At 74.9% G+C, this 55345-nt stretch carries 54 protein-coding genes, 1 tRNA gene and 2 riboswitches (2 of these 57 cut by a window edge); of the genes, 27 read left to right on the top strand and 28 right to left on the bottom strand.

What is annotated here, in order from left to right:
• The 6 genes in view from HNP84_RS56300 to HNP84_RS30200 are tightly spaced (each overlapping or abutting the next) and all read right to left on the bottom strand, a layout consistent with a single transcriptional unit that may run on beyond the window.
• A protein-coding gene (locus HNP84_RS56300; protein ID WP_185053323.1) for a sugar ABC transporter ATP-binding protein crosses the window boundary here: on the bottom strand, positions 1–104 show its 5' portion. 1432 nt of this gene lie to the left of the window's left edge; 104 of the gene's 1536 nt are visible here — the first part of the coding sequence; the start codon lies at positions 102–104; its stop codon lies beyond the left edge, outside the window.
• Entirely contained in the window at positions 101–745 is a 645-nt protein-coding gene (locus HNP84_RS30220; protein WP_185053322.1) for a DUF2291 family protein, read from the bottom strand. Before HNP84_RS30220 ends, HNP84_RS56300 begins: the two co-directional genes overlap by 4 nt.
• Positions 742–2244: an FGGY family carbohydrate kinase gene (locus HNP84_RS30215; protein WP_185053321.1), complete on the bottom strand. Its 1503-nt coding sequence runs from the start codon at positions 2242–2244 to the stop codon at positions 742–744. The genes HNP84_RS30220 and HNP84_RS30215 overlap by 4 nt, the downstream gene beginning before the upstream one ends.
• Positions 2237–3190 carry a transketolase family protein gene (locus HNP84_RS30210; protein ID WP_185053320.1) on the bottom strand — a complete coding sequence of 318 codons (954 nt, stop codon included), beginning with the start codon at positions 3188–3190 and terminating at the stop codon, positions 2237–2239. Before HNP84_RS30210 ends, HNP84_RS30215 begins: the two co-directional genes overlap by 8 nt.
• Positions 3187–4074 (bottom strand): transketolase, encoded by an 888-nt coding sequence (locus HNP84_RS30205; RefSeq protein ID WP_221336920.1) that lies wholly within the window; start codon positions 4072–4074, stop codon positions 3187–3189. Before HNP84_RS30205 ends, HNP84_RS30210 begins: the two co-directional genes overlap by 4 nt.
• Positions 4071–5084 (bottom strand): sugar phosphate isomerase/epimerase family protein, encoded by a 1014-nt coding sequence (locus HNP84_RS30200; RefSeq protein ID WP_221336919.1) that lies wholly within the window; start codon positions 5082–5084, stop codon positions 4071–4073. The genes HNP84_RS30205 and HNP84_RS30200 overlap by 4 nt, the downstream gene beginning before the upstream one ends.
• 587 nt (positions 5085–5671) lie before the next feature.
• Here HNP84_RS30200 and HNP84_RS30195 point away from each other — a divergent pair.
• Positions 5672–6397, top strand: a complete 726-nt coding sequence (locus HNP84_RS30195) for an excalibur calcium-binding domain-containing protein (protein ID WP_185053319.1) — start codon at positions 5672–5674, stop codon at positions 6395–6397.
• A gap of 149 nt (positions 6398–6546) precedes the next feature.
• Here the strand turns inward: HNP84_RS30195 and HNP84_RS30190 are convergent, their stop codons facing one another.
• The 4 genes from HNP84_RS30190 to HNP84_RS30175 form a co-directional block, all read right to left on the bottom strand.
• Positions 6547–6822, bottom strand: coding sequence for a DUF5302 domain-containing protein (locus tag HNP84_RS30190; protein WP_246518922.1), 276 nt, complete (start codon positions 6820–6822; stop codon positions 6547–6549).
• 51 nt (positions 6823–6873) lie between these two features.
• Positions 6874–7803: an aldo/keto reductase gene (locus HNP84_RS30185; RefSeq protein ID WP_185053318.1), complete on the bottom strand. Its 930-nt coding sequence runs from the start codon at positions 7801–7803 to the stop codon at positions 6874–6876.
• Between the two features lie 50 nt (positions 7804–7853).
• Positions 7854–8771 (bottom strand): STAS domain-containing protein, encoded by a 918-nt coding sequence (locus HNP84_RS55340; RefSeq protein WP_185053317.1) that lies wholly within the window; start codon positions 8769–8771, stop codon positions 7854–7856.
• Positions 8772–8941: 170 nt separating this feature from the next.
• Positions 8942–9391, bottom strand: coding sequence for a hypothetical protein (locus HNP84_RS30175; RefSeq protein ID WP_185053316.1), 450 nt, complete (start codon positions 9389–9391; stop codon positions 8942–8944).
• 153 nt (positions 9392–9544) lie between these two features.
• Between HNP84_RS30175 and HNP84_RS30170 the strand changes: the two genes are divergently transcribed.
• Positions 9545–10069: a hypothetical protein gene (locus tag HNP84_RS30170; RefSeq protein WP_185053315.1), complete on the top strand. Its 525-nt coding sequence runs from the start codon at positions 9545–9547 to the stop codon at positions 10067–10069.
• A gap of 25 nt (positions 10070–10094) precedes the next feature.
• Here the strand turns inward: HNP84_RS30170 and HNP84_RS30165 are convergent, their stop codons facing one another.
• Positions 10095–11396 carry an alpha-amylase family glycosyl hydrolase gene (locus HNP84_RS30165; protein WP_185053314.1) on the bottom strand — a complete coding sequence of 434 codons (1302 nt, stop codon included), beginning with the start codon at positions 11394–11396 and terminating at the stop codon, positions 10095–10097.
• A gap of 93 nt (positions 11397–11489) precedes the next feature.
• Positions 11490–11608, top strand: a riboswitch (cobalamin riboswitch).
• A gap of 30 nt (positions 11609–11638) precedes the next feature.
• On the opposite strand from HNP84_RS30165, the gene HNP84_RS30160 reads away from it, so the two are divergent.
• Genes HNP84_RS30160 through HNP84_RS30135 form a run of 6 tightly spaced genes read left to right on the top strand, consistent with a single transcriptional unit; the run spans position 11639 to position 17074 of the window.
• A complete protein-coding gene (locus tag HNP84_RS30160) occupies positions 11639–11830 on the top strand; it encodes a CbtB domain-containing protein (RefSeq protein ID WP_185053313.1) in 192 nt (63 codons plus the stop codon).
• A gap of 9 nt (positions 11831–11839) precedes the next feature.
• Positions 11840–12574: a CbtA family protein gene (locus tag HNP84_RS30155; protein WP_185053312.1), complete on the top strand. Its 735-nt coding sequence runs from the start codon at positions 11840–11842 to the stop codon at positions 12572–12574.
• Between the two features lie 4 nt (positions 12575–12578).
• Entirely contained in the window at positions 12579–13175 is a 597-nt protein-coding gene (locus tag HNP84_RS30150) for a histidine phosphatase family protein (protein ID WP_185053311.1), read from the top strand.
• A 1-nt stretch (position 13176) separates the two neighbouring features.
• Complete coding sequence (locus HNP84_RS30145; RefSeq protein WP_185053310.1) at positions 13177–15135, top strand: VWA domain-containing protein; 1959 nt, start codon at positions 13177–13179, stop codon at positions 15133–15135.
• 2 nt (positions 15136–15137) lie between these two features.
• Positions 15138–15740: a cob(I)yrinic acid a,c-diamide adenosyltransferase gene (gene cobO, locus HNP84_RS30140; RefSeq protein WP_185053309.1), complete on the top strand. Its 603-nt coding sequence runs from the start codon at positions 15138–15140 to the stop codon at positions 15738–15740.
• Positions 15737–17074, top strand: coding sequence for a cobyrinic acid a,c-diamide synthase CobB (locus HNP84_RS30135; protein WP_185053475.1), 1338 nt, complete (start codon positions 15737–15739; stop codon positions 17072–17074). Before cobO ends, HNP84_RS30135 begins: the two co-directional genes overlap by 4 nt.
• Here HNP84_RS30135 and cobN read toward each other — a convergent pair.
• On the bottom strand, positions 17043–20660 hold the full coding sequence (gene cobN, locus HNP84_RS30130; protein WP_312926013.1) for a cobaltochelatase subunit CobN: 3618 nt from the start codon (positions 20658–20660) through the stop codon (positions 17043–17045). The two genes, HNP84_RS30135 and cobN, sit on opposite strands and share 32 nt — an antisense overlap.
• Positions 20661–20694: 34 nt before the next feature.
• A riboswitch (cobalamin riboswitch) is annotated at positions 20695–20866 on the bottom strand.
• Positions 20867–20911: 45 nt separating this feature from the next.
• On the opposite strand from cobN, the gene cobG reads away from it, so the two are divergent.
• From cobG to HNP84_RS30115, 3 genes are read left to right on the top strand one after another with little or no spacing between them, the layout of a single operon-like run.
• Positions 20912–22210 (top strand): precorrin-3B synthase, encoded by a 1299-nt coding sequence (gene cobG, locus HNP84_RS30125; protein ID WP_221336918.1) that lies wholly within the window; start codon positions 20912–20914, stop codon positions 22208–22210.
• Positions 22207–22827 carry a precorrin-8X methylmutase gene (locus HNP84_RS30120; protein WP_185053308.1) on the top strand — a complete coding sequence of 207 codons (621 nt, stop codon included), beginning with the start codon at positions 22207–22209 and terminating at the stop codon, positions 22825–22827. The genes cobG and HNP84_RS30120 overlap by 4 nt, the downstream gene beginning before the upstream one ends.
• Positions 22824–24455: a precorrin-2 C(20)-methyltransferase gene (locus tag HNP84_RS30115; RefSeq protein ID WP_185053307.1), complete on the top strand. Its 1632-nt coding sequence runs from the start codon at positions 22824–22826 to the stop codon at positions 24453–24455. The genes HNP84_RS30120 and HNP84_RS30115 overlap by 4 nt, the downstream gene beginning before the upstream one ends.
• Here HNP84_RS30115 and HNP84_RS30110 read toward each other — a convergent pair.
• Positions 24443–25189 carry a cobalt-precorrin-6A reductase gene (locus HNP84_RS30110; protein ID WP_185053306.1) on the bottom strand — a complete coding sequence of 249 codons (747 nt, stop codon included), beginning with the start codon at positions 25187–25189 and terminating at the stop codon, positions 24443–24445. The genes HNP84_RS30115 and HNP84_RS30110 overlap by 13 nt on opposite strands.
• 14 nt (positions 25190–25203) lie before the next feature.
• Between HNP84_RS30110 and HNP84_RS30105 the strand changes: the two genes are divergently transcribed.
• Positions 25204–26301 carry a cobalt-precorrin-5B (C(1))-methyltransferase gene (locus tag HNP84_RS30105; RefSeq protein WP_185053305.1) on the top strand — a complete coding sequence of 366 codons (1098 nt, stop codon included), beginning with the start codon at positions 25204–25206 and terminating at the stop codon, positions 26299–26301.
• Here the strand turns inward: HNP84_RS30105 and cobM are convergent.
• Genes cobM through HNP84_RS30085 form a run of 4 tightly spaced genes read right to left on the bottom strand, consistent with a single transcriptional unit; the run spans position 26274 to position 29333 of the window.
• A complete protein-coding gene (gene cobM, locus HNP84_RS30100) occupies positions 26274–27017 on the bottom strand; it encodes a precorrin-4 C(11)-methyltransferase (protein ID WP_185053304.1) in 744 nt (247 codons plus the stop codon). The two genes, HNP84_RS30105 and cobM, sit on opposite strands and share 28 nt — an antisense overlap.
• On the bottom strand, positions 27014–28234 hold the full coding sequence (gene cbiE, locus HNP84_RS30095) for a precorrin-6y C5,15-methyltransferase (decarboxylating) subunit CbiE (RefSeq protein ID WP_185053303.1): 1221 nt from the start codon (positions 28232–28234) through the stop codon (positions 27014–27016). The genes cobM and cbiE overlap by 4 nt, the downstream gene beginning before the upstream one ends.
• A complete protein-coding gene (locus HNP84_RS30090; RefSeq protein WP_185053473.1) occupies positions 28231–28623 on the bottom strand; it encodes a pyridoxamine 5'-phosphate oxidase family protein in 393 nt (130 codons plus the stop codon). The genes cbiE and HNP84_RS30090 overlap by 4 nt, the downstream gene beginning before the upstream one ends.
• 56 nt (positions 28624–28679) lie before the next feature.
• Entirely contained in the window at positions 28680–29333 is a 654-nt protein-coding gene (locus HNP84_RS30085; RefSeq protein WP_185053302.1) for a helix-turn-helix domain-containing protein, read from the bottom strand.
• A gap of 88 nt (positions 29334–29421) precedes the next feature.
• Between HNP84_RS30085 and HNP84_RS30080 the strand changes: the two genes are divergently transcribed.
• Together HNP84_RS30080 and HNP84_RS30075 are read left to right on the top strand one after the other, a co-directional pair.
• Positions 29422–30657, top strand: coding sequence for an acyl-CoA dehydrogenase family protein (locus HNP84_RS30080; RefSeq protein WP_185053301.1), 1236 nt, complete (start codon positions 29422–29424; stop codon positions 30655–30657).
• A 32-nt stretch (positions 30658–30689) separates the two neighbouring features.
• Positions 30690–31442 (top strand): SDR family oxidoreductase, encoded by a 753-nt coding sequence (locus HNP84_RS30075; RefSeq protein WP_312926006.1) that lies wholly within the window; start codon positions 30690–30692, stop codon positions 31440–31442.
• A 351-nt stretch (positions 31443–31793) separates the two neighbouring features.
• Here the strand turns inward: HNP84_RS30075 and HNP84_RS30070 are convergent, their stop codons facing one another.
• Positions 31794–33479: an ABC transporter ATP-binding protein gene (locus tag HNP84_RS30070; protein WP_312926003.1), complete on the bottom strand. Its 1686-nt coding sequence runs from the start codon at positions 33477–33479 to the stop codon at positions 31794–31796.
• 828 nt (positions 33480–34307) lie between these two features.
• On the opposite strand from HNP84_RS30070, the gene HNP84_RS30065 reads away from it, so the two are divergent.
• On the top strand, positions 34308–35267 hold the full coding sequence (locus HNP84_RS30065) for an NAD-dependent epimerase/dehydratase family protein (RefSeq protein ID WP_221336917.1): 960 nt from the start codon (positions 34308–34310) through the stop codon (positions 35265–35267).
• A 6-nt stretch (positions 35268–35273) separates the two neighbouring features.
• Here the strand turns inward: HNP84_RS30065 and HNP84_RS30060 are convergent, their stop codons facing one another.
• Positions 35274–36704 (bottom strand): hypothetical protein, encoded by a 1431-nt coding sequence (locus HNP84_RS30060; protein WP_185053300.1) that lies wholly within the window; start codon positions 36702–36704, stop codon positions 35274–35276.
• A 173-nt stretch (positions 36705–36877) separates the two neighbouring features.
• On the opposite strand from HNP84_RS30060, the gene HNP84_RS30055 reads away from it, so the two are divergent.
• Positions 36878–37219, top strand: a complete 342-nt coding sequence (locus tag HNP84_RS30055) for a hypothetical protein (protein ID WP_185053299.1) — start codon at positions 36878–36880, stop codon at positions 37217–37219.
• Positions 37220–37263: 44 nt separating this feature from the next.
• Here the strand turns inward: HNP84_RS30055 and HNP84_RS30050 are convergent, their stop codons facing one another.
• The gene (locus HNP84_RS30050) at positions 37264–38289 is read right to left on the bottom strand and encodes a hypothetical protein (RefSeq protein ID WP_185053298.1); all 1026 of its coding nucleotides are present in this window, start codon (positions 38287–38289) and stop codon (positions 37264–37266) included.
• Positions 38290–38380: 91 nt separating this feature from the next.
• On the opposite strand from HNP84_RS30050, the gene HNP84_RS30045 reads away from it, so the two are divergent.
• Positions 38381–39322, top strand: coding sequence for an ADP-ribosylglycohydrolase family protein (locus HNP84_RS30045; RefSeq protein ID WP_376771981.1), 942 nt, complete (start codon positions 38381–38383; stop codon positions 39320–39322).
• A 112-nt stretch (positions 39323–39434) separates the two neighbouring features.
• Complete coding sequence (locus tag HNP84_RS30040) at positions 39435–40850, top strand: FAD-dependent oxidoreductase (RefSeq protein ID WP_185053296.1); 1416 nt, start codon at positions 39435–39437, stop codon at positions 40848–40850.
• 30 nt (positions 40851–40880) lie between these two features.
• Here the strand turns inward: HNP84_RS30040 and HNP84_RS30035 are convergent, their stop codons facing one another.
• From HNP84_RS30035 to HNP84_RS30015, 5 genes are all read right to left on the bottom strand, one after another.
• Positions 40881–41078: a hypothetical protein gene (locus tag HNP84_RS30035; protein WP_185053295.1), complete on the bottom strand. Its 198-nt coding sequence runs from the start codon at positions 41076–41078 to the stop codon at positions 40881–40883.
• 29 nt (positions 41079–41107) lie between these two features.
• Positions 41108–42622 carry an ATP-binding protein gene (locus HNP84_RS30030; protein ID WP_185053294.1) on the bottom strand — a complete coding sequence of 505 codons (1515 nt, stop codon included), beginning with the start codon at positions 42620–42622 and terminating at the stop codon, positions 41108–41110.
• Positions 42613–42924, bottom strand: coding sequence for an ATP-binding protein (locus tag HNP84_RS30025; RefSeq protein ID WP_185053293.1), 312 nt, complete (start codon positions 42922–42924; stop codon positions 42613–42615). The genes HNP84_RS30030 and HNP84_RS30025 overlap by 10 nt, the downstream gene beginning before the upstream one ends.
• Positions 42925–43020: 96 nt before the next feature.
• Positions 43021–43269 (bottom strand): helix-turn-helix domain-containing protein, encoded by a 249-nt coding sequence (locus HNP84_RS30020; RefSeq protein WP_185053292.1) that lies wholly within the window; start codon positions 43267–43269, stop codon positions 43021–43023.
• A complete protein-coding gene (locus HNP84_RS30015; RefSeq protein ID WP_185053291.1) occupies positions 43269–43766 on the bottom strand; it encodes a DUF2975 domain-containing protein in 498 nt (165 codons plus the stop codon). Before HNP84_RS30015 ends, HNP84_RS30020 begins: the two co-directional genes overlap by 1 nt.
• Before the next feature lie 435 nt (positions 43767–44201).
• Between HNP84_RS30015 and HNP84_RS30010 the strand changes: the two genes are divergently transcribed.
• Positions 44202–45149: an ADP-ribosylglycohydrolase family protein gene (locus tag HNP84_RS30010; protein WP_185053290.1), complete on the top strand. Its 948-nt coding sequence runs from the start codon at positions 44202–44204 to the stop codon at positions 45147–45149.
• 75 nt (positions 45150–45224) lie between these two features.
• Here HNP84_RS30010 and HNP84_RS30005 read toward each other — a convergent pair.
• Positions 45225–45298 (bottom strand) — tRNA-Arg (locus HNP84_RS30005).
• Positions 45299–45512: 214 nt separating this feature from the next.
• On the opposite strand from HNP84_RS30005, the gene HNP84_RS30000 reads away from it, so the two are divergent.
• The 8 genes from HNP84_RS30000 (at position 45513) to HNP84_RS29965 (ending at position 52683) form a co-directional block, all read left to right on the top strand.
• The gene (locus tag HNP84_RS30000) at positions 45513–46166 is read left to right on the top strand and encodes a PadR family transcriptional regulator (protein WP_221336916.1); all 654 of its coding nucleotides are present in this window, start codon (positions 45513–45515) and stop codon (positions 46164–46166) included.
• A 77-nt stretch (positions 46167–46243) separates the two neighbouring features.
• On the top strand, positions 46244–47053 hold the full coding sequence (locus HNP84_RS29995; RefSeq protein ID WP_185053289.1) for a phosphotransferase: 810 nt from the start codon (positions 46244–46246) through the stop codon (positions 47051–47053).
• A 46-nt stretch (positions 47054–47099) separates the two neighbouring features.
• On the top strand, positions 47100–48050 hold the full coding sequence (locus tag HNP84_RS29990) for a cobalamin biosynthesis protein (protein WP_312925994.1): 951 nt from the start codon (positions 47100–47102) through the stop codon (positions 48048–48050).
• Positions 48047–49564: a cobyric acid synthase gene (locus HNP84_RS29985; protein ID WP_185053288.1), complete on the top strand. Its 1518-nt coding sequence runs from the start codon at positions 48047–48049 to the stop codon at positions 49562–49564. Before HNP84_RS29990 ends, HNP84_RS29985 begins: the two co-directional genes overlap by 4 nt.
• Complete coding sequence (locus HNP84_RS29980; RefSeq protein WP_185053287.1) at positions 49561–49773, top strand: SHOCT domain-containing protein; 213 nt, start codon at positions 49561–49563, stop codon at positions 49771–49773. Before HNP84_RS29985 ends, HNP84_RS29980 begins: the two co-directional genes overlap by 4 nt.
• A gap of 99 nt (positions 49774–49872) precedes the next feature.
• Positions 49873–50793, top strand: a complete 921-nt coding sequence (locus tag HNP84_RS29975; protein ID WP_185053286.1) for an ABC transporter ATP-binding protein — start codon at positions 49873–49875, stop codon at positions 50791–50793.
• Positions 50762–51562 (top strand): DUF2705 family protein, encoded by an 801-nt coding sequence (locus tag HNP84_RS29970; protein WP_185053285.1) that lies wholly within the window; start codon positions 50762–50764, stop codon positions 51560–51562. Before HNP84_RS29975 ends, HNP84_RS29970 begins: the two co-directional genes overlap by 32 nt.
• A complete protein-coding gene (locus HNP84_RS29965) occupies positions 51562–52683 on the top strand; it encodes a PucR family transcriptional regulator (protein ID WP_185053284.1) in 1122 nt (373 codons plus the stop codon). The genes HNP84_RS29970 and HNP84_RS29965 overlap by 1 nt, the downstream gene beginning before the upstream one ends.
• 7 nt (positions 52684–52690) lie before the next feature.
• On the opposite strand, the gene HNP84_RS29960 is transcribed toward HNP84_RS29965, so the two are convergent.
• Together HNP84_RS29960 and HNP84_RS29955 are read right to left on the bottom strand one after the other, a co-directional pair.
• Positions 52691–53650 carry a quinone oxidoreductase family protein gene (locus HNP84_RS29960; RefSeq protein WP_185053283.1) on the bottom strand — a complete coding sequence of 320 codons (960 nt, stop codon included), beginning with the start codon at positions 53648–53650 and terminating at the stop codon, positions 52691–52693.
• Positions 53651–53663: 13 nt separating this feature from the next.
• Positions 53664–55345, bottom strand: partial view of a serine/threonine-protein kinase gene (locus HNP84_RS29955; protein ID WP_312925993.1) — the 3' portion only. 277 nt of this gene lie beyond the right edge of the window; the window shows 1682 of its 1959 coding nt (coding positions 278–1959); the start codon falls outside the window, past its right edge; the stop codon is at positions 53664–53666.

The following is a 55345-nucleotide window of genomic DNA, read 5'->3' as shown; positions in this document are numbered from 1 at the left end:
ACCCGGCCCGCGGCCACGTCGAAGTCGACGCCCTTGAGCGCCTGCGTGCCGCCGTAGACCTTGGTCACCTCACGGGCCGCGAGGACGGCGTTCGTCGCTGTCACGGCGCCTCCTCGATCGCGATCGGGGTGATGGTCAGCGTCGAGGTGGTGAGCAGGGTGAACGCGCCGGTGAAGGCGATCTTCTTGCCCTTCAGCGCGGCGGCGTCCAGGTTCTTCAGCACCTTCTCCCGCATCTGGTCGTTCAGCGCGGTGGCGGCGTCGGCGTACTCGACCTGGTTCAGGAACTGGTTGAAGGTGATGAACCCGGCCGCGTCGCGCAGCGCCGTGCCGTTGATGGCCGGGCCGATCTGCAGGTAGACCTTGGTGTCCTCCGGCAGGCCGGGCACGGTGACCTGCAGCAGCGTGCCCTTCACCTCGCCGGCCTCGCCGGTGCCCTTGACCGCGAAGCTGTAGGGGCTGGTGCCGTGGCGGTGGCCGTACTTGGCGCCGGCCGCGTCCTTGTCGGCCTCCAGCGCCTCGACCAGCTCGGGCAGCTCGACCGCGCCCTTCTGGATCGCCGGGACGACCTTGCTCTCGTACGTCTGCGCGCCGTACGCGGCCGGGTCGAACTTCTTGGCCTGCGCGCTGGCCGCGACCGTCGCGGTCGAGCGGTACTCGGCGCTCAGCCCCATGGCCACCACCAGGACCACCAGGGCCAGCGCCGCGATCCAGCGGGGGCGAAGCAAGGCGGTGCTCGTGCTCATCCACCGCTCCTTTCGTACGCTTTCGTGCTCGCGCCGGGCCTGGACCTGCGGATCGCCTCGTGCCAGGCGGCCCGGCGCGCGCGGCGCTCCTCGGCGCCGATCGACGGCGCGAACTCCTCGGCGGGCCGGGGGCGCGCCTCCAGGTCGTCGAAGGTCCACAGGCCGCCCGCCACCCCGGCGGCGTCGGCGGCGCCGAGCGCGGACAGGTCGTGCTCGCCGGAGCGTGCGACCGTACGTCCGCTCAGGCCGGCCTGGAGCCGCATCAGCCGGTCGTTGCGGGTGAGCCCGCCGTCGGCCATGAGCACCCGCACCTCGCCGGTGGCCCGTTCGACCTCGGCGACCACGTCCTCGACCTGGAACGCGACCGACTCCAGCGCCGCGGCCACGATCTGGCCCCGGCGGGTGCCCAGGGTGAGCCCGCTGAGCAGGGCCACCGCGTCGGGCTCCCACCACGGCGCGCCGAGCCCGCCGAACGCGGGCACGAAGTGCACCCCGTCGGGCGGCGTGTCGCCGGCCTCGGCGAGCAGCGCCTCCGGGGTGACGCCGAACAGGTCGGCCAGCCAGCTCAAGGTCCGGCCGGTGGCCCGGATGTTGCCTTCGACGGCGAGCATCGGCCTGCCGAGGTCCCAGGCCACGCTGCGGCACAGGCCGGGGGAGTCGCCGGTGCCGCCCCCGATGGCCATCACCGAGGAGCCGGTGCCGTAGGTGGCCTTGACCACGCCGGGCCGCCAGCCGCCGTGGGCGAACATCGCCGCGTGCGAGTCGCCCAGGACGGCCAGCACCGGCACGCCGTCCGGCAGCGGGTCCAGCCCGCGCGCGGCCGGGAACGGGCCGGACGACGCCGCCACCTGGGGCAGCACCCCGGCCGGCACGCCGAACAGGTCCAGCAGGTCGGGGTCCCAGGTCTGGGTGGCCACGTTGAGGAGCTGGGTGCGCGAGGCGTTGCCCACCTCCACCACGTGGTCGTCCGGGGCGAACCGGCTGAGCAGCCAGGAGTCCACCGTGCCCAGGCACAGCTCCCCGGCCCGGCCGCGGGTGCGGCCGGGGTCGTACTCGTCCAGCAGCCAGCGGGCCTTCAGCGCGGAGAACATCGGGTCCAGCGGCATGCCGCTGCGGGCCCGCACCAGCTCGCCCGCGCCGGTGGCCGCCAGCTCGCGGCACTGCCCGGCGGTGCGCTGGTCCTGCCAGCTCACCAGCGGGCCGACCGGACGGCCGGTGGCCCGCTCCCACAGCACCATCGACTCGCGCTGGGTGCTCAGGCCGATCCCGGCGACCCGTCCGGGGTCGTCCAGGCCGGCCAGGCAGGCGCGCACGGCCGCGCGCACGCTCTGCCACAGTTCCTCGGCCGACTGCTCCACCCAGCCGGGGCGGGGCTGGCTCTCGCCGAGCGGCGCGACGCCGCGCGCCACGACCCGCCCGTCGCGGCCGGAGACGAGCAGCGCCTTGGTGGAGCTCGTCCCCTGGTCGACGGCCAGGACGAGCGGGTCCGTGTCAGCCATGGCGCAGCAGATCCCTCACCGCGGCGGCGATGCCGTCCGCCGACAGCCCGAAGTGGTCCAGCAGGAACGCGGTGTCGCCGGTGGGCGCGAACACCCTCGGCACGCCGAGGATGCGCATCGGCGCCGGGTGCCGGGTCACCACGGTCGCGGCCACCGCCGCGCCCAGGCCGCCGCTGATCGTGGCCTCCTCGGCGGTGACGATGCCGCGGGTCTCGCGGGCGGCGGCGACGACCGCGTCCTCGTCCATCGGGTCGAGGAAGGGCAGGTTCAGCACGCGTACGGACACGCCCTCGGCCGCCAGCGAGGCCGCCGCGTCCAGCGCGCGGGAGACCAGCGAGCCGATCGCGATCACGGTGACGTCGGAGCCCTCGCGCAGCACGACCGCACGGCGCGGCTCGAACGGCGCGTCCGCGGGCGTGGTCTCCGGCACCTTGAACCGGGGGATGCGCAGGTAGGAGGGCCTGCCGGAGGCGGCGGCCCAGCGTACGGCGGCGCGGGTCTGCGCCGGGTCGGCGGGGATGATCACATCGAGGCCGGCCACGGCCCGGACCCAGGACAGGTCCTCGATGGAGTGGTGCGTCGGGCCCAGCTCGCCGTACGCCATGCCGGGGCTCTGCCCGCACAGCACCACGTGCGCCTCGCTGTAGGCCACGTCGGCCTTGATCTGCTCCAGCGCCCGCCCGGTGAGGAACGGCGCCGCGGCGCACACGTACGGGATCTTGCCCGCGTTGGCCAGCCCGGCCGCCACCCCGACGAGGTCCTGCTCGGCGATGCCGACGTTGATCAGGCGGTGGGGGAACTCCTCCCGGAAGGCCACCAGGTTGCTGGAGCCGACCGAGTCATTGCAGACCGCCACGATCCGCTCGTCCGTCCTGGCCAGCGCGGCCAGCTCCTCGGCGAACGCCTGGCGGCAGTCGTAGACCGCCGCGCGCTCCGCGACCGTCATCGGGCCAGCTCCAGCAGGGCCGCCTCGACCTGGGCCGCGTTCGGCACCTTGTGGTGCCATTCGACCCGATCCTCCATGAAGGACACGCCTTTCCCCTTGATCGTGTTCGCGATGACCGCCACCGGCCTGCCGGTGGTGGACGGCCCGAGCGCGTCGAGCAGGGCGAGGTGGTCGTGGCCGTCCACGTCGCGCACCTCCCAGCCGAAGCTCGCCCACTTCTCGGCCAGCGGCTCCAGCCGCTTGGTGTCCTCGGTGCGGGCGCCCTGCTGCAGCCGGTTGCGGTCGATGACCGCGGTCAGCGAGGACAGCTCGTAGTGGGCCGCGGTCATCGCCGCCTCCCAGTTGCTGCCCTCCTGCATCTCGCCGTCGCCCAGGACGACGACGGTGCGCCAGCCGGCGCCGTCGAGCCGCGCGGCGAGCGCGCAGCCGGTGGCGACCGGGAAACCGTGGCCCAGTGCGCCGGTGTTGGTCTCCACGCCGGGCACCTTGATCCGGTTCGGGTGGCCGTTCAGCGCCGACAGCGGCGCCATGAACGTGGCCAGCTCGCCGGTGTGGAAGAAGCCGCAGTGGGCCAGGGTCGAGTACAGCGCGGCGGCGCAGTGGCCCTTGCTCAGCACGAACCGGTCGCGGCCGGGCCGCCTCGGGTCCTCCGGGTCCACGGAGAGCGCGCCGTAGAAGGAGGTGACGAGGATGTCGGTGACCGACAGGTCGCCGCCGATGTGGCCCATCTTGGCGGTGTCGATCATGCGGACGATGCTCTGGCGGACCTCGCGGGCGATGCGCGCCAGCTCGGCGGCGGCCGTCTCGCGGCCGCCCTCCTTGATCCGCTTGACCGTCTCGCGGTATTCCGCGGCCTTGACCGGGTCGGGGGGAAGCAGGCTCACCGGCCGGCCCCGGCGGAGAGCAGGGCCCGCTGCACGATGCGCTGGGCGGCCAGGGCGTCCTGCGCCTGCTGCGCGGCGGCCAGGGCCTCGCGGTCCACCAGGCCGAGCGCGCGGTGGATGGTCTTCATCACCCGGATGCCGGCGCGGGCCGCCTCGACCGAGTCCTCGCGGAACGGGAACTGGTCGAGCTGCCAGACGCCCTCCCAGCCGGCGTCGGCCAGGGCGTAGAAGAACTCGAAGGTCTCGACCAGGTGCACGGAGCCGACGACCATGTCGTCGTCCCAGCCCCGGTAGTTGTCGTTCACGTCGATCGCGAACAGCCGGCCGCGCGACATCGCCAGGCGGGCCGCGTCGGCGGGGGACTCGCCGCCGTACAGGGAGTGGCCGAAGTCCAGCAGGATGCCGACGTTGGGCAGCCCGATCTCCTCGATGCCGAGCAGCGTCTTGGCCACCGAGGAGAACACCATCGTGTTGCGCGGCTCGCGCGGCTTGTACTCGATGGCGAAGCGCAGGTCGGGGAAGGTGCCGGCCAGCTCGCGCACGGCGTCGAGGGAGAGCTTCCACACCTCGGAGTGGTCCACCTGGAACGGGTAGTCCCAGCCGTCCTGCCCCGGCCACAGCTTCACGTAGTCGCAGCCGAGCCGGCGCGCGACCTCGGCGGCCTCGGACACCAGCTCGATCGCCTGCCGGCGCACGGCCGGGTCGGGGTTGGTGAACGCGCCCCGGGAGAACCGCCGGGTGTAGATCTCCGGGGTCACGGCGATGGCGCGCAGGTTGTTGCGCTTGAGCGCGTCGGCCACCTCATCGACGCCCAGCCCGGCGGGGTCGAAGGGGTAGGTCATGTCCACCACCGAGAGCTCGCCGACCTGTCCGGCCAGGTCGATGGCCTCCAGCGTGCTCACCGGCGGGCCGTAGCCGTCGGTGGCGTATCTGTCCACATACCGCCCGAAGTGCCAGATGCCTGCCCCGAAGGTGGGCATCTGAATATCTATGCGCTCATGACTAGACATACACGAGACGGTAGGATTACATCGCGTTCATGTCAATGAAATCCGCGGGCAATGATTTGAAGATCTTTTAGGCTCCGCCTGGCCGGCGGAGCCGGCCCGGAGCCGGTCCGGAGCCGGCTCGGCGGCGGATCGCGGTGACGCCGCGAGCGTCGGCGTCACGTGGCGTGACCCCGAGGGTCAGGTGGGGGTCACATCGGGTCGAACCGGTCACGCCGCGGTGCCGGCCCGGTGCCCCCCGTACGCGTCCGCGGGCGTACCAGCGGAAACGTCATGGCCACGCTACCCAATGCGCGGCACTCCATCGCGACCCCGGTGCCAACGGCATCGCTGGTCACGGTGGGTCACTCGCCGTGCTCGGGCCCACGCCGGGGCATGCGAAGGGTAACGTTGGACCAAAACTCGTTGGCGTATCGGGGCGCCGAGGGAGCCTGATGAGTCACCCACCCCCGGGCGGGCCGTGGCCGCCGCCACAGCCACCTCAGTGGCCTCCGCCCGCCCACTGGCCGCCGCCGGGGGTGGGACCCGCGCCCGTGCCCGGCTGGTGGACCGTCCCCGGCTGGTGGGCGCCCGGTCCTGGAGGTACGCCGATGGGCGGGCCGATGTGGTCGCCGATGCCGACGCCGCCGCCCGATCCGCCGTCGCTGCGGACCACCCGCACGTTCCGGATCTCGATGCTGGTGATCGGGGTGCTGCTGGCGTGCTGCTCGGTGGCCGCCGCGCTCGCGATCGTGTTCACCGGCGGCATCAAGCCGGGCCCGGTGGCCGAGGACGTCCAGGCCGCCCCGGCGTCCGAGAGTCCCGCGGCCGGGGGCACGCTGCCCGACGTGACGGGCCTGTCGCCCGACGAGGCCCGCGGGGTGCTGCAGAACCTCGGTTTCACCAACGTGGTCGTGGAGCCGCCGGCCACCGCCCAGCAGCCGGGCCAGGCTCTCGTCGTCGCCGAGCAGCAGCCGGTGGCGGGCACCACCGCGGCGTACGGCGACCCGATCGTGCTGCGCGTCGGCGTGGGCGCGGGTGTGGGCACGCCCCCGCCCGGCGCCACCGGCGACCCGACCGGCCCGCCCACCACGCCGACTCCGCCGCCCGCGAGCCCTGCCCCCACGCCGGGCGTGCCGACCCCGCCGGGGTTCTCACAGCAGCCCGGCGCGACGACCCCGCCGGCGCTCATCCTGGAGGGCGCCGCCGACCCGCGCTACGCCACCTGCGAGGAGGCCAACCGGGCGGGCAAGGGACCGTACGTGCGCGGGGCCGATCCGGAGTACGCCTGGTACCTCGACCGCGACGGCGACGGCAGGGTGTGCGAGCCGACCTGAGGCCCCGCGCCGAACCGGCTCCGCGCGCGGCGTGAACCGGCCCGAGCGCGTGCGTGACCGGCCCCAGGCGTGCCGCGCACCGGGCTTGAGGCAGGGTGCCTGAACCGGGCGGGCGGGGTGGGCGAGCCGGGGCCTGCGTCTGCCGTCCGTCAGCCGCCGCTCTTGCGCCGGAAGGAGCGGCGGTGCGCGGCGGGCCCGTGGGCCCCGTGGATCTTGGAGTTGCCCCGGGCGTGGCCGCCGCCGTTGGCCTCGGCCTCCGACCTGCGCTTGCGCTCCAGGGCCTCACGGAACTTCCGCTTCAGCTCGTCGTCGGGGTCGGTCGCGCCCTCGGTCTGAGCCGCCGCGTCTTCGGGCCGAATCTCGGGATCGGGTTCCGACGGGGTGGCGGACATGGCGACCTCCTGCTCGTGGACGGATACCCGCATTCTGTCACGTCGCCGCCCAGGGGGCGCGGCGGGCATCGGCCCCGGGCGGGGTCAGTGCCAGGGCAGGGAGGCCCGGGTGGACCAGTAGGCGCCGGGAGGCTCGGCCAGGCCGGACAGCCGCTCGTCCAGGTCCTCGGTCCACTTCACCCCGGACGCGGACAGGTTGCTGTCGAGCTGGGCCGTCGTGGCGGCGCCGCTGAGCACCACGCCGGTCCACGGCCGGGCCAGGACGGCGGCCAGGGCCAGGGCGTCGGGGGTCACGCCGCGCTCGCGGGCGGCCTCGGCGAGCGCCGGGGGCGCGGCCCGCGCGGTGAGGCGGCCGTTCGCCACGCCCTCCTTGACGATCACGGTCAGTCCCGCCTCGTACGCCCGCGCCAGCGCGGGCCCCGCCGAGGGCTCCAGCAGGTTCCAGGTGGACTGCACGGTGTCGAAGATCCCCGCCTCCACGGCGAGGTCCACGGTCTCGGCCTGGCGCGGCCCGGTGGTCGTGACGCCGATGGCCACGCCGTCGGCGCGCAGCTCGCGCAGCACGGCCAGCACCTCGGCGTCGCGCAGCACCCCGCTCTCGGCCGTGGCCGAGTGGATCTGGTACAGCGACAGGTACGGCCCCAGCAGCTCCCGGCTCTCGGCGAGCTGGGCGCGCAGCCGTTCCGCCGACAGCTCCTTGACCTCCTGCTGCTCGGCGTCCATCCGCCAGCCGCCGACGTACGCGTAGCCCCACTTGGAGCCGACCGACACCGTGCCCGCCGGGATCGCCCGCTCGCGCAGCCACCCGGCCAGGAACTCCTCCGCCCGCCCGTACGACCGGGCCGCGTCGAAGTAGCGCACCCCCGCCGCCCAGGCCGCGTCGAGCACCTCCCACGTGCGCGAGCGCATGGCGGCCACGCTGCGGTCGCCGCCGAGATCCTCCTCCCGGCCCAGCGTGATGTACGCCGGCCGGCCCAGCGCCGCCAGCCCGAGCCCGAAGCGGTGCGCGTTCATGGCATGAACCTACAAGGCCCCGCCCCGGCGGGGGGCCCGCATGCGGCGGTTCACCGGGGCTGGTCGCGATCCGGGGGCCGCGGCTGCGGCTCCTGGCCGGGCGGCGGCGCCGGGGACCGCATGGCGGCGTGCCTGCGCGCGACGGCGAGCGCGGTGCGGCGGCGCGACTCGGGCAGCGGCCCCAGGACCCGCAGCCGCGGCAGATGACGCTGCCGCCCACGCGGCGGACGCGGCACGTCGTCACGCCCCCCGCCCGGCTGCGACGCCCCCGGCGGCTCCGGCCACGTTTCCCCAAGCGGTCCCCGCTCCCGCCACGGCCCCGGCCCCGACTGCGGGAGCGGTCCCCGCTCACGCGCGGGCCCCGGCTCGGGCTCCCGCCACGGCCCCGGCTCGGGCCGCGCCTCCCCGAGCGCGCCCGGCTCCCGGGACGGCCCCGGCTCGGGCCGCGACTCCCCGAGCGGGCCCGGCTCCCGGGACGGCCCCGGCCCTGACTCCGGGAGCGGTCCCCGCTCACGCGTGGGCCCCGGCTCGGGCCGTGTCTCCCCGGGCGGTCTCCGTTCGGGGTGGGGCGGTCGCTGGGCCCGTTCCGGCTCCCGGGGCAGCGGGCCGCCCTGCTGGGCGGCCAGTGCGTCGAGTGCCTGGATCGCCTGGGCGGCGCTCGCGTACAGGGGGATGGCGTCGACGCAGGTCAGCGTGAGCAGGTGGCGCAGGATGCGGCCCGCGCCCGCCAGGCCGAGGCCGCCGCCGGCCGCGGCCAGGCCGCGATGGGCGCGCTGCAGCAGATGGACGCCCGCCGCGTCGCAGAACCCCAGGTCGGTGACGTCGAGCACGACGCGCCGGACCCCGGACTCGGGCAGGTCCCGGAGTGCCGCTTCGAGCAGCGGCACCGTCAGCATGTCCAGCTCGCCGGCGACCGTGACCACCGCGACCCGGTGGTCCAGCAGCACCACTTGCACCGTCAGGTCCATCGCGGCCTCCAGCACTCGTGACCGTCACTGTCACACACAGGCCATGGCTTGTGCTGTGGCGACCATCCTGCCCTTACCCAAATCAGAGTGAAACCCCTGGCGGGTGATTGGGCCGCGATCGATGGGTCAAACCTTGATCAAGCGGGTCGCGGCGCCGGAGACCACGGGGGTCAGAGATAGGAGCGGGTCACCGCGGCGAGCTCGGGCACCGCGTCGGAGGTGATCGCGGTGACGGCGGTCTCGGGGGTGCGCTCGCGGACGTCCTCGCTGCGGATGCCCATCACCGCCGGCGGGCTGCCCAGGTCGCCGTAGCGGGCCGAGATCGCGACCGTGATCGCCGCGCGGGCGTCGGCCACCACCTCGCGGGCCGAGCCGCGCGGGCCGGCCGCCGACAGGAAGCCGAGCAGCGCCGCGAAGCGCAGCTCCTCGCGCCGCAGCCCGCCCGGCGGGCCGGGGCGGTCGAGCCAGAACGTGCGCCCGTGCAGGTAACCGGGGTAGGCGAGGTCGCCGCGGCGGAGCGTGCGCACCGCGCCGGTGACGATGCGCCCGAACTGCGCCACGTCGGACCCGGGCGGCAGGTCGGTGGTGACCAGCAACGGCACGATCATCGCGTCCAGCATCGGCGGGCTCCCTCCATCAGGCCGCTCATCGTAGAGAACCCCACCGACAATCTTGTGGGTCCGGCCACGTACGGCGGATTTCCCGTGGTGGGCGGGGTGGTGTGTGCCATCCTGTCCTGCGGCGTCCCTCGCATCGCCCTGAGGAAGGAAACCATGACCGTGTCTTGGCGTGAGCTGCCCCACCCCGCGTCCTGGCGCGATCTGCCCGAACCGGCCCGCGGCATCGCGGGGGCCGTGCACGAGGCCGTCAAGGCGGCCATGGCGCGCGACCACGAGGCGTACGGCGAGGCCGTGGCGCGGCTCGCGGCGGCCGATCCGGCGCAGTCGGGGCTGGTCATGGGGGCGATGGTGCGCATGCTGCTGGAGAACCTGCACCACGGCGGGATCGCGAGCGACGACGTGCGCGCGGTGCTGGACCGCGTGGCGGGCCAGACCGCCCGGTGGCTGCCCGCCGAGACCCTGCGCGTGGACGTCACCGCCCTGGTGCTGATGCTCTCGGGCGCGCTGGGGGTGCACCCGGGCGCGGAGGAGGCCCCGCCGCTGTCGCCCCGCGACACCGCGGCGTACGGCCCGCTGCTCGTGGCCGACCTGCTCGCCGTCACCTCCTACCCGCTCGACCTGTGCCTGTCGGCGGCCATGGGCGAGATCGCCACGGTGCAGACCGCCGACATCCCCTAGAAGGACATCCCCTAGAAGAGGGGCGTCAGGCCAGGATCGTCCAGCCGTGCGCGGGGACGACCGCCGGGTCGCCGTGGTGCCGCTCCGGGCCCTGGGAGGAGCCGGCGACGGCGAGGCCGGCGAGGTCCAGCGGGAACCGGTACTCCTCGTCGTCCACGTTGAGCAGCGTGATCAGGGTCTGGCCGGCGTCGCCCTCCGAGCGCAGCGCGACCGCCCGGTTGGTGAGGTGCGCGGCGGCCGTACGGGCCCGCACCAGCCACGGGTGGCGGCGGCGCAGCGCGATCAGGCGCTGGTGCAGCCGGTAGACCGGCAGGCCCGCGGGGTCGAGGCCGCCGGGCCGGTCGGGGAACGCCGGGCGGATCGCGTCGTCGCCGCCGGCCCGCTCCTCCTTGACGCCGCGCAGGCCCTGCTCGTCGCCGTAGTAGACGCTCGGCACGCCCGCGACGGTGAGCAACACCGCGAGCGCGTGGCCGAGATGCCGCTCGTCGGCGAGCCTGTCGGCGAGCCTGGTCACGTCGTGGTTGCCGGCGAAGGTCTGCGGCACGAAGGTGTCGAGCAGCTTGACGTGCCGGTCCAGGGCCCAGGCCAGCTCGAAGAAGTTGCGGTCGTTGAGCGAGCTCCAGATGGCCTTCCACAGCTCGTACTGGGTGAGGGAGTCCAGCCCGGACGCCTCGGCGTACGCCGCGTAGTCGCCGTGGATCTTCTCCCCGGCGAACCAGGCGCCGGGGTGGGCGCGGCGGACCCGGGCCAGGGCCTCGCGCCAGAACGCGGGCGGCACGGCGTACGCGGCGTCCAGCCGCCAGCCGGACGCGCCCCGGTCCAGCCAGTGCGTCATGACCCGGACGACGTGGTCGAGCACGGCGGGCTCGTCGTGGTCGAGCGCCACCAGGTGGCGGTGGCCCTCGAAGTCGGCGTACTCGCCGTCGTCGCCGCGCCGGAACCAGCGCGTGTACGCCGGGTCGCCGGCCTCGGCGCGTACGAAGGCGGGAAAGCCCCGCCCGACGTGGTTGAACACGCCGTCGAGCACGAGCCGCAGCCCGCGCTCACGCGCCGCCGCGACCAGCCGGTCGAACGCGGCGTCGTCGCCGAGCCGCCGGTCGATCGCGAAGTGGTCCACGGTGTCGTAGCCGTGGGTCTCGGCCTCGAATATCGGCCCGAGCAGCAGCCCGGAGCAGCCGAGCGCGACCGCGTAGTCGAGCCAGCCCTCGATGTGGGCCAGCCGGTCGCGCGGCGGCTCGCCCGGCGGCAGCGCCTGCTTCTCGGCGCCGGTGAAGCCGAGAGGGTAGACGTGCCACCAGACCGTGTGCTCGGCCCACTTCGCCCCCACGCGCACTCCTCGTGTCGCCCGTCGCGTCCCGCGATCAGACTACGGTGCCGCTGGACTGGGGCGCTTGACGCATTGAGTGATAAAAGGGTACGTTCCGGGGGATTTCGCGGCGGTCCGAGGGAAATCCGGTGAGATGCCGGTGCGGGCGCGCCACTGTATCCGGAAGCAGCCTTCCGGGAGCCAGGTCACTTGGCCGCCGCGTCCTCACCGAGTGGGACGCGTCATTCCCAAGGAGGCATCGCATGAGTGAGCTCACCGCCACCACCCCCATCCCCCTCTCCCGGCTCCTGCCCTGGCTGCTCGCCGCCGTACCCCTGCTCCTGCTGGTCGCCTACCTGGTCACCTTCGACCAGGGCGCGGTCTCCCAGATGGGCTCCTACCTGCACGAGCTGATGCACGACGGGCGCCACCTGCTCGGCGTGCCCTGCCACTGAGCGCGCGTCGTGATACGCGCCCTGCTCGTCCGGGGCCTGCTCGCCGGGCTGGCCGCCGGGCTCATCGCCGCGTGCTTCGCCTACGCCGTGGGCGAGCCCCGGGTCGAGGCGGCCATCGCCCTGGAGGAGGCCGCGCACGCGGCCCAGGACCAGGCCCAGAGCGAGGCCCCCGCCCACTCCCACTCCCACGACGAGGCCGTGGTCAGCCGGGACGGCCAGCGCGCCGGTCTGTTCCTGGCCCTCGGCCTGTACGGCGCGGCGGTGGGCGGCGTCTTCGCCCTCGCCTTCGCCGCGCTGCGCGGCCGGATCGGGCCCCGGCCCGCGGGCACCCTCGCCGCCGTCATGGCCGCCGCCGCGTTCGTCGCGGTGGTGCTGGTCCCGTTCGTGAAGTACCCCGCCAACCCGCCCGCGGTCGGCGACCCCGAGACCATCGGGAGCCGTACCGTCCTGTACCTGGTCATGGTGGCCATCGGCCTGTTGTCCCTGGCGGTCGCGGTCACCTGCGCCCGCAGGGTCCCGCGCTACCCGGTGGCCGCGGGGGCCCTCGGGTTCCTGCTCCCGGTGGCCGTGGCCTGGCTGGTCCTCCCGGAGGTGGAGGAGGTCCCGTCCGGCTTCCCCGCCACCCTGCTGTGGGACTTCCGCCTGGCCTCCCTGGCCACCCAGCTCGTCCTGTGGGCGGCACTCGGCGCCTTCTTCCGGCTGGCCGTCAGCCCGCGGCGGCCACGCACGGCCGTGGCGGGCTGACCCGGTGCCCAGCCTGATCCTGGTGCGGCACGCGTCCACGCCCGCCATGCGGGCGGCGCGCTTCCCGGCGGGGGAGCGTGCCGACCCGGCCGGGCTGGCGCGGGCGGCCGGGCTGGCGGGCACGCTGCCCGAGGGGCGGTGGTTCACCGCGCCCGAGCCCGCGGCGCGGGAGACGGCCGAGGCGCTGGCGCCGGGGCGGGCCGAGGTCGTCCCCGAACTGGCCGTGGCCGACCCGGGGCGCTGGCGCGGCCTGCCGTACGCCGATGTCGCCCTGGCCGAGCCCGACGCGCTGCGCCGCTGGCGCGAGGACCCCGCCCAGGCCCCGCCCGGCGGGGAGAGCGACGCCGAGATGGCCCGCAGAGTGGCCGCCTGGCTGGAGAAGTGGCGCGCGACCGCCGCGGAACCGGCGGTCGCCTGCTGCGACGCCGGACCGATCAGGGCCGCGCTCGGCCATGTCCTGGGCCTGACCGGCGCCGGTGCGTTCGACCTGGCCCCGCTGTCGCTGACCGAGCTGAGCGCCACCCCCGCCGGGTGGCGCGTCCGCCGGGTCAACCACCGCCCCGAGCCGGGGGCGGCGTCAGTCGTGAAACGAGAGGCGTGATGTGACGGGTCATCAGCACCCCCACTATCCCTTCAGTGCCGTCGTCGGGCTGGAGGATCTCAAGCTGGCCCTGGTGCTCAACGCGGTGTCGCCGCGGGTGGGCGGGGTGCTGGTGCGCGGGGAGAAGGGGACGGCGAAGTCCACCATCGTGCGGGCGCTGGCCGCGCAGCTCCCGAGGGTCGAGGTCGTGGAGGGGTGCCGGTTCGCCTGCGATCCCGCCGCGCCCGACCCGGGGTGCCCGGACGGGCCGCATGGCGAGGGCGCGGCGGGCAGGGTCCGGCCGGCGGCGCTCGTGGAGTTGCCGGTGGGCGCGTCGGAGGACCGGCTGGTGGGCTCGCTGGACATCGAGCGGGCGCTGACGGAGGGGGTCAAGGCGTTCGAGCCGGGGCTGCTGGCCGCCGCGCACCGCGGGGTGCTCTACGTCGATGAGGTGAACCTGCTGCACGACCACCTCGTGGACCTGCTGCTCGACGCCGCCGCGCTCGGCCGGTCCTACGTGGAGCGCGAGGGGGTCTCGGTGCGGCACGCCGCCCGTTTCCTGCTCGTGGGCACCATGAACCCGGAGGAGGGCGAGCTGCGTCCTCAGCTCCTGGACCGGTTCGGGCTGACCGTCGAGGTGCGGGCCTCGCGCGACCCGGACGAGCGGGCGGAGGTCGTACGGCGGCGGCTGGCCTTCGACGCCGATCCGGAGGGGTTCGCCGCCCGGTGGGCGGAGGAGGAGGCGGCGCTGGCCGCACGCGTGGCCGCCGCCAGCGAGCGGGTGGCCCGGGTGACGCTGCCCGACGCGCGGCTGCGCCAGATCGCCGCCATCTGCGCCGCGTTCGAGGTGGACGGGCTGCGCGCCGACCTGGTGACCGCGAACGCGGCCATCGCGCACGCGGCCTGGCACGGGCGTACGGAGGTGACGGAGCAGGACGTACGGGAGGCGGCCCGCCTCGCGCTGCCCCACCGCCGCCGCCGCGACCCGTTCGACACCCCGGGCCTGGACGACGAGCGCCTCGACGAACTGCTTGAGGAGCACGGCGGCGACGACGACCCCGGGCCGCCGCCTTCGGGAGACGGCGGCGGTGACGGAGGCGACGGTGGAGACGACGGCGGGGACGATCGCCCGGGTGAAGGGCCGGGTGACGGGCCGGGGGAGCGGATCGTGGCGCCGGGGGAGCCGTACCGGGTTCCGGCGGCGCGCTCGTTCCAGGTGCCGGGGATCGGGGACGGCGCGGCGGGGCGGCGGTCGCGGGCGCGCACGCCGTACGGGCGGACCACCGGCTCGCGCCCGCCGGAGGGACGGCTGCGCCGGCCGCACCTGACCGCGACGCTCCTCGCCGCCGCGCCGCACCAGCGCGAGCGCGGCCGGAGCGGGCCCGGCCTGCTGCTGCGGGACGGCGACCTGCGTGAGGCCGTGCGCGAGGGCAAGGAGGGCAACCTCGTGCTGTTCGTGGTGGACGCCAGCGGGTCGATGGCCGCGCGGAGCCGGATGGGCGCGGTGAAGGCGGCCGTGCTGAGCCTGCTGCTCGACGCCTACCAGCGGCGCGACAAGATCGGCCTGGTCACCTTCCGCGGCGCGGGCGCGGAGGTGGCGCTGCCGCCGACGTCCTCGGTGGAGGCCGGCGCGGCCCGGCTGCGCGAGCTGCCCACCGGCGGGCGTACGCCGCTCGCCGCCGGGCTGGTGCGGGCCGCGGAGGTGCTGCGGGTGGAGCGGCTGCGCGACCCCGCCCGCCGCCCGCTGCTCGTCATCGTGACCGACGGCCGCGCGACGGCCGGAGCGGGGGACGTGACCCGCGCCGCCGCGCCGCTGGCCGGGACCGCGGGTGTGGTCGTGGACTGCGAGTCGGGGCGGATCAGGCTGGGCCGGGCCGGAGACCTCGCGGCCCGGCTGGACATGCCGGTCGTGCCCCTGGACGCGCTCAAGGACGGCGGCCTGGCGGGGCTGGTCCGCGCCAGGCGCGGGAAGGCGGGCTGAGGATGCCGCAGGGCAAGCCGGAGAACGTGCCGGACGACGGCCTGACCACCCGGGCACGCCGGGCCAGGCCGCTGCTGATCGTGCACACCGGGCCGGGCAAGGGCAAGTCCACGGCGGCGTTCGGCATGGCGCTGCGGGCGTGGAACCAGGGCTGGCCGATCGGGGTGTTCCAGTTCGTGAAGTCGGCCAAGTGGCGGGTCGGCGAGGAGCGGGCGCTGCGCGTGCTCGGCGCGTCGGGCGAGGGCGGCACCGTGGCCTGGCACAAGATGGGGGAGGGGTGGTCCTGGCTGCGGCACCGCGGCTCGGAGGAGGACCACGCGGCGGCGGCGCGCGAGGGGTGGGAGCAGATCAAACGCGACCTGGCGGCCGAGACGTACCGCTTCTACGTGCTCGACGAGTTCACCTACCCCATGGCGTGGGGCTGGGTGGACGTGGACGACGTGGTGGCCGCGCTGGCCGCCCGCCCCGGGACCCAGCACGTGGTGATCACCGGCAGGAACGCGGCGCCCGCCCTGGTGGAGGCCGCCGACCTGGTGACCGAGATGGGCAAGGTCAGGCATCCCATGGATTCGGGCCAGAAGGGGCAGAAGGGCATCGAGTGGTGATCCCCCGGCTGGTGATCGGCGCGGCGGCGTCCGGAAGCGGCAAGACCACGGTCGCGACCGGGCTGATGGCCGCGCTGCGGGCCCGTGGCCTGCGCGTGTCGCCGCACAAGGTGGGGCCCGACTACATCGACCCCGGCTACCACGCCCTGGCCACCGGCCGTCCCGGCCGCAACCTGGACCCGTGGCTGACCGGCGAGGACCTCATCGCCCCGCTGTTCCTGCACGGCGCCGCCGGTGCGGACGTGGCGGTCGTCGAGGGCGTCATGGGCCTGTACGACGGCGCGGGCGCCACCGGATTCGCCTCCACCGCCCACGTGGCCCGGCTGCTGGCCGCGCCGGTGGTGATGGTCGTGGACGCCGCCCGCCAGGGCCGTTCCGTGGCCGCGCTGGTGCAGGGCTTCGCGGCCTACGACGGGCGGGTGCGCCTGGCCGGGGTGGTGCTGAACAACGTCGGCTCGCCCCGGCACGAGGAGATCTGCCGCACCGCGCTCGCCGAGAGCGGCGTGCCGGTCTTCGGCGCCGTCCCCCGTACGGACGGCGTGGCCACCCCCTCCCGCCACCTCGGCCTGATCCCCGCCGCCGAGCGCCAGGCCGAGGCGCTGGCGGCGGTGGACCGCATGGCCGCCCTGATCGCCGCCTCCTGCGACCTGGACGCCCTGATGACGGTGGCCCGCGCCGCGCCCCCGCTGCACGCCGCCCCCTGGTCCCCGCCCCGGGTGGAGCACGGCGGGTCGCCGGTGGTGGCGGTGGCGGGCGGCGCCGCGTTCACCTTCGGCTACGCCGAGCAGGCCGAACTGCTGGCCGCCGCCGGCGCCGACGTGGTGACCTTCGACCCGCTCCGCGACGAGCTGCTGCCCGAGGGCACGGCCGCCCTCGTCATCGGCGGCGGCTTCCCCGAGATGCACGCACCCGGCCTGTCGGCCAACGAGCCGCTGCGCAAGCAGGTGGCCGCGTTCGACGGCCCGATCGCCGCCGAGTGCGCCGGCCTGCTCTACCTCGCCCGCGAGCTGGACGGCCACCCCATGTGCGGGCGCCTGCCCGTCACGGCCACGATGACCGCCAAGCTCACCCTGGGCTACCGCGACGCCGTGGCCACCGCGGGCTCGGTGCTCACCCGCGAGGGCGAGCGCTACCGCGGCCACGAGTTCCACCGCACGGCCGTCACCCCGGCGCACGCCGCCACCCCGCTGTTCCGCTGGCGCGGCGGCGCCGACGGCTTCGGCACCCCCTCCCTGTCCGCCTCCTACCTGCACCTGCACTGGGCGGGCGCCCCCGAGCTGGCCGCCCGCCTGGTCGCCGCCGCTAGCGGTCCTCCAGGTCGCCCTCGGTCTTGAGGTAGACCTCCTGGAGGGCGGCCAGGGTCTCCGGGTCCGGGTGCTGCCACATCTCGCGGCCGGCGGCCTCCAGGAGGCGTTCGGCGATGCCGTGCAGCGCCCAGGGGTTGGAGGTGGCCAGGAACTCCTGGTTGACCGGGTCCAGGACGTAGGTCTGGGCCAGGCGGTCGTACATCCAGTCGGCCATCACGCCGGTGGTGGCGTCGTAGCCGAACAGGTAGTCCACCGTCGCGGCCAGCTCGAAGGCGCCCTTGTAGCCGTGCCTGCGCATCGCGGCCAGCCAGTTCGGGTTGACCACGCGGGCGCGGAAGACGCGCGAGGTCTCCTCGTGCAGTGTCCGGGTGCGCACGGCGTCGGGGCGGGTGCTGTCGCCCACGTACGCCGCCGGCGCGCGGCCGGTGAGGGCGCGCACCGTCGCGATCATGCCGCCGTGGTACTGGAAGTAGTCGTCGGAGTCGGCGATGTCGTGTTCGCGGGTGTCCACGTTCTTGGCCGCGACCGCGATGCGCCGGTAGGCGGCCTCCATGTCGGCCCTGGCGGGCACGCCGTCCAGGTCGCGGCCGTAGGCGAAGCCGCCCCACACGGCGTACACCTCGGCCAGGTCGGCGTCGTCGCGCCAGTTGCCGCTGTCGATCAGGGGCAGCAGGCCCGCGCCGTACGCGCCGGGGCGGGAGCCGAACACGCGCAGGGTGGCGCGCCGCTCGTCGCCGTGGCCGGCCAGGTCGGCGGCGACGTGGGCGCGCACGTGGTTCTGCTCGGCGGGCTCGTCCAGCCCGGCCACCAGGCGTACGGCGTCGTCCAGCATCGTCACCACGTGCGGGAACGCGTCGCGGAAGAACCCGCTGATGCGGACGGTGACGTCGATGCGCGGGCGGCCCAGCTCGGCGAGCGGGACGGGCTCCAGGCCGGTGACCCGCCGGGACGCCTCGTCCCACACCGGGCGCACGCCGAGCAGCGCCAGCACCTCGGCCACGTCGTCGCCCGCGGTGCGCATCGCGCTGGTGCCCCACACCGACAGCCCGACCGAGCGCGGCCACTCGCCGGTGTCGGACCGGTAGCGGTCGAGCAGCGAGTCGGCCATCGCCTGGCCGGTCTCCCAGGCCAGCCTGCTGGGCACGGCGCGCGGATCGACCGAGTAGAAGTTGCGCCCGGTCGGCAGCACGTTGATCAGGCCGCGCAGCGGCGACCCGCTGGGGCCGGCCGGCACGTAGCCGCCGTCCAGCGCGTGCAGCACCATGCGGATCTCGTCGGCGGTCCCGGCCAGCCGGGGGACGATCTCGGTGGCCGCGAACTCCAGCACCGCGCGCACGCCCGCCGCCTCGCCCGCGGCGACCTCCGCCGCGGCGTCCGGGGCCCAGCCGCGCGCCTCCATCGCCTCCACCAGGGCCCGCGCCCGCGCCTCGGCCTCGTCCACGCCGAGCCGCCCGGCCGTGCCGTCCTCGGCCAGGCCCAGCGCCTCGCGCAGGCCGGGCAGCGCCTCCCGGCCCGCCCAGAGCTGGCGGGCGCGCAGCATGGCGAGCACCAGGTTCACCCGCGCCTCGCCCTGCGGCGCCGCGCCGAGCACGTGCAGGCCGTCGCGGATCTGCGCGTCCTTGACCTCGCACAGCCAGCCGTCCACGTGCAGCAGGAAGTCGTCGAACTCGGTGTCGTGCGGCCGGTCGTCCACGCCGAGGTCGTGGTCCAGCCGGGCCGCCTGGATCAGGGTCCAGATCTGGGCCCGGATCGCGGGCAGCTTGGCCGGGTCCATGGCCGCGATCGTGGCGTGCTCGTCCAGCAGTTGCTCCAGCCGGGCGATGTCGCCGTACGTCTCGGCGCGGGCCATCGGCGGCACCAGGTGGTCCACCAGCACGGCGTGCGCGCGCCGCTTGGCCTGGGTGCCCTCGCCCGGGTCGTTGACCAGGAACGGGTAGACCAGCGGCAGGTCGCCGAGCGCCGCGTCCGGGCCGCAGGAGGCCGACATCCCGGCCGACTTGCCCGGCAGCCACTCCAGGTTGCCGTGCTTGCCCACGTGCACCACGGCGTGCGCGCCGAACCCGGCGGCCAGCCAGCGGTAGGCGGCCAGGTAGTGGTGGCTGGGCGGCAGGTCCGGGTCGTGGTAGATCGCGATCGGGTTCTCACCGAAGCCGCGCGGCGGCTGCACCATCACCACGGCGTTGCCGGAGCGCAGCGCGGCCAGCACGATCTCGCCCTCGGGGTCGCGCGAGCGGTCCACGAACAGCTCGCCCGGCGGCGGCCCCCAGTGCCGCTCGATCTCCTCGCGCAGGTCGCCCGGGAGGGTGCGGTACCAGGCGCGGTACTCGGCCGCCGAGATCCGCACCGGGTTGCCGGCGATCTGCTCCTCGGTCAGCCAGTCGCGGTCCTGCCCGCCCGCCGCGATCAGCGCGTGGATCAGCGCGTCGCCATCGCCGGTGGCGACCCCGGGGATGCCGTCGTCCGGGCCGAGGTCGTAGCCCGCCTCCCGCATGGCCGCCAGCAGCGCGACCACGCTGGCGGGGGTGTCCAGCCCGACGGCGTTGCCGACCCGCGAGTGCTTGGTCGGGTACGCCGACAGCATCACCGCGATCCGGCGCTCGGCGGGCGGCACGTGCCGGAGCATGCCGTGCCTGACCGCGATCCCGGCCACCCGCGCGGCCCGCTCGGGGTCGGCGGCGTACACGGTCAGGCCGTCCGCGTCGATCTCCTTGAACGAGAACGGCACCGTGATGATCCGTCCGTCGAACTCCGGGATCGCCACCTGGGAGGCGGCGTCGAGCGGGGACAGGCCGTCGTCGTCGCGCTCCCACGCCTCCCGGCTCGTGGTCAGGCACAGCGCCTGAAGGATCGGCACGTCCAGCCCGGCCAGCGCGCCCACGTCCCAGGCGGCGTCGTCGCCCCCGGCGGAGGCGGTCGCGGGCCGGGTGCCTCCGGCCGCGAGCACCGTGACCACGAGCACGTCGGCGGCGCGCAGCACGTCGAGCAGCCCGGGGTCGGCGGCGCGCAGCGAGGCGCAGTACACCGGCAGCGGCCTGCCGCCCGCCTGCTCCACGGCCGCGCACAGCGCCTCCACGAAGGCGGTGTTCCCGGCGACGTGGTGGGCGCGGTAGTACAGGACGCCCACGGTGGGGCCGTCGCCCGGCGCGCTGGGCCGCTCCAGGACGCCCCAGGCGGGCGTGGGCTCGGGCGGCGCGAACCCGTGCCCGGTCAGCAGCACCGTGTCGCACAGGAACGCGTGGAGCTGCGCCAGGTTGGCCGGGCCGCCGTGCGCGAGGTAGGCGTGCGCCTCGGCGCACACCCCGGCGGGCACGGTGGACAGCTCCATCAGCTCGGCGTCGGGCGCCTGCTCCCCGCCCAGCACCACCACGGGCAGGGGGCCGGCCAGCAGCGCGTCCAGGCCCTCCTCCCAGGCCCGCCGGCCGCCGAGCAGGCGCACCACGACGAGGTCCACCCCGTCCAGGAGGCCCGGCAGGGCGGCGACGTCCACGCGCGCGGGGTTGGCGAGCCTGTACGCGGCGCCGCCGGCGCGCGCGCTGAGCAGGTCGGTGTCGGAGGTGGACAGCAGCAGGATCGTCGCGTCCCCGGAGGGTACGGCGGGCGGCGTCGGGCGCACCAGTGGTCCTCCCTCGGGGTCCTCGCCCCGGGTCGTGGTCGAACGCGACGGCGGAAGTCTCCTGGCTCCCGGATCGGCGCTCGCCCCGGCCTTCCCGTCCGTCGCCGGACCGTGGCCTCGGGTGGGGTTCGCTCCCCGGTTACAGTGGCGGGACCGCGCCGGTTTCGCACCGGCTTCCTCCCATTCCGTCCCCCCGATCACACCATGCCGGGCCGATTCCCGGCAAGGAACGTGGCGTTACCATCCTCAGCGTGGCCATAGCCGACTTCTCCGGACGATTGCGACGCGACGCATGTCCGGGGGCGCTTCAGGTACATCCCGCCGCAGATGGCGACCTCGCGCGGCTCCGCGTGCCCGGGGGCATGCTGACCGCCGCGCAGCTACGCGAGGTGGCCGCGGCCGCCCGCGAGCTGGGCTCGGGGGTGATCGAACTCACATCCCGGGCCAACCTCCAGGTGCGCGGCCTGTCCGGCGGGCAGGCCCTCGCCGCGCGCATGGCCGCCGCCGGTCTGCTGCCCTCCGCCACCCACGAACGCGTGCGCAACATCGTGGCCGCGCCCCTCTCCGGCCGGGTCCCCGGCTCCCTGCTCGACGTACGCCCCCTCGTGCGCGCCCTGGACCGGGGCCTGTGCGCCCGGCCCGCGGTGGCCGACCTGCCCGGCCGGTTCCTGTTCGCCCTGGACGACGGCACCGGCGCGGTCACCAGCCTCGGCGCCGACGTCACCCTCGTCCCGGCCGCCCCCGGCGAGGTCCGGGTCCTGATGGGCACGCCGGCCCTGGCCGCCCTGGCCGCCCTGTCCGCCCTGTCCGCTCCGGCCGCCGAGGCGGTCGGGGTGATGCTCGCGGTGGCCGAGGCGTTCCTCGCCGAGCGCGAGGCGCAGGGCTCCGGCGCGTGGCGGATCGAGGAGTTACAGGACGGCCCCGCCCGGATCGCGGCCCGCCTGCACGCGCACCCCCACGTGCACGCCCACATGCATGCCCACGTCGTCGCCGGCGCGTCCGAGCCGGGCGCCCCGGCCGCCGGGTTCGATGCGGGCGGGGACGGCGACCGCCGAGCGGCGGAGAGGCGCGTGCTGTGCGGCCTGGTGGCGCAGGACGGGGGCGGGCGGTACGCCGTCGCGGCGCTGGCGCCGCTCGGGCGGCTGTCGGCCGCGCAGGCGGAGGTCGCGGCCGGGCTCGGCGGCGAGGTGGTGATCACGCCGTGGCGGGGGATCGTCGTGCCGGACCTCGACGGGCCTGAGGCCGCCCGGCGCGCGCTGGACGCGCTCGCCGCGGCCGGTCTGGTGACCGACCCCGCCTCGCCGTACACGGGGCTCACCGCGTGCACCGGGCGTCCCGGCTGCGCGAAGGCGCGCGCCGACGTGCGGGCGGACGCCGCCCGCTTCGCCGCACTGTCCGCCCGCCGCGGCGAGGTGATCCACTGGAGCGGCTGCGAGCGCCGCTGCGGACGCCCCCGCGACACGACCGTGGACGTCGTGGCCGAGGCGGCGGGCTACCGCGTGACCGGCGCCGCGAGCGGCGCGATCGAGCGACTGGTGAGGAGACTGTGATCGACTACGTCAGGGACGGCGCGGAGATCTACCGCAGGTCGTTCGCCACGATCCGGGCCGAGGCCGACCTCGCGCCGTTGCCGCCGCAGGTCGCCCAGGTGGCCGTGCGCATGATCCACGCCTGCGGGATGGTCGATCTCGTCGCGGACCTCGCCTGGTCGCCCGGGGTCGTCACGGCGGCCCGCGAGGCGCTGCGCGCCGGGGCGCCGGTGCTGTGCGACGCGATGATGGTCGCCTCCGGGGTGACCAGGCGGCGCCTGCCCGCCGGCAACGACGTGCTGTGCACGCTGGGCGACCCGGCCGTGCCCGCGCTCGCCGAGCGGCTGGGCACCACCCGCAGCGCCGCCGCCGTGGACCTGTGGCGCGACCGGCTCGACGGCGCCGTGGTGGCCATCGGCAACGCGCCGACGGCGCTGTTCCGCCTGCTCGAACTGGTCGAGGAGGGCGCGGGACGGCCCGCGGCGGTGCTCGGCGTCCCGGTGGGGTTCATCGGGGCGGCCGAGTCCAAGCAGGCGCTGGCCGAGTCCGGGCTGGAGCACCTGGTCGTGCACGGCCGCCGAGGCGGCAGCGCGATGGCCGCCGCCGCGGTCAACGCCATCGCGAGCGAGGAGGAATGAGCGTGGAGCAGACCGGGCAGGCGGGCCACACCGGGCAGGCAGAACACACCGGGCAGGCAGAACACACCGGGCAGCCTGAGGAGACCGGGCGGCCCGAGGAGACCGGGCGCACCGGGCGGCTGGTCGGCGTGGGGCTCGGGCCGGGCGATCCGGAGCTGGTCACGGTCAAGGCCGCCAGGCTGCTCGGCCAGGCCGACGTGATCGCCTACCACAGCGCTCGGCACGGCCGCAGCATCGCCCGGTCGGTGGCGCTGCCCTACCTGCGCGGCGACCAGATCGAGGAAGCGCTGATCTACCCGGTCACCACCGAGGCCACCGACCACCCCGGCGGCTACCAGGGCGCGCTGGACGACTTCTACGCCGACTGCGCCACCCGCCTGGCCAAGCACCTGGACGCCGGGCGCGACGTGGTCGTGCTGTGCGAGGGCGACCCGCTGTTCTACGGCTCGTACATGCACATCCACAAGCGGCTCGCGCACCGCTACCCGACCGAGGTCGTCCCCGGCGTGACCTCGGTCAGCGGCGCGTCCGCCGTGCTCGGCCGCCCGCTGGTGGAACGGGACGAGGTCCTGACCGTGCTGCCGGGCACGCTCCCCGCCGAGGTGCTGGCCGGGAAGCTGGCCGCCACCGACTCCGCCGCCGTGCTCAAGCTGGGCCGCACCTTCGACAAGGTGCGCTCGGCCCTCGCCGAGGCCGGCCGCCTGGACGACGCCTGGTACGTCGAGCGCGCCACCACCGACAAGCAGCGCGTCGAGCCGCTGGCGGAGGTCGATCCGGCCACCGTGCCGTACTTCTCGCTCGCGCTGCTGCCCAGCCCGCTCACCCCGCCCTCCGGCCTGCCCGAGCCCGCGCCGGAGCGGGAGCCGCGTCAGGGGGAGCCGCGTCAGGGGGAGGTCGTCGTGGTCGGGCTCGGCCCGGCCGGGCGGCCCTGGCTCACCCCCGAGGCCCAGGACGCCCTGGCCACCGCGGACGAGCTGGTGGGCTACGGCCCCTACCTGGACCGGGTGCCGCCCAACCCGCGCCAGCGCCGCCACCCCACCGACAACCGCGAGGAGGCCAGGCGGGCCGTGCACGCGCTGGAACTGGCCCGCGCGGGCTCGCGGGTGGCGGTCGTCTCCTCCGGCGACCCGGGTGTGTTCGCCATGGCCAGCGCGGTGCTGGAGGCCGCCGCCGAGCCGAGGTTCGCCGACGTCGCCGTACGCGTGGTGCCCGGCCTGACCGCGGCCCAGGCGGTCGCGAGCCGGGCGGGCGCGCCGCTCGGCCACGACTACTGCGTGCTGTCCCTGTCGGACCTGCTCAAGCCGTGGGACGTGGTCGCCGCCCGGATCACCGCCGCCGCCCGGTCGGACATGGTGCTGGCGATCTACAACCCGGCGTCGCGCAGCCGCACCTGGCAGGTCGCCGCCGCCCGGGACCTGCTGCTGGAGCACCGGGCCCCGCGTACGCCGGTCGTCATCGGCCGCGATGTCGGCGGCAGCGCCGAGAGCGTCCGCGTGGTCACCCTCGGGGAGCTGGACCCGGCCGAGGTGGACATGCGCTGCCTGCTCGTCGTCGGCTCCTCCACCACCAGGGTCGTCGAGCGCGGCGGGCGTCAGGTCGTCTACACCCCGCGCCGCTACCCGGCATGAGCGGCCAGCCACTCCAGCGCCTCGGCCACCGTGGCGGCCAGCGGCACGCCCTCCGGGGCGGGCGGGCGGCGCACGACCACGGCCGGCAGGCCCAGCTCGCGGGCCGCGGCCAGCTTGGCGGAGGTCATCTCGCCGCCGCTGTCCTTGGTGACCAGCACCTCGATCCGGTGCTCGCGCATCAGCGCCAGCTCACCCGCCACCGTGTACGGCCCGCGGTCCAGCACCACCAGCGACCTGCGCGGCAGCGGCGGCTGCGGCGGATCGACGGCCCGGACCAGGAACCACAGCGCGTCCAGCCCGGCGTACGCGGCCAGGGTGGTGCGGCCGGTCGTCAGGAAGATCCGCTCGCCCAGTCCGGGCAGCAGCGCCGCCGCCTCCTCCGCCGACCCGGCCCAGCGCCAGTCGTCGCCGGGCCCCTCCCGCCAGCCGGGACGGCGCAGCACCAGCAGCGGCGTGCCGGTCGCGGCCGCCGCCTCCACCGCCGACGCGGTCATCCTGGCCGCGAAGGGGTGCGTGGCGTCCACGACCGCGTCCACCGCGTGCTCGCGCAGCCAGCGGGCCAGCCCGTCCGCGCCGCCGAAGCCGCCCTCGCGCACCTCCCCGACCGGCAGCCGAGGGTCGCGCACCCGCCCGGCCAGCGAGGACACCACGCGCACGCCCGGCAGCGGGTCCAGCGCCGCGGCCAGCGCCCGCGCCTCGCCCGTGCCGCCGAGGATCAGCACCGTGCGGGTCATCGGCGGGTCCCGCGGTGAGCGGGCTGCGGCACGGCTGGACGACCGGGGCGTGCGCGACCGCCGCCACCACGGCCGCGTACACCGCGCTGCTGACCGGGGAGTTCCCCGACCCGGTGACGATCACGCTGCCGAAGGGGCAGCGCCCGGCGTTCGCGCTCGCCTGGGAGCGCCTGGACGGTGGCGAGGCCGCCGCCGCGGTGGTCAAGGACGCCGGGGACGACCCGGACGTGACCCACGGCGCGGTCGTCTCCGCCCGCGTGCGCCCCGGCCCGCCCGGCGGCGGGGTGGCCTTCGCGGCCGGGCCCGGCGTGGGCACCGTGACCAAGCCGGGGCTCCCGCTGGAGGTGGGGGAGCCCGCGATCAACCCGGTGCCGCGCCGGATGATGCGCGAGCACATCGCCGAGGTGGCCGCGCGCTGCGGCGGCACCGGTGATGTCGTCGTGGAGATCTCCGTCGAGAACGGCGAGGAGCTGGCCCGGCGCACCTGGAACCCGCGCCTGGGCATCCTGGGCGGGCTGTCCATCCTGGGCACGACCGGGATCGTGGTGCCGTACTCGTGCTCGGCCTGGATCGACAGCATCCGGCGCGGTGTGGACGTGGCGCGGGCGGCCGGGCGTACGCACGTCGCCGCCTGCACCGGCAGCACCTCCGAACGCGTCGCGGCCGAGCTGTACGGCCTGCCCGAGGACGCACTGCTCGACATGGGCGACTTCGCCGGGGCGGTGCTGAAGTACCTGCGCCGCCACCCGGTGCCCCGGCTCACGGTCGCGGGCGGCGTGGGCAAGCTGTCCAAGCTCGCCGACGGCCACCTCGACCTGCACTCCGGCCGCTCCCACGTCAACCAGGACCTGCTGGCCGCGCTCGCGGCCGAGGCGGGCGCGCCGCCGGAGCTGGCCGGGCGCGTACGGGCGGCCAACACCGCCCTGCACGCCCTCACGCTGTGCCGCGAGGCCGGGCTGCCGCTCGGCGACCTGATCGCCGCGCGGGCGCTGGAGACCGCGCGGGCCGTGCTGCGCGAGGCCCCCGTGACCGTGGACGTCGTCGTGATCGACCGCGGGGGCGCGATCGTCGGCCGGGCGCTGGGTCATGCGCGGCACCGCTCGGCCGAGTAGAGGTGGCTGTCGGGGAACTCCCGGGCGGCCAGCACCCGCCCGACCACGATCACCGCGGTCCTGCGGACCCCGGCCTCCCGCACCCGCTGCGCGATGTCGGCCAGGGTGCCGCGCAGGATCACCTCGTCGGCGCGGCTCGCCCGCGCCACCACCGCGACCGGGCACTCCGCCCCGTACGACGGCAGCAGCTCCGCGACGACCTCGTCGATCCGCTGCACCGCCAGGTGCAGCACCATCGTGGCCCGGCTCGCGCCCAGCGTGGCCAGATCCTCGCCCGGCGGCATCGGCGTGGCGCGCGCGGCCGTACGGGTGAGCACGACCGTCTGCCCGACGCCCGGCACGGTCAGCTCGCGCCTCAGCGACGCCGCCGCCGCGGCGAAGGCCGGCACCCCCGGCACCACCTCGTACGGCACGCCGTGCGCGTCCAGCCGCCGCATCTGCTCGGCCATCGCGCTGAACACCGACGGGTCGCCGCTGTGCAGACGCGCCACGTCGAGCCCGGCGGCGTGGGCGGCCAGCATCTCGGCCACGATCTCGTCCAGGGTGAGCGCCGCGGTGTCCACCAGGCGGGCGCCCGGCGGGCACTCGGCCAGCAGCTCGGCGGGCACCAGCGAGCCCGCGTACAGGCAGACCGGGGAGGACGCGAGCACCCGCTGCCCGCGCACCGTGATCAGGTCCGCCGCCCCCGGCCCGGCCCCCACGAAGCGCACCGTCATCCGGCCTCCTTGACAACGCTCAGGATGGTCACCGGCATCATCGCGCGCCACCCGGTGAAGCCGCCGACCGGGGCGGCCCTGCTCACCGCGAGCCGCACCATGTCGCCGCCGCGCCCGGCGTGCCAGCGCGCCAGCACCGCCTCCGACTCCACCGTCACCGCGTTCACCACCAGCCTGCCCCCGGGCCGCAGCGCCTCCCAGCACGCCTCCAGCACCCCGGGCACGGTCGCGCCGCCGCCCACGAACACCGCGTCCGGCGTACGCAGCCCGGCCAGCGCCCCCGGCGCCTCGCCCACCACGACCTCCAGCCCCGGCACGCCCAGGGCCGCCGCGTTCCGTGCGGCACGGGCAGCCCGCTCCGGGTCGCGCTCGACGCCGATCGCCCGGCACGCCGGGTGGCTGCGCATCCACTCGATCGCGATGCTCCCCGCGCCCGCGCCCACGTCCCACAGCAGCTCGCCGGGGACGGGCGCGAGCCGCGCCAGCGTGACCGCGCGCACCTCGCGCTTGGTGAGCTGCCCGTCGTGCTCGTACGCCGCGTCGGGCAGCCCCACGACCCGGGGCAGCGGCACCGTGCCGGGGTCGGCCGCGCACTCCACGGCCACGACGTTCAGCCCCGGCACGCCGTCCCAGGCCCCGGCCGCCGTCCCCTCGATCCGGCTCTCCCCGGGACCGCCCAGCTCGCCCAGCACCACCATCCGGCTGCCCGCGTAGCCGCGCGAGCGCAGCAGCTCCGCCACCCGCGCCGGCGTCGTGGCGTCCGCGCTCAGCACCAGCACCCGCCGCCCCGGCTGCACAGCCGGATGCAGCAGCGCCTCCGGCCGCCCCACCAGGCTGACGACCTCGACCTCCTCCACCGCCCAGCCCAGCCGGGCGCAGGCCAGCGACAGCGCCGACGGCCGGGGGTGCACCCGCAGGCGCTCCGGCCCGAGCAGCCGGGCCAGCGTGGTCCCGATCCCGTAGAACATCGGATCGCCGCTGGCCAGCACGCACACCCGCCGCCCCGCGTACGCGCCGAGCAGCCCCGGCAGCGCGGGCAGCAGCGGCGAGGGCCACACCACCCGCTCCCCGGCCCCCTCCGGCACCAGTGCGAGCTGCCGCGCGGCGCCCATCACCACCTCGGCGCCGCGCACGGCCTCCCGCGCCGCCGCGTCCAGCCCGTCCCACCCGTCGGCCCCGATCCCCACGACCGAGACGACCGCCACCGCCCGGCTCACCGGCCGACGTTCCCCAGCACCCGGGTCACCCGGATCTCGATCACCACCCGGTTCGGATTGACCCGGGGGGTGCGGTAGCGCTCGGCGTACCGGCGCTCGGCCTCCGCGACGGCCTCGGCGTCGGCGCGCACCACGGCCACGCCCTCCAGCGTGGACCACCGCCGCCCGTCCACCTGGCACACCGCCACCGGCACGCCCCGCGGCCCCGCCGCCGCGATCCTGCGCGCCTTGTACGACGTGCCCGAGGTGATCACCCGCGCGATCCCCGCCTCCTCGTCCAGCGTCACCCCCACCGGCACGACATGCGGGGTGCCGTCGGCCCGCACGCTGCTCAGCGTGCACAGATGCCGTTCCTTCCAGAACCCCGCCACCCCGCGCAGATCCACCATCGCCACGACTCCCTCCCGGTCGGCCCAAGTCGTACCACGCGGCCCGCCGGGCGCGGCTACCGGGTCGCGTCGCGCTCGGCGAGCAGGCGGGCGGTCTCGGGGGAGACCTCGGTGGCCAGCACCGCGGAGACCACGTCGATCAGGTGGCTGATGAACAGGCGGTCGTCGGGGCGCACGGGGGCGTCGGCGCGGCGGGCCAGCTCGACGTGGGTGAGGCGGATGGCGACGAAGCGCAGGTGCAGGCGGCGTACGGCGACGTCGGCGAGCAGCGGGGCGACCAGCTCGCGCCAGCGGTTGATGCTCTGGCCCGGATCGGACGGGGGGACCAGCACGGCGGGAGGGTCGGCGCGGTGCACGAGCTGCTCCATCACCCGCAGGTAGGCCCGGCCGCCGTCGTGGTCGGCCAGCTTGGCGGCCAGCGGGCGTACCAGGGCGGCGGCGAGCGCGCGGCGGGCCTCGGCCGGGGGCAGCTCGCCGCGCGCCTCGTAGTCGTCCAGGAGCTGGTGACGGCGCACCTCGATCTCGGGGTGGTGCTTGGCCAGCACCGCGCGCAGCAGGCCCGCCCGGTCGCCGAAGTGGTACTGCAGCGCGGTCGAGTTGCGCTGGCCGGCGGCGGCGTTGATCTCGCGCAGGGACACGCCGTCGATCCCGCGCTCGGCGAACAGCCGCTCGGCCGCGGCCACGAGCCGGGAGGCGGTGGTGGTCGGCATCCCTTCCCCTGTCGTCGATCCCACGGTAATAATGCACTTGCCTTAGTCAGTCGGGCAACCGCATCAATCCGGACCGAGGGGGCCCCGCATGGCCATCGACTTCACACTCGCGCCCGAGCACGACGAGATACGCACCCGCGTACGGACCTTCGTGCGGGAGACCATCGCCCCCGCCATGGCGGCACTGGAGGAGGGCGGGAAGACCCCGCCGCGGGAGGAGTACCTGCGGGTCATCTTCGACCTGCGCGGCAAGGCCCAGGCCGAGGGGCTGTGGCTGCCCCACATGCCCGAGGAGTGGGGCGGCATGGGCCTCGGCCACGTCGCCCTGGCCATGTTCCAGTCGGAGGCCGCCAAGACCCGGATCGGGCCGTGGGTGTTCAACTGCGCCGCCCCCGACGAGGGGAACATGCACACCCTGCTGCACTGGGCGAACGACGAGCAGAAGGAGAAGTACCTCAAGCCGCTGCTCAAGGGCGTCAAGTCGTCCTGCTTCGCGATGACCGAGCCCGAGGTGGCCGGCTCCGACCCCACCCTGATCCGCACCCGCGCGGTCAAGGACGGCGACGAGTGGGTGATCAACGGCCACAAGTGGTTCATCTCCGGCGCGCGCCGGGCGAGCTTCGCGATCCTCATCGCCCGCACCGAGGACGACGTGCCCGAGGGCTCGCGCGGCGCCAACACCGCCTTCCTGATCGACATCCCGCAGGAGGGCTGGAACGACGTCCGCGAGGTCGAGACCATGCACGGCTCCACCGGGCACAGCGAGATCGTCATCACCGACCTGCGGGTGCCCGACGGCCAGATCCTCGGCGGACGCGGCAACGGGCACCGGCTCGGGCAGTACCGCCTCGGCCCCGCCCGCCTCGCCCACTGCATGCGCTGGATCTCCCAGGCCGAGACCGCGCTGGACATGATGGTGGACCGCTCGCTCAACCGCTACAGCCACGGCTCGCTGCTGGCCGAGAAGCAGGGCATCCAGTGGATGATCGCCGACTCGGCGATGGAGCTGTACCAGTGCAAGCTGATGGTGCTGCACGCGGCGTACAAGATCGACCGGGGGGAGGACTTCCGCACCGAGGTCTCCATGGCCAAGCACTTCGTGGCCAACAGCCTCAACCGGATCATCGACCGGGCCATCCAGGTGCACGGCGCGCTCGGCTACTCCACCGACACCCCGCTCGTCGGCATGTTCCAGCACGCCCGCTGGGCCCGCTTCGCCGACGGCGCCGACGAGATCCACCAGATGCGGATCGCCGAGCGCACCATCCAGGCGTACCGTGACACCGGCACCACCCGCGACGCGACCGGAGGTCTCCCGCTGTGACCCCGCCCCCCGCTGTGACCCCGCCCCCCGCTGTGACCCCGCCCCCCGCCGTGACCCCCGGCCAGGTCGTCCTGATCACCGGCGGCGGCAACGGCATCGGCGCGGGCGTGGCCCGCCGCCTCGCGGCCGAGGGCGCCCGCCTCATCATCGCCGACGTGGACGACGCGGCCGGCAAGGCGGTCGCCGACGAGGTCGGCGGCGCGTACGTCCACTGCGACGTCTCCAGCCTGGACGACAACCGCGCCGCCGTCGCCGCCGCCCTCGACCGGTACGGCCGCCTCGACATCGCCTTCCTCAACGCCGGCGTCGCCTCCGGCTTCGGCCTCGGCGACGACTTCGACCTCGCCCGCTACCGCCGCGCCATGGGCGTCAACCTGGACGGCGTCGTCTTCGGCGTCCACGCCGCCCTCCCCGCCCTCCTCGCCTCCGGCGGCGGCGCCATCGTCGCCACCGCCAGCATGGCCGGCATCGTCGGCATCCCCAGCGACCCCGTCTACGCCGCCAACAAACACGCCGTCGTCGGCCTGGTCCGCTCCCTCGGCCCCGAACTCGCCCCCCAGGGCGTCCGCGTCCAGGCCCTGTGCCCCTCCTTCGCCGACACCGCCATCATCGCCACCGGAAAGTCCACGCTGGAGGCCATGGGCTTCCCCATCCTGGCGGTCTCGGACGTGGTGGACGCCTTCATGCGCCTGCTGGCGAGCGAGGGCACCGGCGAATGCTGGTTCGTCGTCCCCGGCCGCGAAAGCGAACCCTTCGCCTTCAGAAGGGCCCCCGGGCCCCGCTGACACCGAGCGTGGCCGCGAGCGCCGGGCGGGGGATCGTGCGGCGAGCCGCCCCGCGACGACCGGATCTCCGGCGACGCTCCGGGAGCCGGTTTCTCCGCCGCGTGCGGCTGCTATTACGGAGGCACTCACAACCACGAGTTCAGGGGCGACCGGCGCGTCTGCGACGACCGCTTCCTGGAGGAGATGGATCGCGCCTGCGAAGCCGCGTTCCGGGTCATCGACCCCGGCTCCACTTTCGCTACGACCAGGCCACGATTTACCGGCAACTGGTGGTGACGCCATTCACGGAAGATGATCCCGGTCCCGCCATATTCCATACGGCGGGACCGGGAGCTCGGCTCGGCGAAACGATTATTTCGGCGCCAGTGCGGTCGGTTCCGGAGCGAGATCGATTCTGGTCGCGTTCTCCGGGACCAGCGACAGATCGTGGGCGATCATGATGGTGGTGCGGCCGGCCATCAGGCGCCGCAGCGGGGTCATGATGCGGGCCGCGGTGTCCGGGTCCAGCCCGGTCATGGGCTCGTCCAGGACCAGCACCGGGGCGTCGCGGAGCATGGCCCTGGCGATGGCCAGGCGCTGGCGCTGACCGCCCGACAGCAGGCGTCCGCGCTGGCCCACGGGTGTGTCGTACCCCTGCGGCAGCTTGCCGATGAAGTCGTGCGCGTCGGCCAGGACCGCCGCCTCGACGATCTCCTCCATCGTCGCGTCCGGACGGCCGTAGGCGATGTTCTCCTTGACCGTGCCGGAGAACAGCAGGCTCTCCTGCTGCAACACCGTGATCCGGTCGCGCAGTGCGCGCAGCGGCAGCTCGCGCACGTCCACCCCGTCGAGCAGCACCTGGCCGGACCCGGGATCGTAGAAGCGCAGCAGCAGCTTGGCCACCGTGGACTTCCCAGCGCCGCTCGGGCCGGTGCAGACCAGCAGCTCGCCCGGCCCGACCGTGAAGGACAGGTCGCGCAGCGTCGGGGTCTCGCGGCCCGGATAGGTGAAGGTGACGTTCCGGAACTCCACCTCGCCCCGGCATGCGGGCGGCGTGCCGACGGGAGCCGGCGCGTCGGTGACCATGGGGCGGGTCTCCAGTACCTCGATCACCCGGTCGGAGCCCGCCGCCGCCTCCGAGACGGTCAGCGCGATCTCGCCGATGCTCTGCACCGCCGGGTAGAGATAGGCCAGGTACGCCGCGAAGGACAGCAGCCCGCCTATGGTCAGGCGGCCCGCCGAGATCTCCCAGGCGCCGAAGCCGATCACGGTCAGCAGGCACAGCGTCTCGATGATCTGCACCGACGGGGTGTACATCGCCGCCAGCTTCGCCTGCGCCATCTTCGTACGCAGCCAGGTGCGGCCCTCGACGTGCAACCGCTCCGCCTCGGTCTCCTGGCGGTTGTACGCCTGGACCAGCGGCTGGTTGGCCAGGCCCTCCTCGATCACGCTGTTCATCCGCCCGTTGCTGCTGCGCTCGCGCGCGGCGGCGTACCGGAAGCGGGAGGCGAACACCTTGGACGCGAACAGGAACGCCGGCACCAGGGCCAGCGTCACCAGCGCGAGATCCCACCGGATGTAGAAGGCCGCGCCGGCGAAGAACACCACACTGATCAGCGTGGTGATCAGCTTGACCAGCCCCGAGCCGACCAGTTCCTCGATCGCCTCGATGTCGTCGGTCAGCCGGGCCATCAGGTCGCCGAGCTTGCGGTTGTCGAAGAAGTCGGGTGTCAGCGTCTGCAGGTGCGCGTACAGCCGGTCGCGCAGCCCCAGCAGGAAGCGTTCCCCGCCGAGCGCCGTGGCGTATTGCCCGCCGAACGACACCAGGCCGGCCACGACCGCGAAGGCGAGCCACGCGATGGCCGGCCCCCAGAACGCGTTGAGGTCCTGGGTGGCGAGAACGCGGTCGGTGATGACGCCGAACAGCCAAATGGAGGCGACCTCGCAGGCCGCCGCGGCCATGGCGCACACCACTCCGAGCGCGAACAGCAGCCGGGTGCCCCGGGTGTGCGGCCAGAACCGGCCGAAGGTCCGCCGGATCGTGACGATCGGCGCCACCTCTGGCGCCGTCCCGGAGCCCGTCCTGCCCCTGTCGTCCCTGGCCCTCACCCGTCCCGCTCCGGTCGCCCGCGCCTCCGGCGGGTCCCCGGAAGGGCCCCCGGAGGGGGAGGGGTGAGGGGATGGGGGCCGGCCGGTGAGCCGGCCCCCATCCTCCCGTGTTACCACCACCAGCCGCCGCGGAAGCCGCAGCCGCAGTGGTGATGCCGCCGGAAGCAGCAGCGACGACGACGGTGACACCCACAGCCGCCCCACCAGTCGTGGTGGGTCGGGAACATCTGGCTGAAGCTCATTGGAATTCCTCCCTTAGCTCGCCTTTCCGACATCTGTCACCGTGAAGTTACCATGCGTAGTCGGACATAGGTGTAAAAGCCGGGTCTGTCCCGGTCGATGAGTGTTTTGCCGCTTTAGGTCCGTATTGGTAAGCAGTTTTATCTTAAACTTATGAGAAAATATCGCCTCATAGTCCTCCATAGCCGTCATCTACGGCATATGACGACGTCAACCACCTAGTCCGGCACGTCGCGAAATTTCCGCCCGAGTCAGGACATTCGCCCCTTGACAGCCCTTCCCTCCGGCCGCCGAGCCCCTCCCGAACGGGTCACACCCCGTGTTCGCCCGGCCCTCGCACCGTGACGAAGGGGCCCCGCGTACCCCCTCGGACCCACCGGACGCCCCGTACGAGTCGCAAGGCGCCACCACCCGAGGCGCGGCAGGCGCGGGCTCGGCCCGGCGTTCGGGCGCCACGCTGCGGGCCGTAAGTGGTCCGGGCGGATGCGGCCACAGTGGTCTGGCTCGGCGGTCCTCGCGCTGCGTAGCCTGCCGCGTATGACGAAATCCGTGCGGGTCTTCCTGGCCGGGGCGACCGGGGTGGTGGGGCGGCGGGTCGTGCCGTTGCTGGTGAAGGAGGGGCACGAGGTGGTCGCGCTCACCTCGCGTCCGGAAGCCGTCGCCGGGCTGCGCGCGGCGGGGGCGGAGGCGGTCGTGGCCGACGTCTACGACGCCGCCGCGTTGCGAGGCGCCGTACGGGACGCCGCGCCCGACGTCGTGATGCACCAGCTCACCGATCTGCGCCGGCGCGATCTGGCCGCGAACGCCCGCATCCGTACCGAGGGCACGCGCAACCTCGTCGCCGCGGCCCTGGAGGCCGGGGTGCGGCGGATCGTGGCGCAGAGCATCGCGTGGGCGTACGGGCCGGGGGAGGGGCCCGCCGCCGAGGCCGAGCCGCTTGACCTGGACGCGGCGCCGCCCCGCGACGCGACCGTGCGAGGCGTGGCGGCGCTGGAGGCGGCTGTGCGGGAGCTGCCGGAGTGGGTGGTGCTCCGCTACGGGATGCTGTACGGCCCGGACACCTGGTACCACCCCGGCGGGCTGATGGCCCGAGAGGCGCACGCCGGCAGGCTGGCCGCCGGGGCGGACGTGACCTCCTTCGTACAGGTGGACGACGCCGCGTCGGCCGCCGTCGCGGCGCTGGGCTGGCCCGTGGGCGCGGTGAACGTGTGCGACGACGAACCCGCCCCGGCCTCGGACTGGGCCCCCGCGTTCTGCGCGGCCATCGGCGCCCCCGAGCCGCCCCACGCCGTGCCGGAGCCGTCGCGTGCCGCCCCCGAACCGGTGCGCGCCGTCCCCCAACCGTCGGGCGCCACCCCCGAGCCGTCACGTGCCGCCTCTGAACCGTCGCATGCCGCGCGTACGCCGTGGGCGCGTGGCGCGAGCAACCGGTACGCCCGTGACCGCCTCGGCTGGGTGCCGGCCCACCCCACCTGGCGGGGCGCGTTCGGGGCCTGAGCGGGCTCAGGGATAGCGGGCCACCAGCGCGTGGTGGGCCGCGCCGCGGTTCAGCTCGACCGAGCCGGCGGCCCAGACCGTGCCGGTGCCGGGCTCGGTCGCCAGCGCGTGCACGGTCACGAACGGGCGTCCCGGCATGCCGGGCAGCGCGGGGAGCGGGGTGGTGGCGCCGGAGGGATCGCGCAGCCACGAGTCGCGCATGCGCGGGCCGTTGACCACGATCAGCACCCGCCCCGCGCCCGCCGAGGCGATCCGAGGGCAGCAGTACGACGACCGGGGCGCGGACCCGCGGTGCCACTTCGCGCCGTCCCAGTGCAGCAGGAGCGGGGGCGGGTCGGCGGGCTCGTTCTCCGTCTCGCCGTGGTTGAAGGTCTGCTCGCCGAGCGCCCACGCCTCGCCGGGCGCCACCGCCACCACCTCGGACAGCGTCGCCGACGCCTCCGGCGGCACCGGGTCGGCGAACTGGAACAGCGGGGTCTCCACCAGCCGCCACGACCGGCCGTCCCAGTGCATCGCCGCAGGTTGGGTGAGGTGCTCCCCGGCCACGCCCGGCCCGGAGTCGCGCCAGCCGACCGCCCACACGTCGCCGGGGCCGGTGCCGGACACCCCTCGGGCCTTGGCGGGCAGCCGCACGCCCTCCCATCGGGAGCCGTCCCAGTGCCAGGCGGTGTCCTCGCCGGTGACCGCCCAGGCGTCGCGGGGACCGAGCGCCGCCAGATCGGTGACGGCCGTGGCCCCGGGCGCGGGAGCGGGGCGCCACGCGGTGCCGTCCCAGCGGACGGCCCCGCTCCCGCCGATCAGCCACACGTCACGCGGCCCGGACGCGCCCAGCACCGCGCGCCCGTCACCGAGGGACACCCCCGGCGGCGGCTCCTGCGCCCGCCACTCCGTGCCGTCGTAGCGCAGCAGCGTCAGCGCGTCGCCCCGCCGCCCGACCGCCCACGCGTCGTCCCGGGCCGGGGCCACGATGTCCAGCATCTCCGGCTCGCCCGAGTCGCCCAGGTACGCGTACTGCCAGCCTTGACTCGCGGTCTGCGCCGGCAGCGGGAGCGGCGTGCCGGCGGGCGAGGCGGTGGACGGCGTGTACACGCTCCCCACGGTCGGCGAGGTGTCCAGGCTCCCCCCGGTCGGCGGGGTACTCGGGCTCTCCGTGGCCGCGCCCCGCGGCGCACGCTCCACGCCGCCTCCACAGGCGGCGACCAACACCACGGCGAGCCCCATGGCCGCGGCCACCCGCACCGGCCGCGCGCGGCTCGGGGACGCGACCGTCGGCATCGGCCGCGCGAGGCTCGTGGCCGCGGCGTCCCGTACCGGCCTCGCGAGCCTCGGCACCGCGACCGTCGCCACCGGTCGCGCGAGCCTCGCGTCCGCGGCCACCCGTACCCGCCTCGCGAGCCTCGTGGCCGTGGCCGCCAGCACCGGCCTCGCGATCCTCATCGCCCGCCCCCTTCTCACGCCGCGAGGGCAGCCTAGCCAGCGGCTCGCGCCCGCCGTGGCCTCCGCCGATCCCCGGCCGCGCGCCCCCCGCCGCCGCCTTCTCAATCGGTAACGCATCGTATAGGATCAGTAGCGCATGGTAATAAAACGCTGCCCGAGGTCTAGGAGGAGCAATGTTCGCACTCAAGCGGATCGCCGTGGCGGCGGCCGGTGCGCTGGCGGTCATGTCCGGGGTCGTCGCGGTGCCCGCCCCCTCGGCCGCGGCGGCGGCCACGGTCCTCGACTGCGACACCTACGTGCACGCCCAGGACCGAGACCTCGGCATCGCGGCGTGCACCAACCGCACCGGCCGGACCTGGATCTTCCGGGCCGTGGTCACGTGCGGCCGGGCGCCCGACGTGGTGGGCGAGTGGGTGACCCTCCCGCCGGGCGGTTACGGCGAATCCCAGGGTTACTGCGGCGGCATCTTCACCAGCGGCGTGGGCGCGGTGGGCGTGGACGAGCGTCCCGCCTGATCGTTCTCACGCGGACGTCCCCGAACCGGCCTCGGGGGCGGCGCTCACGGCACGCAGTCGAAGGTCTCGTGGTCGCAGGGGCAGCGGGGATCCCAGTGCACGCCGTAGTGCATCAGCGAGGCGGCCAGGGCGGGGTGGGCGGCGGCCCAGACATCGTCGAAGAAGAACCACTGCCGGTAGCCGAAGTAGCCGTCGGTGTGCATGGCCATCTGGGCCAGGTGCTCGCTCCGGCGGATCATCGTGCGGTGCGGCTCGCGTCCCCGGGTGGGCTCGAACCCCGCGACCAGGCGCAGCGCGACCTCGTGCGCCCGCCCGTGGGCGCCCTGCAACTCGGCGACGCGCTGGTCGAAGTCCGGCCAGCGGTTGCAGCGCTCCAGAGCGGGCCCGATCTCGTCCTCATCGGGGGCCACGAGCGCCCGCACGACCGCCGGCTCCTCCGACCACTCCTCGATGGCGGCGTCCGTCTCCCGCAACGCCGCCGCGAGCCGGGGTAACCGGACGCCGGGGAAGCGCGCCGGAAGATTCCAGCCGATGCTGTCGGAGGTGGCGGAGAAGGTCAGCACGACCGCGTACGTCTCCCCCTCCCCGCCGGGCGGCGCGGAGGTCGCGGTCCAGGTCGGCCCCGGAGGGGTGAACGGCGTGCCGCCGCCGGCCCCGGCCGGGACCGCGGGCAGCTCCCAGCCGTCGTGCAGGAGGTAGGCCCAGCGATCCGGTTCGGCCGCCACGACGTGGTCCTCCACGAAGAAGTAGGCCAGCATGACCTCGTCGTCATCGGTGAGCACCCGCACGCTGTGCTCGTCCACGCGCAGTTCCAGCTCGACGTAGAGGTGCTCCTCCAGCATCCGGTGCAGTTCGGCGAGGGTACGGGGCGCGGGCAGCCCGGCCTCGAAGATGCTGGCGAGGCCGTAGACGCTCGCGCCGAGTTCGCGCTCGATCCACTCGGCGGCGTCGCCGGCGCTCGCCTCGTCCCACACCCTCTGGAACCAGCCGAGCACGGTCGCGTCGGGGAGATGGCGCACCAGCCTGCCGGACGGCCCCTGGTAGACGCTGCGGTATACGAAGAAGACCATGGCGCAGACCCTCCCAGACGCCGCCGACAAAACCCCGGTTCCGGGCGACGGCGGTCACAATGGAGTTCCGTCACAATGAAGTTCCGTCACAATGAAGGGGATGTCCGCTCTCCCCCTCGCGCGGGCCACGGCCTCCCTCCATGGCCTGGCCCTCGGTGACGCCTTCGGCTCCCAGTTCTTCGTCCCGGCCAATCGGCACGCCCTCCCCGCCCGCCTGCTCCCGCCCGCTCCATGGCAGTGGACCGATGACACCGAGATGGCGTGCTCCGTCTACCGCGTACTGGCCGACCACGGCGTCATCGACCAGGACGAGCTCGCGGCGGCCTTCGCCGCCCACCACGACTTCGACCGCGGGTACGGCCCCGCCACCAACCGGATGCTGCGCCTGATCCGTGAGGGAGGCGATTGGCGGACGCTCGCGGCCGGGCTGTTCGACGGCAAGGGCTCGTGGGGCAACGGCGCGGCGATGCGCGTGGCGCCGCTCGGCGCCTGGTTCGCCGGCGACCTCGCGCTCGCCGCCCGGCAGGCCGCCCTGTCGGCGCAGGTCACCCACACGCATCCGGAAGCGGTGGCCGGCGCCGTGGCCGTGGCTGTGGCCGCGGCGACGGTCGCGGGCGAGCCCGCCCTCCCCCCGGGCCGGTTCCTGGACCGGATCGCGGAACACGTGCCCCCGAGCATGGTCCGCGACGGCATCGCGGAGGCGCGGCGGCTCCTCACCATCGGCGACCCCGCGCTCGCCGCCCGGGTGCTGGGCAACGGACGCCAGGTCAGCGCGCATGACACCGTCCCCTTCACCCTCTGGGTGGCGGCCCGCGAACGCCGCGACTTCGAGGCGGCCATGTGGACCACCGCGACGGCCGGCGGGGACATCGACACCACCTGCGCCATCGTCGGCGGCATCGTCGCGGGGAGCGCCCCCCTGCCTGCGGAGTGGACGAGCCGCTGCGAACCACTACCGGCCTGGGCAGGCGCCCCACCGCTCGCCGCCGAGCCGGGAGCCGCGCCCCGGCCCCCGAGCACGCCCGGCAGGTGACCGCGCTCTCCCGCAGAGGGCACGCGCGCTGACCGCGTCGCCGTGAGGTGAGCGGAAAGTGGGCACCTTCTGGCGTGGTGGACGGCCGGTTCGTGGCGCGATCGTGGCCGGCATGACCATGAACGTGATCGTCGTCGGGGCCGGGCCGGCCGGCCTGACCACCGCGATGCTGCTCGCCGGACGCGGCCATCGCGTCACCGTGCTCGAACGCGACCCCGCCCGGCCGCCGGCGACGGGCCCGCAGGCGTGGGAGGACTGGGAGCGGCCGGGGGTGAGCCAGTTCCGGCTGCCCCACGTGATGATGCCGCGCGCGCTGGCCCTGCTGGAGGCGGAACTGCCCGAGGTGGTGGCCGAGCTCGACAAGGCGGGCGCCAGGCGGCACAACATGATCGCCGGGGCGTGGGGCGTACCCGCGGCAGGGGGCAGGCGCGCGGGGGACCAGCGGTACGAGACGATGGCGGCCCGCCGGCCGCTCCTGGAGTTCGCGCTGGCCACCGTCGCCATGCGCACGCCCGGGGTCACCGTGCGCCGGGGCGAGGGCGTGGCGCGGCTCGTACCCGGGAGCGACCGGCTGCCCGGCGTGCCGCACGTGGCGGGGGCGCAGACCCGCGCCGGCGAGCTGCTGCACGCCGACCTGATCGTTGACGCGGGCGGCCGCAACTCCCCGGTCCCCAGGATGCTCGCCGAGCTCGGCCCCGTCCGCGACACGGAGGAACGGGCCGAGGCGGGGTTCATCTACTACGCCCGGCACTACCGCGACAGCGGCGCCGGGCTGCCGGAGGCGGTGCCCTGGCCGCTCATCCACCAGGAGACCGTCACCGCGGGCACGCTTCCCGGCGACAACGGCACCTGGTCGATGATCCTGGTGACCTCCAGCCGCGACCGGGAGCTTCGCGCCCTGCGGGAGGCGGACGCCTGGGACCGCGCCATCGCGCTGTTCCCCGAGTACGCGCACTGGGCCCGGCACGGCGAGCCGCTCACCGGCGTACAGGTGATGTCGGCCGGCCAGACCCGGCGCCGTGACCTGGTCTCCGACGGGGAGCCGGTGGCGACCGGGCTGCTGGCCCTGGGCGACGCCTGGGCCACGACGAACCCCACGTTCGGCCTGGGCCTGTCCATGAGCATGGTGCAGGCCGCCCTGCTGCGCGACGCGCTCGACGACGCGACGGACCCCGTCAAGCCGGCCCTGGCCTTCACCGAGGCCCTGGAGACCCACGCCGCCCCCTACTACCGGGCGCTGCGCGACTGGGACACCCACCGGCTCGCCGAGATCGACGCGGCGATGCGAGGCGAGTGCTACGAGACCGGCGACCCGACCTGGCACGTCGTCAGGGCGCTGGACGCCGCCAAGCTCTGCCACCCCGACCTGGTACGCGCCTTCGCCGACGTGGGCTCCATGCTGGAGCCGGCCGAACAGGTCCTGGCCCGGCCCGGCCTGGTGGATATCATCATGACCAAGGGCGCCGATGCCTTCGACCAGCCCGAGCCCGGACTCTTCCGCCGCGACCTGCTGGCCGCCATCGGCTGACGACCCACCCGGCGAGAGCCACCCGGCGGGTCAGCCTCCGGCGGCGCCGTACAGCTCGCGGTGCCACAGGTCCTCGCAGACGCGCTCGATGCCGGCGGCGAGGTAGCGGCGGTAGCTGGTGAAGGGCAGGCCGAGGCGTTCGGCGGCGACCTCCTGCGTCGGCGCGCCATGGAGGTAGGTGGCGGCCAGGGCCCGGTGGAACTTCTCCGCGCGCGGGTCGCGGCGCACGCCGTCGATGGCCTGCTCGATGAGGGCGGTCAGGGCCTTGGCGGGGTCGGGCTCGGGTGTTCGGTGACGACCCTGGTACGGGTCAGCGGGCTGGCGGCCAGCTTGGCGGGCCGGGCCAGGTGGCGCAGGGCCGTACGTACGGCGTCGGCGAACTCCTCCCGCGACAGCACCGCCAGCGGCGGCCCTCCGGCGGCGGCCGGCTCCTGGTGGGGGCCGGCGAGCAGCAGCCGGTCGAGCCGGTCCAGCCAGGCCGGTACGGGCGCCGCCCGCCAGTCGTGGGCGAAGAGCGCGTATTCGGTGCCGCCGAGCCAGGCGTGCTCCCCGATGTCGTGCATGTCGTAGTGCCGCAGGTAGTCGCGCATGGGGTCGTCGCTGCGCATGGCCATGAACGACCAGGCCATCCGGTCGGCCCGCAGGCAGTAGCCGACGGCCCGCCACTGGATCAGGTCCATAACCGGCGACATGCCGCGATACTCCTCGTGCACCCAGGTACGGCCCACGGCCAGGTGCTCGCCGGGCCGCAGCGGCGCGATGGCACGGGCGTTCGCCCAGGCCGTGGCGGTGATCGGGTCGGCCGCCGACTCCTCCTGCGACGGCTCGTACAGCCGAAGCCAGGAGCAGAAGCCCACCAGCTCGCCGGTCTCGGTCCGCCGGTACAGGCGGAACGCCTCCGGCTGCCGGCCGGTCCAGAACGCGACGGCCGCCGCCGACTCGTCGTTCTCCACCTCGGCGGCCATCCGTACCAGCGCCTCGGCGTCCTGCGGGCGGAAGGCGTCCTCGTACACCTCGCCGTCGCCGCGCCAGCTGTGGAACTGCGCCGTCGAGCCGACGCCGCGGTGCAGGTAGAACAGCGACCCGACCGCACCCAGCACGTCGGCGTCGCCGGCGTCGCGGATGCGGTCGGCGAGGCAGGCGTTGATGCGCCGGTGCATGTCGGCGTATCCCCGCGGATCGCGCCAGCGCAGGTCGGCTTCGAGCACTTCCCGGACGACGTCGTGCGGGAACAGGCCGCGTGGGCTGGACTCCACGAACGGCAGCCGCCGCAACCAGGCGAACAGGGCCGCCGCGTCCTCCGGCAGGACCTCACGCAGCAGATCCTCGGTCGTCACGTACGCGTGCGCGCACACCTCCAGCGCGTGCCGGTGCGCCGGACTGGGCACCTCGCCGACGAGCTGGTCGAGCAGGGTGGCGACCACGTCCTGCGCGGGCGTCCAGCGCGAGCTCGCCTCGCGGTCCTTGGTCACCACCGCGGCGCCCAGCGACAGGGCGAGCGGATGCCCTCCGGCGAAGGCCAGCAGCGGCGCCCGCAACTCGTCGGCCACACCCCGGGCCTCCAGCAGCGCCGCCGCGTCCGCGGGGCCGAGATCGCGCAGCGGCATCACCCGCAGCGCCTCCGCCCAGCCGAGGTCGGCCGTCCACATCATGTCCGGCGGGACCCGCCCGGCCATCACGACCAGCGCGCCGACCGGCAGTTTCGGCAGGAACCGCTCGCGCAGCCAGCCCTCCAGCCCCTGGACGCGCTCGAAGGCGTCGATCAGGAGCACCCCCGCCCGCCGTCCAACACCGCTCCGGCCGCGGCCTCGAACGCCGCCGGCGACGGGTCCAGCGTCCGCCCGTCCAGCCTCGTCACGGGCCGTCCCGACTCCTCCGCCCGCTGCCCGAAGCGCCGCAGCAGCGCCGACTTGCCGACCCCACCGGCACCGTGCACGTACAGCACGCTGCACGCCCCGCGCAGCGCCGCGTCGAAGACCCCGAGCTCCTCCTCCCGCCCGACGAAGGCCCGCTCCCGCGCCGCCTGCAGCCGCCGCCCCAGCACCGCGAAGTCCTGCTCGTTACCGCCGCGCATGGATGTAACTGTAGCCACCGCCCCCATCCCGCGATCAGCGGAAAAGTGTGCATTAATACGCACCCGCAGCAGCCGCGCCCGCCGCCGTCATCCCCGTCATCCGCCCGCGGCGCCCGCGGCGTCCACAGCCTTCTCAGCCTCCGCAGGCTCCCACCGCAACAGATCTCCCGGCTGGCACTCCAGCGCCTCGCAGAGCGCGGCGAGCGTCGTGAAGCGCACCGCCTTGGCCCGGCCGTTCTTGAGCACCGCCAGGTTCGCGGGCGTGATCCCGACACGCTCCGCGAGCTCGCCCACCGACATCTTCCGCTTGGCCAGCATCACGTCGATCTCGACGATGATCGGCATCAGATGACCTCTTCCAGCTCGGCCTTCATCTGCGCCGCCTCGACGTCGCGGGCCACGGCCTGAGCGAGCAGCATCCGCAGCACGAGCACGACGAGCGCGACCCCCAGGACCGCCAGGGCGCCCCCGCACAGCAGCAGCACGATCCCCGGCGGAACCGGGTCACCCGGCGCCAGGACGACCGCGAGCGCGAACACCAGCATGGCCGCCGCCACGATCGCCCCGATCACGATGTGCACGTACCGGAAGGCGGCGTGCGAGAACACGGTGCCACGCCGCACCATCGTCACCAACCGCCACACACAGACCAGAACAACCTGAACCGCCACGACCCCCAGGACCGCGATCACGAGGATCGGGATGCGCAGGTAGGCGAACTCCGGGTTGAGCCCCTCCATGTCGATCGCCAGCAGCGGCACCATAACCGCCTGCACGAACACCGACCCCCCGAACAACACCACGAGCACAGCCCGCAGCGCATGCACTGCCAGGTTTCCCATCGCCTCTCCTTCGATCGACCAACGATCGAAATATATCGAAATTCGATAGATGCAACAAGGGGCAGATGGGCCAGGGCGATGTCTGGAGACCCCGGCGCCCACGCGGCCGGGTCGAAGGTCACAGTCCCCGGAAAGCGTCGCGTGCGGCCAAGGCCACACGAAGCACCTACTGCCTGCCGGTCGCACGATCGCCGAGAGCGGCATCATTCCCAGCGCCCACCTCGACCCCGAACGGATGCGGTCGCTCCGCCCACACCGCGCACCGCCGTCCTCAACCAGGTACGACGGCGCATGTACGCGAGAGCACCGGTCGGCGCCGCCGCACCCGGCCACATCGCTCAACCGGCCCCGCAAACGAAACCCCAGGTCACCCATAGGCTGCCCGGCTAGATAAAGGGATGGATCGAAAGTTCTCCTGGTCCGTAGCCTGCCGTCGTGGATCGTCTGGAGCGTGCCGCGGGTGCGGTCGTCGGCTCGGCGGTGGGCGACGCCCTCGGCGCCCCGTTCGAGTTCGGCCCGGCGGGCGCGTTCTCCGCCCGGTTCCCGGCGCCGGGTGCCGGTGGGGAGATGTGCGGGGGCGGCGGCTGGGAGGCGGGGGAGGCCACCGACGACACGCAGATGGCCGTACACGTGGCGGAGTCGCTGCTGGAGCGCGGCGGACTGGACCTGCCGGACGTCTTCGCCCGCTTCCGGCGGTGGGCGGCCGACGACCCCAAGGACATCGGCCTGCAGACCGAGGACGTGCTGAGCCGCGGCCTGCCCTGGGACCAGGCCGCCGATGCCCACCACCGCAGCAGCCACCGTGCGGCCGGCAACGGCGCCCTGATGCGGGCGACCCCCTCGGCGGTGTACTTCGCCCATGACGGACGGCCGGCCACGATGGAGGCCGGTCGCCGCCTGGCCGCGCTCACCCACGGCGATCCCGCGGCCTGGGAGGGCACCGCGATCTTCCACGAGCTGGTGCGCGTCGCCCTGGACGGCGCCGACCCTCTGCCGGCCTTACCCGAGATCCTCGCCGCGGTCCACCCGGAGCATCGGGAACGGTACGCCGTCGTCCTGGACCCGCACTGGCACCCCGATCAGGCCACCGAGTTCAACGGCGCCGTCTGGCCCTGCCTGGGTTCGGCGGTGTGGGCGCTCCGCACCACCTCCACCTTCGAGGACGCACTCCGTACGGCCATCGACCTGGGCGGGGACACCGACACCGTCGCCGCGGTCACCGGCGGCCTGGCCGGCGCCCTCTACGGCCTCGGCGCGATCCCGTCCCGCTGGATGGAGCCGCTGCATGTCCCGCTGCCCGGCAGCGGCGCCCGTGTCCTGCGTCTGCCGCACCTGCTCGACCTCGCCCGCCGTCTGGTGGAGCGGGTTCCCGGCCCGGGGTGACGTCACAGGCGGATGGGGTGGCGCCGCAGGCCCACTTCCAGAAGAGAGTCTCCGCAGGTGAGGCATGATCGAAAGCGCGCCCTGCAGGATTCGAACCTGCGACCGTCGGATTAGAAGTCCGATGCTCTATCCAGCTGAGCTAAGGGCGCTCGTGCTAATTGTGCATGATCCTGGGGGTCGGGGCGTATCCGATTACCGGTCGCGTGTCGAGGGGGTGGGCGGGGGGCCGGGTGATGGGGCTGGTCTGGGGGTGTTCGGTGGTGGTGGGGTGAGGATTGTCACTCGGAGGGGAGCCGCCGGGCGGAGGGAGGCCGGGGGAGTTCCGTCGCTAGGGTTCGGTGCAGGGACGAGCGGGGAGGTGGCGTGGCGGGGCGCGGGCGGGGGAATCCCCTGGCGCTGGCGGTGCTGGCGCTGCTGTACGAGAAGCCCATGCATCCGTACGAGCTGGCGACCACGATGCGTGAGCGGCGCAAGGAAGAGAGCATCAAGCTCAACTACGGGTCGTTGTACGCCGTGGTGCAGGCGTTGCAGAAGCGGGGCCTGATCGAGGAGCTGGAGACGGTCAGGGAGGGCAGGCGGCCCGAGCGCACCGTCTACGGCATCACCGAGCGTGGGCGGCTGGAGCTGTTCGACTGGCTGGGTGAGCTGATCAGCACGCCGGTCAAGGAGTACACCAACTTCGAGGCGGCGCTGTCGCTGCTGCCGGTGCTGCCGGTGGAGGACGCGCTCGCGCTGCTGCGGGAGCGGCGGACGAAGCTGGAGCAGGAGCTCACGGCGGCGGACGCGCTGCGCGAGTGGGTGGGGAAGCAGGGGGTGCCCCGCCTGTACTACATCGAGTGGGAGTACACCGTACGGCTGCGCCGGGCCGAGCTGGAGTGGGTCGCCGAGCTGATCGAGGAGATCGCGGAGGGGCGGCTGGAGGGGATGGATGTCTGGCGCTCGTTCCAGAGGGAGTTCCAGGGGGAGTTCCAGGGGGAGGCCCAGGGGGAGGGGCGGCGGGCGGAGGACCGCGGCTGATCGGGGGGTTCGGGGCCGGCGATGGGTTGGGGCGATGGGTTGGGGTGGTGGGCTGGGCGGGGCTAAGGTGCTGTGCCATGTCTGTTGCGGCCGTCGGTGTGGAGGTCCCGTTAGCCGGTGGAATGGTCAGCGACGGCGTCGTACGCGTGGGCGACACCGTACGCCGGCCGGTGGGGGTCTCCGGTGCGGCCGTGCACGCCCTGCTGCGGCACCTTGAGGACGTGGGGTTCGACCGGGCGCCCCGTGTCGTGGGCGTGGACGAGCGCGGGCGGGAGATCCTGACCTGGGTCGAGGGCGAGGCCGCCACCCGGCCGTTGCGCGAGCATGTGGTGTCCGACGAGGCGTTGGCGGCGCTGGCCCGGCTGCTGCGCGCCTATCACGACGCGACCGCCGGGTTCCGGGCGCCGCCCGGGGCCGTGTGGGAGGCGGGGTCCAACGAGGACCGCGAGCCCGAGATCGTCGGACACTGTGACGTGACGCCGGAGAACGTGGTCTTCCGCGGGGCGCTGCCGTACGCGCTGATCGACTTCGACATGGCCAGGCCCACGACCCGGCTGTTCGACATCGTGACCACGCTGCGGCACTGGGCGCCGATCGCCGACCCCGTTGACCGCGATCCGCTGCTGCGCGGGCTCGGTCCGGCCGGGGTGGGGCGGCGGGTGCGGCTGTTCTGCGACGCGTACGGCCTCGTGCCGCGTGAGCGGAGGCGGCTGACCGAGCTGGCCCGGCTGCGCTTCGACCGGTCGTACGGTGTGATGCGGGCGCGGGCCGCCGAGGGCGACGGCCCGTGGGCGCGGATGTGGGAGTCGGGTGCCGGGCAGCGCATCCGCCGCGCGCGGGCCTGGCTCGACGCGCACGAGGAGCGGCTGCATGAGCATCTGTTCTGAGCGGGCGATGGCCGGGTGCGGGCGGGGGCCGGCGGAGGTTGCGGCTGTGGGTGAGCGGGCCGCTGCCTGGGGGCTGGTGCTGGGGGTCGTGGCGGACGCGGTGTTCGGGGATCCTCGGCGTGGGCATCCGGTGGCCGGGTTCGGACGGGTGGCGGCGGCCGTGGAGGGCCGGATCTACCGGGACGATCGGGGTGCCGGGGTCGTGCATGTCGCCGTCTTGGCCGGTGGGGCGGCTCTCGCCGGGTGGGTGGCCGAGCGGGCGGTGCGGCGTACGGGGGCGGGGCGGGTGCTGCTGACCGGGGTGGCCGTGTGGGCGGTGCTCGGCGGGACCTCGCTCGCCCGGGAGGGGGCCGCGATGGCGGCGGCGCTGGAGGCGGGCGATCTGGAGGCGGCCCGCGCGCGCCTGCCTCACCTGTGCGGGCGCGATCCGAGCGGGCTCGACGCGGGCGAGATCGCCCGCGCCACGGTGGAGTCGCTGGCCGAGAACGCCTCCGACGCGGTCGTGGCCCCGCTGCTGTGGGGGGCCGTGGCGGGGGTGCCGGGGCTGCTGGCCTACCGGGCGGTCAACACGCTGGACGCGATGGTCGGCCACCGGTCCCCGAGGTACGCCCGGTTCGGCTGGGCGGCGGCACGGCTCGACGACGTGGCCAACGTGGTGCCCGCGCGGGTCACCGGGCTGCTGGCCGCGCTGGCGGCCCCGGTCGTGGGCGGCTCCGTGCGCGAGGCGCTGCGGGTGCTGGCGCGCGACGGCGGCAGGCACCCCAGCCCGAACGCGGGCCGGTGCGAGGCCGCGTACGCGGGCGCGCTGGGCGTACGCCTGGGCGGGGTCAACGTGTACGCCGGGCGCGCCGAGCACCGGCCCGAACTGGGCGCCGGCGGCCGGAAGGCCGGGGTGGCGGACGTACGGCGGGCGGTGCGGCTGACGCGGGTCGTGGCCGCGTCGGCGGCGGTCCTGGCCGCGGGCCTGGCGTGGCGCCTGGGACGGAGGGGCCGGTGAGCGCGCGGGCCGGTGGGGCGCTGCTGGTCGCGGGGACGACCTCCGACGCGGGCAAGAGCGTGGTCACCGCCGGGATCTGCCGGTGGCTGGCGCGGCAGGGGGTCAAGGTCGCGCCGTTCAAGGCGCAGAACATGTCGCTGAACTCCTTCGTGACCGCCGACGGCGCGGAGATCGGGCGGGCGCAGGCGATGCAGGCGGCGGCGTGCGGCCTTGAGCCGGTGGCGGACATGAACCCGATCCTGCTCAAACCGGGCAGCGACCGGCGTAGCCAGGTCGTGGTCATGGGACGGCCGCTGGCGGACGTGGACGCGATGGAGTACGGCGCCTACAAGGACCGGCTCAGGCGCGTCGCGGTGGAGGCGCTGGAGCGGCTGCGGGCGGAGTACGACGCGGTGATCTGCGAGGGCGCGGGGAGTCCGGCCGAGATCAACCTGCGCAAGGGCGACATCGCCAACATGGGGCTGGCCCGTGCGGCGGGCCTGCCGGTGATCGTGGTCGGCGACATCGACCGGGGCGGGGTGTTCGCCTCCCTGTACGGCACCGTCGCGCTGCTCGACGCGGACGACCAGCGGCTGATCAGCGGGTTCGTGATCAACAAGTTCCGGGGCGCGATGGAGCTGCTGCGGCCGGGGCTCGACATGATCACCGAGCTGGCGGGGCGGCCGGTGCTCGGCGTGCTGCCCTGGGTGGAGGGCAACTGGGTGGACGTGGAGGACTCCCTCGCCCTGCGCACCGACCCCGTGCCCGCCGGGCCCGCGTACGGCGCGCAGACGCTGCGCGTGGCCGTCGTACGGCTGCCGCGCATCTCCAACTTCACCGACCTCGACGCGCTGGCGTGCGAGCCCGGGGTCGTGGTCAGGTTCGTGACCACCCCGGCCGAGCTGGACGACGCCGACCTGGTCGTGCTGCCCGGCACGCGGGCCACGGTGAGCGACCTGCGCTGGCTGCGCGAGCGCGGGCTGGCCGAGGCGGTGGCGGCGCGGGCGGAACGCGGGCTGCCGGTGCTGGGCGTCTGCGGCGGCTACCAGATGCTGGCCCGGCGCATCCGCGACGACGTCGAGTCGGGCGCCGGTGAGGTGCCGGGGCTCGGGCTGCTGCCCGCCGAGGTCGAGTTCGGGCCGGAGAAGATCCTGGGGCGGCCGGTCGGCACGGCGTACGGCGCGCGCGTGGCGGCGTACGAGATCCACCACGGGGTCGTCGCGGTGGACGGCGGCGCCGAGCCCTTCCTGGACGGGTGCCGCGCGGGGAGCGTGTGGGGCACCACCTGGCACGGCGCGATGGAGAACGACGAGTTCCGGCGGGCCTTCCTGAGCGAGGTGGCGGCGCTGGCGGGCCGGGCGTACACGCCCGCCGAGCCCGGCGTGTCGTTCGCGGAGCTGCGCGAGCGCCGCTTGGACGCCCTCGGCGACCTGGTGGAGCGGCACCTGGACACCGGCGCCCTGCTGCGCCTGCTGGAGGAGGGGCCGCCGGCGGGGCTGCCGCCGCTGCCGCCCGGGGGGACAATGGGCGCATGATGCGCGTGGTCCTGGTCCTGTTCGTGCTGGCGGTGCTGGCCGCCATCGTGTTCGGGGGCCTGCTGCTGGCGCGGGTGCGCGCCGAGCGCAAGCCGCTCCCGCCGCCGGCCGACGACCCGAAGGAGATCCTCAAGCGCCGCTACGCCGCGGGCGAGATCGACGAGGACGAGTACCTGCGCCGCATGTCGGGCCTGTCGCAGGACTGGTGACCGCCGGCCCCGGTTTCCGTACCCGGGAAAGATAGAGGGCCGGAAAGTGTCCCGGTCCTGGCGTACCGCGCGCGGCCCGGGGCGAGGAACATGCGGGGCATGGCAGCAGTAGTGGAGACCGAGGGCCTCACCAAGTTCTACGGGCACCGGCGGGGGCTGGAGGATCTCGACCTGGAGATCAGGCCCGGCGAGGTGTTCGGGTACCTCGGGCCGAACGGCGCAGGGAAGACGACCACGATCCGGTTGCTTCTCGATGTGATCCGGCCCACGCGCGGGCGGATGAGCGTGCTCGGCATGGACCCGCGCGACTCCCGCGTACGGGCCAGGATCGGCTATCTGCCGGGCGAGCTGGCGCTGGAGGGGCGGGAGAAGGCGGGCGACTACCTGGACTTCCTGGCGCGGGCGCGGGGCGGGGTGCCGCCCGAGGTGGTGCGGGACCTGGTGGAGCGGCTGGACGCCGACCTGTCGGTGCCGATGGGCAAGCTGTCCAAGGGCAACAAGCAGAAGCTCGGGCTGATCCAGGCGTTCATGCACGAGCCCGACTTCCTCATCCTGGACGAGCCGACCAGCGGCCTGGACCCGCTGGTGCAGCAGGAGTTCCTGGCGATGGTGCGCGAGGTGCGCACCTCCGGGCGTACCGTGCTGATGTCCTCGCACGTGCTGGCCGAGGTCGAACACGTCTCCGACCGGGTCGGCATCGTACGCGCCGGGCGGCTGGTCGCCGTCGAGGACGTCGCGGCGCTGCGCGAGAAGGCGGTGCGCCGGGTGGAGTTCCACTTCGACGCCCCGGTCCCGCGCGAGGCGTTCGAGGGGCTGCCCGGCGTGCGCGAGCTGAGGGTCGAGGGCGCGAGCCTGCGCTGCACCATCGACGGCCGGCCCGACGCGCTGATCAAGGCGGCGGCGAGGTTCACCGTGGTGCACATGGTCAGCGCCGAGCCCGACCTGGAAGAGATCTTCCTGACCTACTACAGCGACGAGGAGGGGCGTCATGCCGACGCTGGTGTCAAAGAGCCTGCGTGAGTACCGGCGGTCGCTGATCGGCTGGACGATCGGCATCGGCGCCTTCTTCACCCTCTACCTGTCGATCTACCCGAGCATCTCGGCCAACCCGGACCTGTACGGCGAGATGGCGCTGGCCAAGTACCCCGGCGCGATGCGCGACCTGATGGGCGGCCTGAACGACTTCACCAGCGGCGCCGGCTACCTGCAGACGATGGTCTACCAGCTCTTCGGGCCGATGCTGTTCATCGTGTGCGCGATGCTGCTGGCCAACCGGGCCATCGCGCAGCCGGAGGAGTCGGGCACGCTGGAACTGACGATGACGCTGCCGATCGAACGCAAGCGGCTGGTCGCCGAGCGCTTCGTGGCGCTCGCGCTGGGCCTGCTGGCGCTGGCGGCCGTGACGTTCGCGCTGGTCTGGCTGCTGTCGAGCCTGGTGGACCTGGGGGTGCCGTTCGACCGCATCCTGGCCGCGCACCTCGCGGTGTACCTGCTCGCCCTGCTGGCCGGCACGCTGACCCTGGCCGTCGGCGCCGCCGCCGGGCGCAGGAGCGTCGCCATGGCGGTGGTCGGCGTGGTGTTCGCCGGCGGCTACGTGGTGGAGACGATGGGCCGCAACGTCGATGCGATCTCCTGGCTGCGCTGGGTCTCGCCGTTCCACTACTACCTTGAGGGCCGCCCGGTCTTCGAGGGCTTCCCCTGGGGGGACTACCTTGTGCTTCTCGGCGCGACCGCCGTGCTCGCCATGACCGCGGTGCTCGCCTTCGACCGGCGTGACGTAGGAGTGTGATGGACGTTCTCGCTCGGGTGAGCGAGGCGACCGGGGTGCCCGCCGACCTGCTCGGCGGGCATCTGGACGTACTGGCCGCGGCGGGTGCCACCGGCAGGATGCCCGACAGGTCGGTCCTCGACGCGTACCGGCGCTCCGGCGCCCGTGCGGCCGAGACGGGGGTCCCGCTCCGCTCGGTGGTGGAGGCGGCGCTGCTCGCCGCCGAACTCGCGACCACCCCCCGGTTACCGAACGACGGCGCCGCGCCGCCGAACCTGGCCAACGGGCAGGTCGCGGGGGCGCTGCCCGCGCTGCGCCGCGCCGTCGCCGCGCTCATCGAGGGCTACGAGGACGCGCAGCGCCTCGCGATCAGGCGCGAGGAGGAGGCGCGGCGCGAGTTCGTGGACGACCTGCTGTACGGACGCGCGGAGCGGCTGGCCGAGCGGGCCGAGCACTTCGGTCTGCGGCTCGCCGAGTCGTACGTCGTGGCGGTCGCCCGCGGCGTGCGCCCGATGGCCGAGGACGACCCGCTGGCCGACCGCATCGAGCGGGCGCTGATCGGCCGGTTCGGCTCGCACAACATCCTCATCGCGGTACGCGACGGGCTGCTCGTGTGCGTCGCGCCCGGGACCCTCGGCGCGGCCACCGGGGAGTTCACCCACCACGTGCGCGCCGGGTTCGAGCCCGGCTGGCGGGTGGGCGTGGGGCGTCCGCACCGGGGGCCGGGCGGCGTGGTCACCTCCTTCAGGGAGGCCGGCAACGCGATCGACCTCGGCGAGCGGCTGGGCCTGCGGGCCAGCGTGCTGCGCGCGGCCGACCTGCTGGTGTTCCCGGTGCTGCTGCGCGACCGCGCCGCGATCGAGGACCTGGTCGCGTCGGTGCTGAGCCCCCTCACCGAGGCCCGGGGCGGGCCGGAGCCGCTGCTGGCCACCCTGGAGGCGGTCTTCGCCTCGCAGGGCAACCAGACCGCGGCGGCGCGCAGGCTCGGCCTGAGCACCCGCGCCGTCACCTACCGCCTGGAGCGCATCCGCAGGCTCACCGGGTTCTCACCGGACGACCCCACCCAGCGCTTCACCCTGGAGACGGCCGTGCTCGGGGCCCGGCTGCTGGACTGGCCCGCCCGGCCCCTGCCCGGCCGCTGAGCGCCGCTCAGGGCACCAGCAGCAGCTTGCCGGTCGTACGGCGGGCCTCCAGGTCCTCGTGCGCGCGGCGCGCCTCGGCCAGCGGGTAGCGCTCGGAGACCACGATCGACAGCTTGCCGGAGGCGATCCAGCCGAACACGTCGCCCGCCCGCCACAGCAGCTCCTCGCGGGTCGCGGTGTAGTGGCGCAGGGTCGGGCGGGTGAGGAACAGCGAGCCGGCGTCGTGCAGGGCCATCGGATCGACCGGCGGCACCGGGCCGCTCGCGGCGCCGTACAGGGCCATCATGCCGCGCGTGCGCAGCGCCTGGAGGCTGCCCGCGAACGTGGTCGCGCCCACGCCGTCGTACACGACGTGGACGCCGGCGCCGGTGAGCTCCAGCACGGCCTCGGCGAAGCCCTCGTAGCGCAGCACCTCGTCGGCGCCCGCCTGCCGGGCCAGCTTCTCCTTCTCCTCGGTGGACACCGTGCCGATCACCCGGGCCCCGAGCATCTTGCACACCTGGACCAGCAGCAGGCCCATGCCGCCCGCGGCGGCGTGGACCAGCACGTCCTGGCCCGGCTCGACCTTGTGCACCGAGTGGGTCAGGTAGTGGGCGGTCATGCCCTGGAGCGGCGCGGCGGCGGCGGTGTGCAGGTCCACGCCGTCGGGCACCGGCAGCAACTGGGTGGCGGGCACCACGACCTTCTCGGCGTAGCTGCCCAGCACGTTGGCCCAGGCCACCTTGTCGCCGACGGCGAACTCGGTGACGTCGGCGCCGACCGCGCTCACCGTGCCCGCCCCCTCGGAGCCGAGCACGAACGGCACGGTCAGCGGGTAGCGCCCCTTGCGGTGGTAGACGTCGATGAAGTTGACGCCCGCCGCCGCCAGATCGACGACCACCTCGCCCGGCGCGGGCGAGGGCTCGGGCACCTCGGTGTATTCGAGGACCTCCGGCCCGCCGGTGGCGGAGACGACTGTGGCGTTCATCGCTGTGCTCCTCTCACGAACCCTGGGCCGGCGGCGGCCCCTGCACGGTGTAGTTGTCGAAGGACACCTTCAGCACCGCCGAACTCTTCTCCCCGACGCGGGCGAGCATGCCGACCTGGCCGTTGGGCAGCGGCGACGCGGTGTCCACGGTGGTGACCGCCTGCTCGCCGTCCACCCACATGGTCAGCGTCATCGCGCCGTCCTCGCCGGGGCTGCACTCGGCCTGGATCCTGCGCTCGGCGGAGGGCTGGTAGCCGATCGCCGCCTTGGCCAGGTCGCCGCCCCGGTCCTCCACCACCTTCCTGATCCGCGCGTTGCCCACGGTGTCGAGCAGGAACTCGTACCGCGTGGCCTTGTACTCGTCGCTGCCGCGGCAGAACAGGCCGAACTCGCCGGTGCCCTTGGTGCCCTCCCTGATCGCGGCGTCCACGCCGAGCAGCAGCCGCTCGGGGGTGGTCGGGGTCGGCGTGGCGCTCGGGTCGGGGGTCGCGGGCTGCTGGGGCACGTACGGGATCGGCGCCTCCTCCCGGCGCACGGAGTTCTCGCCGGTCACGTCGATCGCGTAGTAGCCCTCGGGGGAGTAGCCGTACGTGCCGCCGTCGGTGCCGTCGGTGTAGGTGCCGCCGCCCCACCCGGTGCCGGAGGAGGTGAAGTCGTCCTGGTAGAGCACCGCCAGCCCCTCGGGCGGGCCGCTCGGGCGCAGCAGGGCCCACGCGCCCACCCCCAGCGCCGCCGCGACCAGCGCGGCCACCGCCGCCCCGGCGATCACCTTGACCCGCGGCGACCGGGAGCCGATCCCCGGCCGGGTCGGCCCGTCGCCGGTCGCGGGCGGCGCGTACGCGGGCGGCGGCCCGGCATGGTGCTGGGCGGTGGCGCGGAGCGTGTCGCCCGCGGCGTGCGGCGCGGTCGCCTGGAACGCAGGAGCGGGCCCACCGGCCACGGCCGGCGTTCCAGTGGCCACGGCCGGCGCCCCGCCCGGCAGGGTCTGCGGCGCGCCGGGCAGCGTCTGGGGCCCACCGGGCAGGGTCTGGGGCGCGCCGGGCGGCGTCTGGGGCGCGCCGTGGCCGGCCGGGGGCGCGCCCTGCGGGGCGTGCGCCGGCGCGGCGGGCGGCTGGGCGGCCCGCTGCCAGGCGTTCTGCACCGAGTACGCCGTCTGCTCCGGCACCGCCGACCGGCCCACCATGCTGTCCAGGAGCTGCTGCGCGGTCGGCCGCCGGGCCGGGTCCTTCGACAGCGAGTACGTCACCAGCTCGCGCAGCCCCGGCTCCAGCCCTTCGAGCACCGGGTCGGTGCTGAGCACCTGGTACAGCACCGCGTGCAGCGCCTCGCCGTTGAACGGGGGCCGCCCGGTGGCCGCGAACGCGACCAGGCACCCCCAGGAGAACACGTCGCAGGCGGGCGAGACGGGCTCGCCGCGCAGCACCTCGGGGGCCATGTAGCGCGGCGTGCCGATGATCTCGCCGGTGCCGGTGATCCCGCCGAGGGTGTCCAGCGCCCGCGCGATGCCGAAGTCGATCACCCGGGGGCCGACGGGGGAGAGCAGCACGTTGGACGGCTTGAGGTCGCGGTGCACGATGCCCGCGCCGTGGATCGCGGTGAGCGCGGTGGCCACGCCGACGGCGAGGGCGTCCAGGCTGGACCCGCGCAGCGGCCCGGAGCGGGCCACCGCCTCCTCCAGGTTGGGACCGCCGACGT

The sequence above is a fragment of the Thermocatellispora tengchongensis genome, from assembly GCF_014202315.1.
In the GTDB taxonomy this organism is placed as follows: domain Bacteria; phylum Actinomycetota; class Actinomycetes; order Streptosporangiales; family Streptosporangiaceae; genus Thermocatellispora; species Thermocatellispora tengchongensis.
Note: the sequence above shows the minus strand (reverse complement) of the source record. Positions and strands in the feature narration are given on the sequence as shown.

Bases quoted from the DNA above. Each gene is read 5' to 3' on its own strand.
- HNP84_RS30220 (WP_185053322.1), bottom strand. From the start codon at position 745: ATGAGCACGAGCACCGCCTTGCTTCGCCCCCGCTGGATCGCGGCGCTG.
- HNP84_RS30215 (WP_185053321.1), bottom strand. From the start codon at position 2,244: ATGGCTGACACGGACCCGCTCGTCCTGGCCGTCGACCAGGGGACGAGC.
- HNP84_RS30210 (WP_185053320.1), bottom strand. From the start codon at position 3,190: ATGACGGTCGCGGAGCGCGCGGCGGTCTACGACTGCCGCCAGGCGTTC.
- HNP84_RS30200 (WP_221336919.1), bottom strand. From the start codon at position 5,084: ATGTCTAGTCATGAGCGCATAGATATTCAGATGCCCACCTTCGGGGCA.
- HNP84_RS30195 (WP_185053319.1), top strand. From the start codon at position 5,672: ATGGGCGGGCCGATGTGGTCGCCGATGCCGACGCCGCCGCCCGATCCG.
- HNP84_RS30190 (WP_246518922.1), bottom strand. From the start codon at position 6,822: ATGCGGGTATCCGTCCACGAGCAGGAGGTCGCCATGTCCGCCACCCCG.
- HNP84_RS30185 (WP_185053318.1), bottom strand. From the start codon at position 7,803: ATGAACGCGCACCGCTTCGGGCTCGGGCTGGCGGCGCTGGGCCGGCCG.
- HNP84_RS55340 (WP_185053317.1), bottom strand. From the start codon at position 8,771: ATGGACCTGACGGTGCAAGTGGTGCTGCTGGACCACCGGGTCGCGGTG.
- HNP84_RS30175 (WP_185053316.1), bottom strand. From the start codon at position 9,391: ATGCTGGACGCGATGATCGTGCCGTTGCTGGTCACCACCGACCTGCCG.
- HNP84_RS30170 (WP_185053315.1), top strand. From the start codon at position 9,545: ATGACCGTGTCTTGGCGTGAGCTGCCCCACCCCGCGTCCTGGCGCGAT.
- HNP84_RS30160 (WP_185053313.1), top strand. From the start codon at position 11,639: ATGAGTGAGCTCACCGCCACCACCCCCATCCCCCTCTCCCGGCTCCTG.
- cobO (WP_185053309.1), top strand. From the start codon at position 15,138: ATGCCGCAGGGCAAGCCGGAGAACGTGCCGGACGACGGCCTGACCACC.
- HNP84_RS30115 (WP_185053307.1), top strand. From the start codon at position 22,824: ATGAGCGTGGAGCAGACCGGGCAGGCGGGCCACACCGGGCAGGCAGAA.
- HNP84_RS30110 (WP_185053306.1), bottom strand. From the start codon at position 25,189: ATGACCCGCACGGTGCTGATCCTCGGCGGCACGGGCGAGGCGCGGGCG.
- cobM (WP_185053304.1), bottom strand. From the start codon at position 27,017: ATGACGGTGCGCTTCGTGGGGGCCGGGCCGGGGGCGGCGGACCTGATC.
- HNP84_RS30090 (WP_185053473.1), bottom strand. From the start codon at position 28,623: ATGGTGGATCTGCGCGGGGTGGCGGGGTTCTGGAAGGAACGGCATCTG.
- HNP84_RS30085 (WP_185053302.1), bottom strand. From the start codon at position 29,333: ATGCCGACCACCACCGCCTCCCGGCTCGTGGCCGCGGCCGAGCGGCTG.
- HNP84_RS30080 (WP_185053301.1), top strand. From the start codon at position 29,422: ATGGCCATCGACTTCACACTCGCGCCCGAGCACGACGAGATACGCACC.
- HNP84_RS30065 (WP_221336917.1), top strand. From the start codon at position 34,308: ATGACGAAATCCGTGCGGGTCTTCCTGGCCGGGGCGACCGGGGTGGTG.
- HNP84_RS30060 (WP_185053300.1), bottom strand. From the start codon at position 36,704: ATGAGGATCGCGAGGCCGGTGCTGGCGGCCACGGCCACGAGGCTCGCG.
- HNP84_RS30055 (WP_185053299.1), top strand. From the start codon at position 36,878: ATGTTCGCACTCAAGCGGATCGCCGTGGCGGCGGCCGGTGCGCTGGCG.
- HNP84_RS30050 (WP_185053298.1), bottom strand. From the start codon at position 38,289: ATGGTCTTCTTCGTATACCGCAGCGTCTACCAGGGGCCGTCCGGCAGG.
- HNP84_RS30045 (WP_376771981.1), top strand. From the start codon at position 38,381: ATGAAGGGGATGTCCGCTCTCCCCCTCGCGCGGGCCACGGCCTCCCTC.
- HNP84_RS30040 (WP_185053296.1), top strand. From the start codon at position 39,435: ATGACCATGAACGTGATCGTCGTCGGGGCCGGGCCGGCCGGCCTGACC.
- HNP84_RS30025 (WP_185053293.1), bottom strand. From the start codon at position 42,924: ATGCGCGGCGGTAACGAGCAGGACTTCGCGGTGCTGGGGCGGCGGCTG.
- HNP84_RS30020 (WP_185053292.1), bottom strand. From the start codon at position 43,269: ATGCCGATCATCGTCGAGATCGACGTGATGCTGGCCAAGCGGAAGATG.
- HNP84_RS30015 (WP_185053291.1), bottom strand. From the start codon at position 43,766: ATGGGAAACCTGGCAGTGCATGCGCTGCGGGCTGTGCTCGTGGTGTTG.
- HNP84_RS29995 (WP_185053289.1), top strand. From the start codon at position 46,244: ATGTCTGTTGCGGCCGTCGGTGTGGAGGTCCCGTTAGCCGGTGGAATG.
- HNP84_RS29980 (WP_185053287.1), top strand. From the start codon at position 49,561: ATGATGCGCGTGGTCCTGGTCCTGTTCGTGCTGGCGGTGCTGGCCGCC.
- HNP84_RS29975 (WP_185053286.1), top strand. From the start codon at position 49,873: ATGGCAGCAGTAGTGGAGACCGAGGGCCTCACCAAGTTCTACGGGCAC.
- HNP84_RS29970 (WP_185053285.1), top strand. From the start codon at position 50,762: ATGCCGACGCTGGTGTCAAAGAGCCTGCGTGAGTACCGGCGGTCGCTG.
- HNP84_RS29965 (WP_185053284.1), top strand. From the start codon at position 51,562: ATGGACGTTCTCGCTCGGGTGAGCGAGGCGACCGGGGTGCCCGCCGAC.
- HNP84_RS29960 (WP_185053283.1), bottom strand. From the start codon at position 53,650: ATGAACGCCACAGTCGTCTCCGCCACCGGCGGGCCGGAGGTCCTCGAA.